This is a genomic window from Nocardia pseudobrasiliensis NBRC 108224 (genome assembly GCF_001613105.1).
Classification (GTDB): domain Bacteria; phylum Actinomycetota; class Actinomycetes; order Mycobacteriales; family Mycobacteriaceae; genus Nocardia; species Nocardia pseudobrasiliensis.
Genome location: NZ_BDBS01000018.1, coordinates 1 through 53,199, shown reverse-complemented (window position 1 = coordinate 53,199; position 53,199 = coordinate 1). Strand labels below are relative to the sequence as shown.

At 66.4% G+C, this 53,199-nt stretch carries 65 protein-coding genes (1 of these 65 only partly in view); 31 read left to right on the top strand and 34 right to left on the bottom strand.

The features are described from left to right. Positions 1–397, top strand: the end of a protein-coding gene (locus NP4_RS15845; protein WP_067998579.1) for an FAD-dependent monooxygenase. The gene continues 704 nt to the left of window position 1, outside the view; 397 of the gene's 1,101 nt are visible here — the last part of the coding sequence; its start codon lies off the left edge, out of view; its stop codon occupies positions 395–397. 1 nt (position 398) lies between these two features. Here NP4_RS15845 and NP4_RS15840 read toward each other — a convergent pair whose 3' ends face one another. After that, a complete protein-coding gene (locus NP4_RS15840) occupies positions 399–1,178 on the bottom strand; it encodes an NAD(P)H-dependent oxidoreductase (protein WP_067998383.1) in 780 nt (259 codons plus the stop codon). Between the two features lie 138 nt (positions 1,179–1,316). On the opposite strand from NP4_RS15840, the gene NP4_RS15835 reads away from it, so the two are divergent. Beyond that, a complete protein-coding gene (locus NP4_RS15835) occupies positions 1,317–2,171 on the top strand; it encodes a helix-turn-helix transcriptional regulator (RefSeq protein WP_067998374.1) in 855 nt (284 codons plus the stop codon). Here NP4_RS15835 and NP4_RS15830 read toward each other — a convergent pair. Beyond that, positions 2,132–3,019, bottom strand: a complete 888-nt coding sequence (locus tag NP4_RS15830) for a LysR family transcriptional regulator (protein ID WP_067998372.1) — start codon at positions 3,017–3,019, stop codon at positions 2,132–2,134. The two genes, NP4_RS15835 and NP4_RS15830, sit on opposite strands and share 40 nt — an antisense overlap. Positions 3,020–3,163: 144 nt before the next feature. Between NP4_RS15830 and NP4_RS15825 the strand changes: the two genes are divergently transcribed. Genes NP4_RS15825 through NP4_RS15805 form a run of 5 tightly spaced genes read left to right on the top strand, consistent with a single transcriptional unit; the run spans position 3,164 to position 8,492 of the window. Continuing rightward, positions 3,164–4,327, top strand: a complete 1,164-nt coding sequence (locus tag NP4_RS15825; RefSeq protein WP_067998371.1) for a CaiB/BaiF CoA transferase family protein — start codon at positions 3,164–3,166, stop codon at positions 4,325–4,327. Between the two features lie 14 nt (positions 4,328–4,341). Beyond that, on the top strand, positions 4,342–5,490 hold the full coding sequence (locus NP4_RS15820; protein WP_067998367.1) for an acyl-CoA dehydrogenase family protein: 1,149 nt from the start codon (positions 4,342–4,344) through the stop codon (positions 5,488–5,490). An 11-nt stretch (positions 5,491–5,501) separates the two neighbouring features. After that, a complete protein-coding gene (locus NP4_RS15815; protein WP_067998365.1) occupies positions 5,502–6,683 on the top strand; it encodes an acyl-CoA dehydrogenase family protein in 1,182 nt (393 codons plus the stop codon). Positions 6,684–6,700: 17 nt separating this feature from the next. After that, positions 6,701–7,606, top strand: coding sequence for a YncE family protein (locus NP4_RS15810; RefSeq protein ID WP_067998361.1), 906 nt, complete (start codon positions 6,701–6,703; stop codon positions 7,604–7,606). A 1-nt stretch (position 7,607) separates the two neighbouring features. Beyond that, positions 7,608–8,492 carry a 3-hydroxyacyl-CoA dehydrogenase NAD-binding domain-containing protein gene (locus tag NP4_RS15805; protein ID WP_067998358.1) on the top strand — a complete coding sequence of 295 codons (885 nt, stop codon included), beginning with the start codon at positions 7,608–7,610 and terminating at the stop codon, positions 8,490–8,492. Here the strand turns inward: NP4_RS15805 and NP4_RS15800 are convergent. Both NP4_RS15800 and NP4_RS15795 read right to left on the bottom strand, forming a co-directional pair. After that, positions 8,475–8,678: a hypothetical protein gene (locus NP4_RS15800; protein WP_062506506.1), complete on the bottom strand. Its 204-nt coding sequence runs from the start codon at positions 8,676–8,678 to the stop codon at positions 8,475–8,477. The two genes, NP4_RS15805 and NP4_RS15800, sit on opposite strands and share 18 nt — an antisense overlap. A gap of 106 nt (positions 8,679–8,784) precedes the next feature. Beyond that, positions 8,785–9,291, bottom strand: coding sequence for a hypothetical protein (locus tag NP4_RS15795; RefSeq protein ID WP_147287997.1), 507 nt, complete (start codon positions 9,289–9,291; stop codon positions 8,785–8,787). A gap of 334 nt (positions 9,292–9,625) precedes the next feature. Here NP4_RS15795 and NP4_RS15790 point away from each other — a divergent pair, with 334 nt between their 5' ends. Beyond that, on the top strand, positions 9,626–10,084 hold the full coding sequence (locus NP4_RS15790; protein WP_067998355.1) for a GNAT family N-acetyltransferase: 459 nt from the start codon (positions 9,626–9,628) through the stop codon (positions 10,082–10,084). A gap of 17 nt (positions 10,085–10,101) precedes the next feature. Next, positions 10,102–10,773, top strand: coding sequence for an endonuclease V (locus NP4_RS15785; protein WP_067998577.1), 672 nt, complete (start codon positions 10,102–10,104; stop codon positions 10,771–10,773). 104 nt (positions 10,774–10,877) lie between these two features. Here the strand turns inward: NP4_RS15785 and NP4_RS43190 are convergent, their stop codons facing one another. Further along, complete coding sequence (locus tag NP4_RS43190; protein WP_082875900.1) at positions 10,878–11,282, bottom strand: DUF397 domain-containing protein; 405 nt, start codon at positions 11,280–11,282, stop codon at positions 10,878–10,880. Beyond that, entirely contained in the window at positions 11,282–12,166 is an 885-nt protein-coding gene (locus tag NP4_RS15780) for a helix-turn-helix domain-containing protein (protein ID WP_147287998.1), read from the bottom strand. The genes NP4_RS43190 and NP4_RS15780 overlap by 1 nt, the downstream gene beginning before the upstream one ends. 198 nt (positions 12,167–12,364) lie before the next feature. Here NP4_RS15780 and NP4_RS15775 point away from each other — a divergent pair, with 198 nt between their 5' ends. Further along, positions 12,365–12,787 carry a DUF4254 domain-containing protein gene (locus NP4_RS15775; RefSeq protein WP_067998575.1) on the top strand — a complete coding sequence of 141 codons (423 nt, stop codon included), beginning with the start codon at positions 12,365–12,367 and terminating at the stop codon, positions 12,785–12,787. 1 nt (position 12,788) lies between these two features. Here the strand turns inward: NP4_RS15775 and NP4_RS15770 are convergent, their stop codons facing one another. Next, the gene (locus NP4_RS15770) at positions 12,789–13,148 is read right to left on the bottom strand and encodes a DoxX family protein (protein WP_067998351.1); all 360 of its coding nucleotides are present in this window, start codon (positions 13,146–13,148) and stop codon (positions 12,789–12,791) included. 102 nt (positions 13,149–13,250) lie between these two features. Between NP4_RS15770 and NP4_RS15765 the strand changes: the two genes are divergently transcribed. The 3 genes from NP4_RS15765 (at position 13,251) to NP4_RS15755 (ending at position 15,063) form a co-directional block, all read left to right on the top strand. After that, positions 13,251–14,138, top strand: a complete 888-nt coding sequence (locus NP4_RS15765) for an RNA polymerase sigma-70 factor (protein ID WP_067998349.1) — start codon at positions 13,251–13,253, stop codon at positions 14,136–14,138. Positions 14,139–14,209: 71 nt separating this feature from the next. Further along, entirely contained in the window at positions 14,210–14,464 is a 255-nt protein-coding gene (locus tag NP4_RS15760) for a hypothetical protein (RefSeq protein WP_147287999.1), read from the top strand. Positions 14,465–14,679: 215 nt separating this feature from the next. Further along, positions 14,680–15,063 (top strand): hypothetical protein, encoded by a 384-nt coding sequence (locus tag NP4_RS15755; RefSeq protein WP_067998345.1) that lies wholly within the window; start codon positions 14,680–14,682, stop codon positions 15,061–15,063. Positions 15,064–15,068: 5 nt separating this feature from the next. On the opposite strand, the gene NP4_RS15750 is transcribed toward NP4_RS15755, so the two are convergent. Then, positions 15,069–15,512, bottom strand: coding sequence for an SRPBCC family protein (locus NP4_RS15750; RefSeq protein WP_067998343.1), 444 nt, complete (start codon positions 15,510–15,512; stop codon positions 15,069–15,071). A gap of 96 nt (positions 15,513–15,608) precedes the next feature. Between NP4_RS15750 and NP4_RS15745 the strand changes: the two genes are divergently transcribed. Further along, the gene (locus tag NP4_RS15745; RefSeq protein ID WP_067998341.1) at positions 15,609–17,045 is read left to right on the top strand and encodes an MFS transporter; all 1,437 of its coding nucleotides are present in this window, start codon (positions 15,609–15,611) and stop codon (positions 17,043–17,045) included. Between the two features lie 12 nt (positions 17,046–17,057). Here the strand turns inward: NP4_RS15745 and NP4_RS15740 are convergent, their stop codons facing one another. Further along, positions 17,058–17,489, bottom strand: coding sequence for a nitroreductase family deazaflavin-dependent oxidoreductase (locus NP4_RS15740; RefSeq protein WP_067998340.1), 432 nt, complete (start codon positions 17,487–17,489; stop codon positions 17,058–17,060). A gap of 68 nt (positions 17,490–17,557) precedes the next feature. Between NP4_RS15740 and NP4_RS15735 the strand changes: the two genes are divergently transcribed. The 3 genes from NP4_RS15735 to NP4_RS15725 all read left to right on the top strand — a co-directional run bounded on the left by NP4_RS15735 (position 17,558) and on the right by NP4_RS15725 (position 21,986). Next, the gene (locus tag NP4_RS15735; protein ID WP_067998338.1) at positions 17,558–19,486 is read left to right on the top strand and encodes a M3 family metallopeptidase; all 1,929 of its coding nucleotides are present in this window, start codon (positions 17,558–17,560) and stop codon (positions 19,484–19,486) included. A gap of 60 nt (positions 19,487–19,546) precedes the next feature. After that, positions 19,547–20,275, top strand: coding sequence for a hypothetical protein (locus tag NP4_RS40960; RefSeq protein WP_067998336.1), 729 nt, complete (start codon positions 19,547–19,549; stop codon positions 20,273–20,275). A gap of 199 nt (positions 20,276–20,474) precedes the next feature. Further along, positions 20,475–21,986, top strand: a complete 1,512-nt coding sequence (locus NP4_RS15725; protein WP_147288000.1) for a right-handed parallel beta-helix repeat-containing protein — start codon at positions 20,475–20,477, stop codon at positions 21,984–21,986. A gap of 4 nt (positions 21,987–21,990) precedes the next feature. On the opposite strand, the gene NP4_RS15720 is transcribed toward NP4_RS15725, so the two are convergent. Further along, positions 21,991–23,457, bottom strand: a complete 1,467-nt coding sequence (locus NP4_RS15720) for a M28 family metallopeptidase (protein ID WP_067998331.1) — start codon at positions 23,455–23,457, stop codon at positions 21,991–21,993. Positions 23,458–23,684: 227 nt separating this feature from the next. Between NP4_RS15720 and NP4_RS15715 the strand changes: the two genes are divergently transcribed. After that, positions 23,685–24,071, top strand: a complete 387-nt coding sequence (locus tag NP4_RS15715; RefSeq protein ID WP_147288001.1) for a hypothetical protein — start codon at positions 23,685–23,687, stop codon at positions 24,069–24,071. Here the strand turns inward: NP4_RS15715 and NP4_RS39930 are convergent. Continuing rightward, positions 24,019–24,294 carry a pyridoxamine 5'-phosphate oxidase family protein gene (locus tag NP4_RS39930; RefSeq protein WP_245998216.1) on the bottom strand — a complete coding sequence of 92 codons (276 nt, stop codon included), beginning with the start codon at positions 24,292–24,294 and terminating at the stop codon, positions 24,019–24,021. The genes NP4_RS15715 and NP4_RS39930 overlap by 53 nt on opposite strands. A 52-nt stretch (positions 24,295–24,346) precedes the next feature. Further along, positions 24,347–25,255 carry a DMT family transporter gene (locus NP4_RS15710; RefSeq protein ID WP_245998092.1) on the bottom strand — a complete coding sequence of 303 codons (909 nt, stop codon included), beginning with the start codon at positions 25,253–25,255 and terminating at the stop codon, positions 24,347–24,349. An 83-nt stretch (positions 25,256–25,338) separates the two neighbouring features. On the opposite strand from NP4_RS15710, the gene NP4_RS15705 reads away from it, so the two are divergent. Next, positions 25,339–26,250, top strand: coding sequence for a LysR family transcriptional regulator (locus tag NP4_RS15705; RefSeq protein WP_067998325.1), 912 nt, complete (start codon positions 25,339–25,341; stop codon positions 26,248–26,250). Here the strand turns inward: NP4_RS15705 and rox are convergent. After that, positions 26,211–27,641, bottom strand: a complete 1,431-nt coding sequence (gene rox / locus NP4_RS15700; RefSeq protein ID WP_067998323.1) for a rifampin monooxygenase — start codon at positions 27,639–27,641, stop codon at positions 26,211–26,213. The genes NP4_RS15705 and rox overlap by 40 nt on opposite strands. Positions 27,642–27,735: 94 nt before the next feature. Further along, positions 27,736–28,422 (bottom strand): PAS and ANTAR domain-containing protein, encoded by a 687-nt coding sequence (locus NP4_RS15695; protein ID WP_067998321.1) that lies wholly within the window; start codon positions 28,420–28,422, stop codon positions 27,736–27,738. A 47-nt stretch (positions 28,423–28,469) separates the two neighbouring features. Here NP4_RS15695 and NP4_RS40955 point away from each other — a divergent pair, with 47 nt between their 5' ends. Beyond that, positions 28,470–28,742 (top strand): hypothetical protein, encoded by a 273-nt coding sequence (locus NP4_RS40955; protein WP_147288002.1) that lies wholly within the window; start codon positions 28,470–28,472, stop codon positions 28,740–28,742. A gap of 87 nt (positions 28,743–28,829) precedes the next feature. Further along, positions 28,830–29,033: a hypothetical protein gene (locus NP4_RS15685; protein WP_147288003.1), complete on the top strand. Its 204-nt coding sequence runs from the start codon at positions 28,830–28,832 to the stop codon at positions 29,031–29,033. An 80-nt stretch (positions 29,034–29,113) separates the two neighbouring features. Here NP4_RS15685 and NP4_RS15680 read toward each other — a convergent pair whose 3' ends face one another. Both NP4_RS15680 and NP4_RS15675 read right to left on the bottom strand, forming a co-directional pair. Continuing rightward, positions 29,114–29,305, bottom strand: a complete 192-nt coding sequence (locus NP4_RS15680; RefSeq protein WP_067998315.1) for a CGNR zinc finger domain-containing protein — start codon at positions 29,303–29,305, stop codon at positions 29,114–29,116. A 282-nt stretch (positions 29,306–29,587) separates the two neighbouring features. Continuing rightward, a complete protein-coding gene (locus NP4_RS15675; RefSeq protein ID WP_067998313.1) occupies positions 29,588–30,232 on the bottom strand; it encodes a dihydrofolate reductase family protein in 645 nt (214 codons plus the stop codon). Positions 30,233–30,348: 116 nt separating this feature from the next. Here NP4_RS15675 and NP4_RS15670 point away from each other — a divergent pair, with 116 nt between their 5' ends. The 4 genes from NP4_RS15670 (at position 30,349) to NP4_RS15655 (ending at position 33,118) form a co-directional block, all read left to right on the top strand. Next, on the top strand, positions 30,349–31,005 hold the full coding sequence (locus NP4_RS15670; protein ID WP_067998311.1) for an SRPBCC family protein: 657 nt from the start codon (positions 30,349–30,351) through the stop codon (positions 31,003–31,005). Next, positions 31,005–31,400, top strand: a complete 396-nt coding sequence (locus NP4_RS15665; RefSeq protein WP_067998309.1) for an ArsR/SmtB family transcription factor — start codon at positions 31,005–31,007, stop codon at positions 31,398–31,400. The genes NP4_RS15670 and NP4_RS15665 overlap by 1 nt, the downstream gene beginning before the upstream one ends. Before the next feature lie 72 nt (positions 31,401–31,472). Next, positions 31,473–32,642, top strand: coding sequence for an aldose epimerase family protein (locus NP4_RS15660; protein WP_067998307.1), 1,170 nt, complete (start codon positions 31,473–31,475; stop codon positions 32,640–32,642). Between the two features lie 134 nt (positions 32,643–32,776). Beyond that, positions 32,777–33,118 (top strand): hypothetical protein, encoded by a 342-nt coding sequence (locus NP4_RS15655; RefSeq protein ID WP_067998305.1) that lies wholly within the window; start codon positions 32,777–32,779, stop codon positions 33,116–33,118. 33 nt (positions 33,119–33,151) lie between these two features. On the opposite strand, the gene NP4_RS15650 is transcribed toward NP4_RS15655, so the two are convergent. Beyond that, positions 33,152–33,448 (bottom strand): hypothetical protein, encoded by a 297-nt coding sequence (locus NP4_RS15650; protein ID WP_067998303.1) that lies wholly within the window; start codon positions 33,446–33,448, stop codon positions 33,152–33,154. 192 nt (positions 33,449–33,640) lie between these two features. Here NP4_RS15650 and NP4_RS15645 point away from each other — a divergent pair, with 192 nt between their 5' ends. Next, positions 33,641–34,000 (top strand): ACT domain-containing protein, encoded by a 360-nt coding sequence (locus NP4_RS15645; RefSeq protein ID WP_067998573.1) that lies wholly within the window; start codon positions 33,641–33,643, stop codon positions 33,998–34,000. Between the two features lie 3 nt (positions 34,001–34,003). On the opposite strand, the gene NP4_RS15640 is transcribed toward NP4_RS15645, so the two are convergent. Genes NP4_RS15640 through dxr form a run of 3 tightly spaced genes read right to left on the bottom strand, consistent with a single transcriptional unit; the run spans position 34,004 to position 37,477 of the window. After that, the gene (locus NP4_RS15640; RefSeq protein WP_067998571.1) at positions 34,004–35,068 is read right to left on the bottom strand and encodes a threonine aldolase family protein; all 1,065 of its coding nucleotides are present in this window, start codon (positions 35,066–35,068) and stop codon (positions 34,004–34,006) included. 21 nt (positions 35,069–35,089) lie between these two features. Beyond that, positions 35,090–36,316 carry a M50 family metallopeptidase gene (locus tag NP4_RS15635; RefSeq protein ID WP_067998301.1) on the bottom strand — a complete coding sequence of 409 codons (1,227 nt, stop codon included), beginning with the start codon at positions 36,314–36,316 and terminating at the stop codon, positions 35,090–35,092. Between the two features lie 21 nt (positions 36,317–36,337). Next, positions 36,338–37,477, bottom strand: a complete 1,140-nt coding sequence (dxr, locus tag NP4_RS15630) for a 1-deoxy-D-xylulose-5-phosphate reductoisomerase (RefSeq protein ID WP_067998569.1) — start codon at positions 37,475–37,477, stop codon at positions 36,338–36,340. Between the two features lie 114 nt (positions 37,478–37,591). Here dxr and NP4_RS15625 point away from each other — a divergent pair, with 114 nt between their 5' ends. After that, on the top strand, positions 37,592–37,876 hold the full coding sequence (locus NP4_RS15625; protein WP_067998299.1) for a DUF2631 domain-containing protein: 285 nt from the start codon (positions 37,592–37,594) through the stop codon (positions 37,874–37,876). Positions 37,877–37,887: 11 nt separating this feature from the next. Here NP4_RS15625 and NP4_RS15620 read toward each other — a convergent pair whose 3' ends face one another. The 5 genes from NP4_RS15620 to NP4_RS15600 all read right to left on the bottom strand — a co-directional run bounded on the left by NP4_RS15620 (position 37,888) and on the right by NP4_RS15600 (position 42,053). Continuing rightward, the gene (locus NP4_RS15620; RefSeq protein WP_147288004.1) at positions 37,888–38,994 is read right to left on the bottom strand and encodes an SMI1/KNR4 family protein; all 1,107 of its coding nucleotides are present in this window, start codon (positions 38,992–38,994) and stop codon (positions 37,888–37,890) included. Between the two features lie 24 nt (positions 38,995–39,018). After that, a complete protein-coding gene (locus NP4_RS15615) occupies positions 39,019–39,684 on the bottom strand; it encodes a LysR substrate-binding domain-containing protein (protein WP_067998295.1) in 666 nt (221 codons plus the stop codon). A gap of 22 nt (positions 39,685–39,706) precedes the next feature. Then, positions 39,707–40,369, bottom strand: a complete 663-nt coding sequence (locus NP4_RS15610) for a hypothetical protein (RefSeq protein WP_147288005.1) — start codon at positions 40,367–40,369, stop codon at positions 39,707–39,709. Between the two features lie 108 nt (positions 40,370–40,477). Further along, entirely contained in the window at positions 40,478–41,077 is a 600-nt protein-coding gene (locus NP4_RS15605; protein WP_067998291.1) for an HD domain-containing protein, read from the bottom strand. A 10-nt stretch (positions 41,078–41,087) separates the two neighbouring features. Next, complete coding sequence (locus NP4_RS15600; protein ID WP_067998289.1) at positions 41,088–42,053, bottom strand: M64 family metallopeptidase; 966 nt, start codon at positions 42,051–42,053, stop codon at positions 41,088–41,090. 298 nt (positions 42,054–42,351) lie between these two features. On the opposite strand from NP4_RS15600, the gene NP4_RS15595 reads away from it, so the two are divergent. Then, positions 42,352–43,695: an L-lactate MFS transporter gene (locus tag NP4_RS15595; RefSeq protein ID WP_245998094.1), complete on the top strand. Its 1,344-nt coding sequence runs from the start codon at positions 42,352–42,354 to the stop codon at positions 43,693–43,695. Next, positions 43,692–43,817 (top strand): MFS transporter small subunit, encoded by a 126-nt coding sequence (locus NP4_RS42610; protein ID WP_255285515.1) that lies wholly within the window; start codon positions 43,692–43,694, stop codon positions 43,815–43,817. Before NP4_RS15595 ends, NP4_RS42610 begins: the two co-directional genes overlap by 4 nt. An 18-nt stretch (positions 43,818–43,835) precedes the next feature. Here NP4_RS42610 and NP4_RS15590 read toward each other — a convergent pair whose 3' ends face one another. From NP4_RS15590 to rlmN, 3 genes are read right to left on the bottom strand one after another with little or no spacing between them, the layout of a single operon-like run. Further along, positions 43,836–44,444, bottom strand: a complete 609-nt coding sequence (locus tag NP4_RS15590) for a cation efflux transmembrane domain-containing protein (protein WP_067998567.1) — start codon at positions 44,442–44,444, stop codon at positions 43,836–43,838. After that, positions 44,444–44,773, bottom strand: a complete 330-nt coding sequence (locus tag NP4_RS15585; RefSeq protein WP_067998285.1) for an ArsR/SmtB family transcription factor — start codon at positions 44,771–44,773, stop codon at positions 44,444–44,446. Before NP4_RS15585 ends, NP4_RS15590 begins: the two co-directional genes overlap by 1 nt. A gap of 57 nt (positions 44,774–44,830) precedes the next feature. Then, on the bottom strand, positions 44,831–45,940 hold the full coding sequence (gene rlmN / locus NP4_RS15580; protein WP_067998282.1) for a dual-specificity RNA methyltransferase RlmN: 1,110 nt from the start codon (positions 45,938–45,940) through the stop codon (positions 44,831–44,833). A 135-nt stretch (positions 45,941–46,075) separates the two neighbouring features. Here rlmN and NP4_RS15575 point away from each other — a divergent pair, with 135 nt between their 5' ends. Next, on the top strand, positions 46,076–46,462 hold the full coding sequence (locus tag NP4_RS15575) for a LapA family protein (RefSeq protein WP_067998280.1): 387 nt from the start codon (positions 46,076–46,078) through the stop codon (positions 46,460–46,462). Here NP4_RS15575 and NP4_RS15570 read toward each other — a convergent pair. The 5 genes from NP4_RS15570 to rpsB all read right to left on the bottom strand — a co-directional run bounded on the left by NP4_RS15570 (position 46,459) and on the right by rpsB (position 50,901). Then, a complete protein-coding gene (locus tag NP4_RS15570; protein ID WP_067998565.1) occupies positions 46,459–47,334 on the bottom strand; it encodes a phosphatidate cytidylyltransferase in 876 nt (291 codons plus the stop codon). The two genes, NP4_RS15575 and NP4_RS15570, sit on opposite strands and share 4 nt — an antisense overlap. A gap of 119 nt (positions 47,335–47,453) precedes the next feature. Next, positions 47,454–48,011 carry a ribosome recycling factor gene (gene frr / locus NP4_RS15565; protein ID WP_062511696.1) on the bottom strand — a complete coding sequence of 186 codons (558 nt, stop codon included), beginning with the start codon at positions 48,009–48,011 and terminating at the stop codon, positions 47,454–47,456. Positions 48,012–48,047: 36 nt separating this feature from the next. Further along, entirely contained in the window at positions 48,048–48,776 is a 729-nt protein-coding gene (gene pyrH, locus NP4_RS15560) for a UMP kinase (protein ID WP_062511606.1), read from the bottom strand. A gap of 337 nt (positions 48,777–49,113) precedes the next feature. After that, positions 49,114–49,938, bottom strand: a complete 825-nt coding sequence (gene tsf, locus NP4_RS15555; protein WP_067998277.1) for a translation elongation factor Ts — start codon at positions 49,936–49,938, stop codon at positions 49,114–49,116. Positions 49,939–50,052: 114 nt separating this feature from the next. Beyond that, positions 50,053–50,901: a 30S ribosomal protein S2 gene (gene rpsB / locus NP4_RS15550; RefSeq protein ID WP_062511608.1), complete on the bottom strand. Its 849-nt coding sequence runs from the start codon at positions 50,899–50,901 to the stop codon at positions 50,053–50,055. Positions 50,902–51,204: 303 nt separating this feature from the next. Between rpsB and NP4_RS15545 the strand changes: the two genes are divergently transcribed. Next, positions 51,205–52,659: a cellulase family glycosylhydrolase gene (locus NP4_RS15545; protein WP_082875897.1), complete on the top strand. Its 1,455-nt coding sequence runs from the start codon at positions 51,205–51,207 to the stop codon at positions 52,657–52,659. A 178-nt stretch (positions 52,660–52,837) separates the two neighbouring features. Here the strand turns inward: NP4_RS15545 and NP4_RS15540 are convergent. Further along, the coding region (locus NP4_RS15540; protein WP_082875896.1) for a DUF202 domain-containing protein at positions 52,838–53,199 on the bottom strand (362 nt) is incomplete at its 5' end.

Below are 53,199 nucleotides of genomic sequence, written 5' to 3'. Positions count from 1 at the left end.
ACCGATCCCCGCGCTACTGGCCGCGGCCGACGCCGCGACGATCCTGAAACACGATCTGTACGATCTGCCGCCGCTGAAAAGCTATGTCGCGGGACGGATCGCGCTACTCGGCGACGCGGCCCATGCCATGACCCCGAATCTGGGGCAGGGCGCCTGCCAGGCCCTCGAGGATGCCGTGGTGCTGGCCAGGGTCGCCGCCGAGGACGGTGACCTGTCGCGCTACGACGCGCAACGCAGGCCACGCACCCAGATGATCGTCAAGCGCTCCCGGATGATCGGTGCGGTCGGTCAACTCGCCTCGCCCGCGGCAGCGCTGGCGCGAAACACGCTGCTGCGGTTGATTCCACCCGCGGTCCAGCTCGGATCACTCGCCCCGATCCTCGACTGGGACGACTGAGTCAGTCGTACACATGCAACCCGAACCCCGTGCGCCCCACCGGCTCCAACCCTCGCTTCAAATGCAGCGACGGGATCTCGTAATCACCGAAGTTCTGCCTGCGGAACGCGATCGGCTCGGTGGATTCCAGGGTGAGCAGGCGTTGCCGCCAGGCCGCGGCGATATGCGGATAGTCCTCGGCGGTTGTTCGGTCGGTGCCGTAGAGGACGAAGGGCGGCAGCACGTCGATGCCCGGGTAGTAGAGGATGCCGTGCTGGATCGGGAACAGGAGATCATCTATCGGACCGTTGATTCCACGCGGCGCGTAATGCGATTCCAGGCCGCCCACGGTGACCGAGAGCAGGGCCCTCCTGCCCGCGAGGGTGCCTTCGCCGAAGCGCTCCCCGTATCTGGTGTCGCTGTGTTCGCCGACGCCGTAGGCGAAGTGGTAGGTGAACACGCGGTCCACCCAGCCTTTGAGAATCGCGGGCATCGCGTACCACCACAGCGGGAACTGGAAGATGATCATGTCCGCCCAGAGCAGTTTGTCCTGCTCGGCGCGGACGTCCGGGGTGAGCGTCCCGGCGTCGAAGGCGCGCCCCGAATCCAGGGCCACCTTCAACGGATTCGAGGCATCGGGGCCGTAGTCCGCGGCGTCCACGACCGACTTCCAGTTCATCGCGTACAGATCGCTGATTCGGACCTCGTGCCCAGCGGCCTCCAGGGTGGACACCGCGAGGTCCTTCAGCGAGCCGTTGAGCGACCTCGGTTCCGGATGGGCGTAGACGATCAGCGTTTTCATGGGAACTCCTTCGGATCGGATGCCTTCGATCCTGTGCGTTTCGATGTGCGACGTTCAGAGGCTCCGCATCCATCGGACGGGGGTTCCTGGTATCGGCGGGGCCACCCTCGCGGGCCTCGCCGCGGACATACTGGGGGTATGGACGATCTCGCGAGCTTCCTGCGGACCCGGCGCGCCCGGGTAGACCCGGCGTCGGTGGGCATCCCCACGGACGGGTATCGCCGGGTCGAGGGGCTGCGCCGAGAAGAGGTCGCGCACCTGTCCGGAGTCAGCGTCGACTACTACGTACGCCTGGAGCAGGGCCGCGCGACCCAGCCCTCCGAACAGGTCCTCGACGCGCTCGCCGGTGTGCTCGACCTCGACGAGACCGAGCGCGGGCACCTCCACCGGCTCGCGCGGCAGCGCCGCCGCCGCGCGAAGACCCCGAGCGGTCGGGTGCGACCGGAACTGCTGCGCGTACTCGACCTGGTCACCGAGGCGCCCGCGCTGATCATGGATCACCGACTCGACGTACTCGCCGGGAACCGGCTGGCAGGTCTGCTACTGGGTGGACCGATACCGGGTCTGAACACGGCCCGGCACATCTTTCTCGACGAGGCCGAGCGCGGCCTCTACGCGGACTGGGAACAGTGCACCCTCGACGCGGTCGGGCACCTGCGCCTGGCCGCGGGCAAATACCCCGAGGACCCCCGATTGGCTTCGCTCATAGGCGAATTGGCGATCGGCAGCGAGCGCTTCCGCAAGCTCTGGGCCCGCGCGGACGTGTGTGCCCGCACCCATGGCCGCAAGGCCTACCGGCACCCGCTGGTCGGGCTGTTGGAACTCCACCAGGAGAACTTCGCACTACCCGACGAATCGGGTATGGAACTGGTGGTGCTGTCGGCGCCGCCCGGCAGTCCGGCCCGGGACGGGCTGCGCCTGCTCGCGGGACTGGGCGCGGAGGGCGAAGTCGGTCAGGCGCTTTCGGTCGAGGACGGGACGTCCTTCAGATAGGCGGCGACGATCGGATCCAGCCAGGCGTCCGCGGTGCGGCGGACCAGATAGGTGGTCATGGCCAGGTCGAGATCGGGAAAGGGCAGGACCGCGAAACCCTTGCTGTCGGCCTCGCGGGCCAGATCGGATTCGATGGGCGCGACCGCGAATCGTTGTTCGTTGGCGAGCAACAGGTGCAGGCCGCCGCTGTCGGAGAAGTACAGGGCCGGGTCGGTGATGATGCCCACATCGGTCAGGTTCTGGCGGGTGCGATGCGCCAGCTCCCAGTGTTTGGGTCCCATGAGGTAGGTGAAGCCGCGTAATTCCTTGATCCGCACCGACTTTCGAGTCGGGAAATGGGAGCTGTCGAGTACGGCCGCCAAGGTTTCGGTGTAGAGCAGGGTGTTGTTGAGCGCCGGGTGGACGGCGGGCACATGCGAAAACGCGATATCGGTGGTGTCGGCCAATAGTTCGGCCTCCATACTCAGCGACGGCATCTGACGCAACTCGATGCGATGGTCCGCGGCGAGCTCGCGATTGACGGCGGCCAGCTGCGTGCGATGCCTCGGGTTCAGGGCATCGGGAATGGCGATTCGAACCCGGGCCGCGGTGGCCGAGATTCGGATCAGCGATGGGAGCGAATCGAATTCGGCGACCAATCTGGTGGCGACGGGTAAGAGCACCTCACCCGCCGAGGTCAGGCGGGTGTGGTGGGTCGACCGGTCGAACAGTGACTGGCCCAACTCGCGTTCGAGCGCCTTGATCTGCTGGCTCAGCGGCGGCACCGACATGCGCAGTGCGTCGGCGGCGCGCGTGAAGTTCAGTTCGCGGGCGACCGCCAGGAACGACCGTAGGTGCCGGATCTCCATACCCGACATATTAACCACGAGCACACCCGAATCCGGTGTTATCTCCTGCGTCATACCGTTTTGAGGAAGCCTGTCATTCCTTTCTTCGTGACCTGTGCCTAATGTCGGAAAGAGGAAGCCGGATCGGATGAAAGGTCCCGACAAATGTTGAATATTGGCGGTACACCGCGTGGCCCGCTGTCCGGCGTGCGGATCGTCGACCTGTCGACCGTGGTGATGGGCCCGTTCGCCACCCAGATCCTCGGCGATCTCGGCGCGGACGTGATTCGCATCGAACCACCTTACGACAATGCCCGCTACTCTCCCGGCGATATCGGACGCACCTCGGGAATGGCCCCGCTTTTCCTGAATGTCAATCGCAATAAGCGTAGTATCGCATTGAATTTGAAGGACGAGGGCGACCTCGCCGCACTTTTCGAACTGCTGGAGAATTCCGACGTATTCGTGACGAATATGCGTCTGCGGGCGCTGGACCGGCTCGGTCTGGGGTACGACCAGATCCGCGACCGCTTTCCGGCGCTTGTCTACGCACACGCCCAGGGCTTCGATCCCGCGTCCTCGCAGAGCGACCGCCCGGCCTACGACGAGGTGATCCAGGCTGTGAGCGGACTGGTGAACCTGCAGGAACGCGCCACCGGAACACTGCAGTTCCTGCCCACCTTCGTCGGCGACAAGGTCGCGTCGCTGTATCTGGCCATCGGCGTGGTCGCCGCCCTGTACCACCGCAGCGCGACCGGAATCGGCCAGCGGGTGGAGGTGCCGATGGCCGACGCCCTCATCTCCTGGACCGCGGTCGAACATCTGGCCGGAGACACCTACGCGCCCGCGACCGCCCCGGCGGGCAATCCGTTGAGCCTGGTCCGCGAACACGCCGCGATGCGCACCAAAGATGGTGCGATCGCCGCGGTGGCCTACACCTACCAGGACATCAAACGTCTGCTGATCGGCGCCGGGCAGGACGAGCTCGCGGCCGAACCGCACTGGGACAGTGACGAATTGGATGTCGAGACCTTCCTGGCGGGACTGCGGGCGGTGCTCGCGCACTCCGCGGAGAAGACGACCGCCGAATGGGAGAGCTACCTGCGGGCCAACGATATGCCCTACGGCGTCGTCGTCGACGTCGCGAAATTGGCCGACGATCCCTACGTCCAGGAAATGGGTCTGGTCATCGAGACCGAGCACCCGACCGAGGGCGTCATCAAAATGATCGCCAATCCCCTGCACTTCTCCGAGACCCCCGTCGATATCCGCAGGCACGCGGAACGTCCCGGCCACAGCACCGAGGAAGTTCTGTCCCTACTGCGCTGAGGAGCGAAGACACCATGAATCTCGAATTGAGCCCCGCGGACATCGAATTCCGCGACGAATTGCGCGCGGTATTCCTCGGCAAGATCCCCGAGGATGTTCGCGCCCGCTCGGCCGTCGGCCGGACCACGCGCGAGGACATCGTCACCGCGCAGCGGATTCTCAACGAGCACGGACTCGCCGTACCGCACTGGCCGGTCGAGTGGGGCGGCCGTGAGTGGACTCCCACCCAATCGCACATCTACACGACCGAACTGCAGCGCGCCGCCGTCCCACCCCCGCTGGCCTTCAACGCGAGCATGGTGGGCCCGATCATCGCCGAATTCGGCACCGAGGAACAGAAGCGAAAGTTCCTGCCCGCCACCGCGAATCTGGATATCTGGTGGTCGCAGGGCTTCTCCGAACCCGAGGCCGGTTCGGATCTGGCCGGATTGAAGACCACCGCGCGACGCGACGGCGACACCTACATCGTCAACGGCCAGAAGACCTGGACCACACTGGGCCAGTACGGCGACTGGATGTTCCTGCTCGCCCGCACCGACCCGAATGCCCAGCGCAAACAGCAGGGCATCTCGTTTCTACTGCTCGATCTGACCACCCCCGGCGTCGAACATCGTCCGATTCGACTCATCGACGGCGGTTACGAGGTCAACGAATTCTTCTTCGACGACGTCCGCATTCCCGCGGAAAACCTTGTCGGCGAGGAGAACCGGGGTTGGACCTACGCGAAATTCCTGCTCGGCAACGAACGCAACAGCATCGCTCAGACCGGCACCGCCCAGCGCTTGTTCGCCGAACTCGTCCAGTACGCCGACAGCCGGCATATCGGTGTCGCGACGCTGGCCGACGACCCGGATTTCCGATCCCGGCTGTATGCGACCAAATTGCGGCTGCTCGCGCTCGAGGCGACCGAGTTGCGGGTTACCGGCGCATCGGAGAACGGACAACCCAGCCCCGCTTCGTCCTTGCTCAAGCTGGAGGGCACCCGGACCCTGCAGGAACTGTCGGCATTGCGCCTGCAGGCCGCCGGATCCGACGCGCTGCTGGTATCCGAGGACGACAGCGCCCTGGGCGAGCAGTACCTGAACCTGCGCAAGCTGTCGATCTTCGGCGGCTCCAACGAAATTCAGCGCGGCGTCATCGCCAAAACCATTCTCGGGCTGTGAGGAGAACCGCAATGGAACTCGAACCCAACGAAGATCAGAAACTGCTGTTCGACAGCGCCGAGGCGATGTTCGCGCGGCGCTACACCCCCGGTTTCCGGGCCGAGGTCGTCACCGCGCCCGCCGGCTGGAGCGATGCGGTCTGGCAGGCGATCACGGAATTGGGACTGACCACCCTGACCGTCGACGAGGACCACGACGGCGCGGGCGCGGGCCCGGCCGAGGTGTACGTCGTGCAGCAGGCGCTCGGCAGGCATGCGGCGGTCGAGCCGCTGCTGGACGGGACCTACCTGCCTTCCTGGCTGATTGCGGCCCTCGGCTCCGACGACCAACGCCGCGAGCTGCTGCCGACTCTCGCCGCGGGCACGGCGCACGGGGCGGTCGCCCACGCCGAACCCGGCCGGGAATGGGACGCGCTGCCCGCGGTCCGCGCCGACCGCTCGGATTCCGGCGGCCCGGTATGGCTGACCGGCGTGAAATCGCCGGTGGCACGGGCGGATCGGGCGAGTTTCTTCCTCGTCACCGCCACCGATTCCGAGGGTGAGCTCGGCGTCTACCTCGTGTCCGCGGACGCCCCGGGAATCTCCCGCACCGACGGCCGGACCACCGACTGGACCCACGCCGCCCGGCTCGACTTCGACCGGACACCCGCCACCGCGCTGGGCAACCCCGGGCGCGAGACGGCCCACGCCCTCGATATCGCCTTCGCCCGCGCCCGCATCGCCCTGCTCGGCGAGGCCGTCGGCCTGATGGAATCCGGGTTGGCGCAGACGGTGGAATATCTGAAGTCCCGCAGGCAGTTCGGCGTCCCGCTCTCGGCCTTCCAGGCCCTCGTACATCGTGCGGCGGATCTGTACGCGCAGACCGAATTGGCCCGCTCGATCGCCCTGTGGGCGACCGCGACGCTCGAAGCGTTCGACGCCGACGACACGGTGTCGATCCTGGAGGCGGCCGACGACGGGTTCGTCTTCGTCGCCGAGACCGCCCGCACGGTGGCCGAGGAGATCATCCAACTGCACGGCGGTATCGGGATGACCTTCGAAACCGCGATCAGCCACTACGCGGCGCGGCTGACGGCCGTCACGCAATCGTTCGGCGGCATCGGCGCGACACGTCGGCGGGCGCTGAACTCCTCCTCCCCCGTCACCCCGCCCAGCGCGCTGCGCAATGCCGACCAGGCACTGCTACCGGCGTAATCGCCGAGAGGTTCGAGATGTTCAAGTCCCTGCTGGTGCTCGGCATCGCGTCCGGCACGATCGATCGAATCGATTTGTCGGACAACAGTGTTCGCACCATTGTCGACGACGCCGGGCCCGCGCCGGACGGTCTGGCGTTCGATCCGGCGACCGACCGGATCTTCTGGACCACCATGGGAATGCCGCGCGGCGGATCGAGCCGGGAGCCGGATTTCTCGCAGCGCAACGGATCGCTGCGTTCGGCCCGCCTGGACGGATCCGATCCACGCTACGTGCTGCCGGTCGGCGCGATCACCACGGGTAAGCAGCTGACGGCCGATTTCGCGGCCGGTCGGCTGTACTGGTCGGACCGCGAGGGTTGCCGGGTGAGCCGCGTCGACACCGATGGAACCGGGCTGACCGACCTGATCGTCAATGTGCCGACAGCGGATACGACGGCCGAATGTGTCGGCGTCGCAGTGGATCCCGTCGGCGGCTGGCTCTACTGGACGCAGAAGGGCCCGGCCAAGGGCGGGCGCGGGCGGATCCTGCGGGCCGGGCTGGACATGCCCCCGGGTGAGACCGCCGCGGACCGTTCGGATATCGAAATCCTCTGGGACGGACTGCCCGAACCGATCGACCTGCATCTCGACCCGGCCACGGCGACGCTGTACTGGACCGACCGCGGGGCCGAGCCGCTGGGAAACACTCTGAACCGCGCGCGAATCCCGGGCCGGGGCGAGCCCGGCGAACGGCCGGAGATTCTGGCGCGGGGGTTCGGCGAAGCGATCGGACTGGCCGTGGACACCGATGCCGGATTCGCCTACGTCACCGATCTCGCCGGAACCGTGCGCGCGGTGCCGCTCGATATCTCCTCCAACGCAAAGGAATACGTCATCGCCCGGCTTCCCGGACGGCAACTGACAGGAATCGCAGGTATCTGATATGAAGACACTCGCCGTCATCGGCGCGGGCGTGATCGGCCTGTCGTGGGCCAAGCTCGCGCGCGAACACGATTGGGACGTCACCATTTACGACCCGCGCGACGATATCGCCGACGTGGTGGCCGCCGAACTGGGCGACGATCCCCGCATCCGAGTGGTCGCCGATATCGCCGCGGCGGTGGCCGAGGCCGATCTGGTGCAGGAGAACGGGCCCGAACGCCTGCCGATCAAACAGGACCTGTTCGCCCGGATCGTCGCCCACGCGCGGCCGAATGCCGTTCTCGCGACGTCGAGTTCGTCGATCACCGCGAGCCTGATCACCGAGGGGCTCACCGGAGCGTCCCGGGTGTTGGTCGGGCATCCGTTCAATCCGCCGGAGCTGATGCCGCTGGTGGAGGTCGTGCCGGGTAGGGACACCGAGGACGACGCGACCAAGCGGGCCGTGGAACTGTACGAGGAGTTGGGCCGGGTACCGGTGGTCATCCATGGGGAGCTGCCCGGCTTCGTCGCCAACCGGCTGCAGGGGGCGCTCTCGCGCGAGGCGATCTATCTCGTTCAGCAGGGCGTCGTCTCGCCCGCCGATCTCGATGTGATCGTGCGGAATTCGCTGGGGCTGCGCTGGGCCACGATCGGCCCGTTCGAGGGAAACGTCCTCGGCGGCGGTCCCGGCGGCATTCGACACCTGTACGCCGGGGTCGGCGCGGAAACCTCCAAAATCGAATTCGGCACGCCCACAGCAGATCCCGAGCAAATGGAGAAGGTGATCAGTCAGGTCGAGCAGACCTACGGCACCGGCCCCGAGGCATTCGCTCGGCTGCGCGACAAGCGCGACGAGCTCACCCGCGCGGTACTCGCGGCGCTGGCGGCCTCAGGGATGCGGCAGTAGACCCAGGCCGAGCAGGATCGAGATGATGCTGGCCGGGATGCCGATCACATTGGCGGCGATCCCGGCCAGCAGCCCCACCGCGGCCAGCGCCGCCGAGCCGAGCCCGAGCAGCGTCGGCCCGCCTATTGCGGCGAAGGCCGCGGAACCGAGGCCGATGAGCGCCGATCCGAGTTCCAGGGAGCCCATCAGGGCCGCCCGCCGCGATCGAGAACGGGAGCCGGTTGCGCGGGGGTGAGTCCGGTGAGCATGAGGATCTCCTTCGCTCGGTGGGAGAGCAAATCACATCCAGCAACTACACGGCAATCTTCAGACAGACTACCCCGCCGACGTGCCGGGCCGATGCCATCGGCGGCATGTAGATGCGCCGTCGTACTCGGACGTCCTCGCGGAGATACGGCCGTTGACCTCGACCAGGCCGCGGCAGCAGGAAATTGGGGTAGCCGCCGGACAGGGCGTGCGGGGCGAGGGCGGTGCTGATCTTTTCGGCCCAGTCGCGAAACGGGCCGGGATCCTCGCCGGGGGTGCGACCGGCCGAGATCTGGATGACCGTATGGCTGGTGCGCAGACCGAAGGCGGTGTCGTCGGAGCCGATACGGGTTGCCGCGCCGTGGAATTGGCGCAGGCCGATGCCCGCGGCCGGACCGGGGCGCGCCTGCGCCCATGCGATCAGGAGATCACGGATTGCGGACGTCGGGGCGGCGACGGTGCGCGAGCGAATATCCCAGTGCATGCCGTGCGGAATGCTCTGATCGAACTGCTCCAGCAGATCCTGCTGCGTGGTCGGACCAATGGTGCTCATGATCGGCGTACCGAACCGAATGACCTCGGCGACAGCGGCATCGGCGTGCTCTCGTTCCCCGGACCAGACGGCGACCACGAGCAGGCATGGACCGATCTCGGGGTCGTGGTATCACCGAACCCCGGATTACCGGGGCGCAGGACACGATCGGCCGTCAACCGCTCGCGCAGACGACGTGCCAGCTCATCGACCGATGTCGCGAAACTCATATTCCGAGACTATGGACGCCGACCAACCCTCACCAACGTCGTGACCTGCACTGTTACCGCAAAATTGCGTTCGATCGGAGGAATGCGGTTGCCGCGTCAGCGCCGGGTGGACTACGACGGGAAATATGCCGGTCTCCAACTTCACCTCTGAGGATCTCGCGGAACTCGTTGTACTGCAGCGCTGCTGCTGGGTGCCCGAGGCGATCATCAACGAGACCCTCGACATTGCATCGCTGCACGAGACGCACGACGAGGTACTGGCCTGGGCGACGACATGCACCACCCTGGTCATGCGCGAACACGGACGTCTGGTCGGCGCTGTGCGCGGCGGAGTCGAGGGCGATACCGACTGGCATATCGGTCGCCTCATGGTCGCACCCGATCGGGCCGGGCACGGCCTCGGCAAGCATTTGCTGGGCCTGATCGAAGATCTCGCTCCCCCGCACATCGAGCGATTCGTGCTGTTCACCGGGGCTCGCAGCGAACGCAATATCCGCATGTACCAGCGGGCGGGGTACCGGCTCGTCCCGACCGAACCCGGCCATGCCAACGGCACGGTCCACTTCGCCAAACCCCGCGTGTAACCCCGTACGGTGCGATGATGCGCCTGACGATGACAGCGGAATTGCCGACCGATCCGAATGCGGCCGTGGCGCTGCAGGATCGGTTGCGGGGTTCGGTGGAGACGACCGTGGCCGAACCCTTTCGGGTCCGGACGGTGGCCGGTCTGGATTCGGCGTACGACGATCGCGGCAGTGTCGTTGCGGCGGTGGTGGTTCTGGACGCGGCGACGCTTCAGCCCATAGACACCGCGACCGCGCGCGGCAATGTCAGTTTTCCGTATGTTCCGGGCCTGCTCGCCTTTCGCGAATTGCCGACCACGATCGCCGCGCTCGAAAAGCTGGGCACCACACCGGATCTGTTGATATGCGACGGCCAGGGCATCGCGCACCCGCGACGTTTCGGACTGGCATGCCATCTGGGCTTGCTGACCGGGCTGCCGACCATCGGCGTCGCCAAGACCGTCTGGGGTGATTACGTCGAACCGGGCCCAGCCCGAGGCGACTTCGGCGATATCACCATCGAGGGCGAAGTGGTCGGACGCGCGGTGCGCACGCAGCCGGGAATCAAACCGGTCTTCGTCTCGGTCGGCCATCGCATCGACCTCGATACGGCCTGCGAGCAGGTTCTGGCGCTGACCCCGAAGTATCGACAGCCGGAGACCACCCGCCGAGCCGACCATTTATGCCGAATGTTGTTGCGGGAAAATTGAAAGCGGGTAGTTGAGTTTCCCGAGCGTACTTCTTCGGTACATCTGCGGTATCTGGCTCGACGGCAATGGTTGCGAGATGGTTGATGGGCTCGTCGAGTGCATGGCTACAACGGGGTTTCGAGAGGAATGACGTGAGTAGTAAGCTGCCGCATCGTGTTCCGGGCGCCGCATGGAGCGTTCCGTTCAGAACATTCGAACTGCCGCCGGTAGAGCTGATCGTACGCGTTGCCCGAGCGCTCGCGGAATACGAGCCACGGGCTTGTCAACTCCGCAGGACCCCAGGCGAATCGGATTCCCGTCGAGATCAGGAGCCGTGACCCCGGCCTGCCCGCACACTGGAAATGAATGCGTCCCACTCGCCCCGGCGCGAAGATCAGCGCCGGGCCGGTGGGGTCTTTGGAGTCACGGACACCGACCAGGCCAGCGTCGAGGTGGGCGACCTCGACGCACGCTCGGTCGGCCTTGCTTCGGCTCGATTTGTACCAGGCTGCTTCAGAACGACCGGTCATCACTCGGAGCACTCCCTCACGATCCCAAGGATCAGATCCCTGGTCGCCTTCACATCCAACGCTAGCTGACCAGCGCGACGGATCGCATCCATATACAGGTCCATCTCGGCCCGCCTCTCGAGATACAGAGCCCCGGCAAGCTCCTCGACAAATATCATCGGTCGCTCGATCAGCTTCGTGGACGGCAACGGGCCGAACTCGAACAGCACACAAGGCGCACCCAAAGCGAAAACGGGATTCGTGGCAGTGAATGGAATGGCACGGACAGATACATTGGGCCGCTCGCTGGCTTCCAGCAGATGACTCAGTTGGTCCTTGAGGACTGCGGGACCGCCGAACCGTTGCCGGAGCACCGCCTCCGAAATCAACGCACGAAACTCGAAGTCCGGGTCGGCGAGCCGCTCTCGGCGAAGCGCAGCCAAGGCAAGTGACTCTTCCACTTCCGCAGGGGTCCACTGCGGAAAGGCCGCCCACACCAGCTGTCGTCGATACTCCGTGGCCTGTAACAATCCAGGAATGAGGGCGATCTGCAGCGATGTTGCCCGCCGGGCCGACTGCTCCAGATTCAGGTAGTGGCGGAAGCCCGTTCGTTGCTCGTCCAGATGCGAACGCCACCACTTCCCCTCCGCGTTACGCGCCTTTCTGGTCTCCTCCGCAAGAGTCAGCAGTAGGCGTCGCTCGTCATCGCTCACCCGCAGTTTGTCGCTGATGACGTTGACCATCATGCTGGGGATGTTCTGTTTCAGGCCATCTTCGAGCCGACCGTACGTTTGCGGTGAGGTCTCGGCGGCAAAAGCCACAGCGTTCTTCGGCAAGCCTGCACGCTTGCGGTACTTCCGCACCAGACGTCCGAAGGCCCTGCTGGCAATGGTCGAATCACTCATCGTTTGCCTCGCTAACCAGTTGTATGCCTTTTTGGAATAAGTCAGTAAGCGCGCCGAAAGGCTGTCGAAAAACGTCCACCCCACTCACCAGCAGAGTATCACTGTAACCACGTCGATAGCCGCGAACGCCACACCACTCACTTTCCGCCACAACACATTTCACCGTCCGACGAGAGACCGGGGGAACTCGTGCTGCTCATGAACCCACTACCGACGAAAACCCAGCTGCTCAATGCCTGCCGGGGTGTCGACTACGACCATCATCCGATCCTCAACGCCGCGTTCGGGCTCACCGGCATTCACGAAAGGCAGTTGACCACAGTGCGTTTCGGATTTGACGAAATGGAATCCCGACGGGCGGAACTGCTCTCCGAAATCGACCGGTGCGTCGCTCGGTCCCTGCCGCCCGCCCATGGCGCGGCGCGAATTCATACCGAGACCATGGGCGCGGTGGTCGATCGCATGGCCCGCTTCACCGCACTGGCCTATGCCGCGCTGGCGGGCACGCTCGATTGCGAACTCGGCTCGAGCTGGGAGCATCTCGCCGAATTGGCGGTCGCCTATGAGGATCTGATCGACGAGTTGCATATGGGCCGCCGCCGCCTGCCGGGGTGCGCCTGAGCTACGCCGCGACGGCCACGTAGGCGGCCAGGGCGAGGTAGAACAGGTTGAGCAGGGCGAACTTCGGGCCGCCGGTGCGCACGTGGGTGATCATCGCGCCGATCATCAACAGCATCCAGCAGATCGCGGTGACCCGCGTCAGCACCGGTGCGATATCCAGCGCGGCGGGCAGGATCAGGCCCGCCGCCGCGAGGATTTCCAGTACGCCGAGGGTTTTCACGAAGCTCCCCGGAACGTGCGCGGTCCATTCCCCACCGTGCGTTCCGGCCAGTTTCGCCTGCGGCACGAACGCTTTGGTGATGCCGCCGAACAGGGCGACCACAGCGAGCAGTCCAGCGGCGATCCATACGGCGAGGTTCATGATTTCTCCTTTGTCGAACGTGTCGACCAGAAGATGCCGATGCCCCCGGATCTGTGACAGTTGGCCGGGGTGACGATTGTCACCGACCCCCGATGTCACAGAATGCGGAGTATGGATTCGGCCACCGACGCCTTCGTCACCTATCGCAGTCTGCTGTTCACCGTCGCCTACGAAATGCTCGGCTCGGCCGCCGATGCCGAGGATGTCGTACAGGAGACGTGGCTGCGATGGGTGGGCGTCGATCTCGACGCGGTCCGGGATCAGCGGGCATATCTGGTTCGGATCGTCACCCGGCAGGCGCTCGACCGCCTGCGCGCGCTCGCCCGGCGCAAGGAGTCCTACGTCGGGCCGTGGCTGCCCGAACCGCTGCTGACGACACCCGACGTCGCGGAGGATGTCGAATTCGCCGACAATGTCTCCACGGCAATGCTTCTCGTCCTGGAAACGCTGAATCCCACCGAGCGGGCGGTATTCGTGCTGCGCGAGGTATTCGGACTGGATTACGACGAGATCGCCGAGGCGGTCGACAAGAGTCCGGCGGCGGTGCGGCAGATCGCCCATCGCGCGCGGGCGCATGTGACCGAGCGGCGACCGCGCGAGACGCCGTCGCAGGATCAGGCCCGCGCGGCGCTCGTGGCATTCCAGCGGGCCGTCGCGACCGGCGATATGCGGCAGCTGCTCGATATTCTCGCGCCCGATGTCGTACTGCTCGGCGACGGCGGCGGCATCAAACAGGCGGTGCCGCGGCCGGTCGCCGGTATCGATCGGGTGGCTCGCATGCTGGTCGCCTCGAGTGCTCGGATCGCGGCCACCACCATGGAACTCGCGGATGTCAATGGTCACCCGGCACTGCTGCTGCGGCTGGACGGCGAACTCGACACGGTGATGACGCTACGGATCGACGACGGACTCATCTCCGGCGTCTACGCGCTGCGCAATCCCGAGAAACTGACGCATTTCGATCGGAATGTACAGCTGGTCCGACGGTGATTCACAGCTGATCGACAGCTGGCCCTGCTTCACTCGGCACGGATCAGCCGACAATGTGATCGGAGAATACGGTGCTGACAAGGTTTGTGATCGCGGGAGCAATAGCGGCCGGAACAGTAATGGGGGCCGCGGGGGTCGCCGCGGCGGATCCCATTGCGCCGGGCCCGAATTCGGTCGGCCCGTTCATCGCCAATGGCGAGCCCACCGGTAAGGCCGCCTGCGAGGCGGCCTCGCAGGATTCGGGCGCGTACAGTCCCTGCTACCCGTATCCGGACGACGGAAGTCTGGTCTCCCCGGATCTGAAGTACTACTACGATCGGCCGTGACGGTTCACAGTTGATCGGTAGCTCCGCCATGTCCGTTATGGCAGGATCGCCGGAATGCGCACGAAGACAGCACTGGACGCGGCCGTCGCCGCGGGCCGTGACCTCGGCCTGACCGTGACCGAGCCGTCGGTGCTGCACGATATGTTCTCCCGGATCTGACCGATCCGGCCGAACTCGCTCGCGCACAACAGGAATGGGACCTACTGGCCCCGACGATGCGCTCCCGCGCGGAATTCGAGGCGGCGTTCCCGGACGTCGAGCTTCAGCCGATTCACGGGGACTCCCCGGCAGCCAATATCGTCCGGACCATCGGCGGCGCACTGTATTCGGACTTCGAATTGGTCAATCTGGGACCGGTCGAATGGGATATGGCGTTTCTCGGGGCCATCGGCGGTGACGCCTACAACACCGCCGCACGGCGATGCGGCGGGCGCGAATTGGACGAACGTGTCCTGCGTTTCGTCGATGCCGTGGGCATGTGCCGGACGGTCGCCTGTCTGGCCCTCGTACCCCGGCTGCCGATACTCGCCGAGGCGCTGCGACCGGCCCTGGACCGTTGGCAGACGATGCCGCCGGTCGGAGATATCCTGCGCGGCTGACGCGCTCAATTCGGTTGGGCCGCATAGGCGGCCAGGTCGTCGGCCATGCGCTGCATCACCCGGGGCAGGACCAAGGGCATAATCCAGCCGACACCCGGTCGCATGCGCCAGCGGCCGTGCCAGTCGATGGCGGTGCCGTCGGCGATGGTCGACTTCAATTCGATGACGGCCCGATAGTCCTTCAGAGCGAAATTGAAGGCGTCCTCGTAGACCATTCGGCGGCCCGCCACCAATTCCGTCAATCGCTCGCCGGTGACCACGCGGCCCGATCGGAACGCGCGCACGGCCCCGACACCGTCGCGGCCGTGCGGATCCAGTCCGCTCGATTGTTCCTCGACCAATTCGTCGAGGCCGGACGCCCATCGGGGCCAGCTGCGCCCGTCGATCAGCAATCGCCATACCGTGCCCACGGGGGCCGTCGTTGTCGCATGTACTCGATAACCAGGCATGTTCCCAGCCTGGCAACTGGTCGGTACCGATCGCATCGGTGATTGTTGCCTATCCGAACGAGGTTTCCGGCGCGCCGGAACGGCTAGAACCGCGTCATGACCACCGTGCGTACTCGGATCCCGGCTCGGCTCGATCGGCTGCCGTGGGCGCGCTGGCACTGGATGATCGTGGTCGGACTCGGGTCGGTGTGGATCGTCGACGGCTTCGAGGTCACCGTGGTCGGCAGCGTCGCGGCGAAACTGTCCGAGCCGGACAGCGGGCTGGCCATTTCCTCGGCGCAGGTGTCGGGGTTCGCCGCGGCGATGTATGTCGCGGGCGCGTGCACCGGTGCGTTGCTGTTCGGTTGGCTGACCGACCGTTACGGGCGTAAGCGGCTGTTCATCATCACGCTGGTGGTGTATCTGATCGCCACCGCGATGACCGCGTTCTCCTTCTCGCTGTGGTGGTTCGTGATGTTCCGGTTCCTCACCGGGCTCGGAATCGGCGGTGAGTACGCGGCCATCAATTCCGCCATCGACGAACTGATTCCGAGCAAATATCGCGGACGGATCGATATCGTCATCAACGGCACCTATTGGCTCGGCGCGGCGGGCGGGGCGCTGCTGTCGGTGGCCGCGTTGAATCCGCATCTGTTCGCGCCGAATATCGGCTGGCGGTTGATGTTCGGGATCGGGGTGATCTTCGGACTGCTCGTGCTGGTGGTACGGCGGCATGTGCCGGAGAGTCCACGGTGGATGTTCATCCACGGGCGGGAACGCCACGCCGAGGAATTGGTCAACGGGGTGGAGCGACGGGTCGCGCGCGAGACCGCGGAGGAATTGCCGCAGGTCGAGGAGACCATCGAGGTGCGGCAGCGACGGTCCACCGGATTCGGCGAGATCGCGTCGGTGATGCTGCGGAAGTATCCGCGCCGCAGCGTGCTGGGGCTGGCGTTGTTCGTGGGGCAGGCGTTCCTTTACAACGCGGTCACCTTCAATTTCGCTGTCATTCTGGGGAAGTCGTTCGATGTGCCCAGCGATCGGACCGGATATTTCTACGCCGTCATGTGTCTGGGCAGCTTCTTCGGGCCGCTGGCGCTCGGTCGCTATTTCGACACCGTGGGACGCAAACCCATGATCACGGGGTCGTATCTCGGATCGGGAATTCTGTTGCTGCTCACCGCGATACTGCTGGTGCGCGGCGATCTGACCGCGGTGACGCTCACCGCGTGCTGGACCGTGGTGCTGTTCGTGGCCTCGTGCGGCGCGAGTTCGGCGTATCTGACCGTGAGCGAGATCTTTCCGATGGAGACCAGGGCGATGGCCATCGCGTTCTTCTACGCCGTGGGCACCGCGGCGGGAGGGATCGCGGGACCGCTGGTCTTCGCCGAGCTGACCGGAACCGGCGATGCCGGGCGGACCGCGCTGGCGTTCGTCATCGGCGCGGTGGTGATGATGGTCGGCGGCGTCGCGGAGCTGATCCTCGGGGTGCGGGCCGAGGGGCGGTCATTGGAAAGCATTGCGACGCCGTTGAGTTCGCAGCACGCCAGCTGACCGCCCCCGACCTCACTTCGGGTCGAGTACGAAGACCGGGATCTGGCGGTCGGTCTTCAGCTGATACTCGGCATAGGACGGGTAGGCCGCAACGGCGCGCTCCCACCACTTCGCGCGCTCCTCGCCCTCGACCTCGCGGGCGACGTAGGTCTTGGTCACGGTTCCGTCCTGCAGCGGGAACTCCGGATACGCCTTGATGTTGTAGTACCAGGTGGGATGCTCGGGAGCGCCGCCCTTGGACGCCACCGCCGCATAGCTGCCCTCGTGCTCCACCCGCATGAGCGGCGTGTAGCGCAGTTTGCCGGATTTCGCGCCCCGCAGGGTGAGCAACACGACCGGCTTGCCGAGGACCTCGATCCCCTCGGTGGTCCCGGTCTCGAGAATCTTCTTCGTCTGGTCCTGCACCCAACCTTCGGGGCTCAGTTCTGGGGATTCGGTTGCCATGAACGATGCAAACGTTGCTCCGGCTTTGCTCATTCCCGGGCGGTCGCGACGGCGGTTACTGTCGACGAATGAGTCCCGAACCGCTTGCTCTGCCCACGACCCGCTGGTCCGATTGGCTCGCCGAGTACGTGCTCGGTCAACTGACCACGGTGACCGAAACGCTGCGACGGCTCGGGGACGGCGATACCCGCGATACCGAGGCGGTGCTCGCGTTGTGGAACGACGCCGATATCGCGCTGCGCGGGGCCGATTCGGCCGCGCTGCTGTTGATCGAGGTCCATCCCGAGGCCGAGGTGCGCGGGCTTGCCGAGGAACTGCTGACGCGGATCGAGCGGGTCCGCACCGATCGCGATCTCGATCGGGCGCTCTACGACGTGGTCGCGGCCACCGATCCGGCCGGGCTCGACGAGCAGGCCCGGCGCATGCGCGAACACGTGCTGCGCGATTTCCGGCGCAGCGGCGTGGATCGCGACGATCCGACCCGGGCCCGGCTGCGGGAGATCTCCGAGCGGCTCGTGGTGCTCGAACAGCAATTCGGTCGGACCATTCGCGATGATGTCCGCACGGTCAGGCTCGCGCCCGAGCGGCTCGACGGGCTGCCCACCGATTTCCTCGCCGCGCATCCGCCCGCCGAGGACGGCCTGGTCACGATCACCACCGACTATCCGGACTACCAGCCGTTTCGGGTGTACGCCCGCGACGGTGAGGCTCGCCGCGATCTCACGGTCGCCTTCGAGAGTCGCGGCTGGCCCGCCAATGATGTTGTCCTGCACGAGATTCTCGATCTGCGCGAGGAGAAGGCGCGGCTGCTCGGCTATGCCGGCTGGCCCGACTACGACGCGGAGGTCAAGATGATCGGTACCGGCGGGGCCATTGCCGAATTCATCGAGCGGATCTCCACCGCCGCCGACGCCGCCGCCCGGCGTGACCTGGACGCGCTGCTCGCGCGGCGACGGGCGGACGAGCCCGGGGCCGCCGCGATCGACCGTTCCGAGGTCGGTTACTACACCGAGCTGATCCGGCGCGAACAGTACGACGTGGATGCGCGGGAGGTGCGCCGGTACTTCGATTTCGCCCGGGTGCGAGCCGGTTTGCTCGAGGTCACCGGGCGGCTGTTCGGGCTGGAGTATCGACCGGTCGATGTGCCGAGCTGGCATGCGGAGGTCACCGCCTACGACGTCTACGCCGACGGTGTGCGGTGCGGTCGGATCTATCTCGACCTGCATCCGCGCGAGGGCAAATACAAGCATGCCGCGCAGTTCGATCTCGTCGGCGGGATCAGCGATCGGCTGCTGCCCGAGGGCGTGCTGATCTGCAACTTCTCGCGGGGGTTGATGGAACACCACGAGGTCGTCACGTTGTTCCACGAGTTCGGGCATCTGATTCATCATGTGCTCGGCGGGCGGCAGCGCTGGGCGCGGTTCTCCGGGGTTGCCACCGAATGGGATTTCGTCGAGGCGCCGTCGCAGATGCTCGAGGAATGGGCTTGGGACGCTTCGATTCTGGGGACGTTCGCCGTCGACGCGTCCGGGGCGGCCATCCCGGCCGAGCTGGTGGAGCGGATGCGGGCGGCGAAGGATTTCGGGAAGGGAATCTCGATTCGGACCCAGGTCGCCTACACCGCGGTGTCGTATCTGCTGCACAGTGAGCGGCCCACCGATCACACCGCGACGGTGTTCGACGCTATGAGCCGCTACGGGCTGATCGCGCCGTTGCCGGGGACGCATTTCCAGACCGCGTTCGGGCATCTCACCGGCTACACCTCCGCGTACTACACCTACCTGTGGAGTCTGGTCATCGCGAAGGATCTGTTCTCGGCCTTCGACGCCGACGATCTGTTCGATCCCGTGGTGGCGCGTCGGTATCGCGATCGAATCCTCGCCGCGGGTGGATCGCGCGACGCGGCGGATCTGGTCGCCGAGTTCCTCGGTCGCCCATTCGCGTTCGACGCGTTCGCCGCCTGGCTGGATCGGGCACCGGTGACGGACGCCCCATAACGCCGCTCGTCCCCGGGGGCTGCTGAAAATCGGGCAGGGCGCGGTCGTCAGTATGGAGTGATGACGGTCAGGATCGTGATCGATGCCTCGGTCGCCATCGCGCCCGGGACCCTGTCGACCGCCTTCGAGATTTCCGATGAGGCGGAGCTCGCGAACGTCCTGGAACGGGCGCGTGAGTGGTGTCAGGCCGAGGTGCGGCGGCAGAACCGAAGGCAGCGGTTTCCGGACCGGGCCGAGATCGAGGTGACCCGGCGTCGCGACGGGCGCGGTGAGCGGGTGCTGTTCCAAACCGGTCAGGTCCTGAATATGCAAGGTGTCGAAGGCGAGCGCATCCGCTGGATCCGCTGGAGCGACCCGACCGATCCCACCGGCTGGCCCCTGGCCAAACCGCGCCCCGCCTCACCTCGCGAACACGCCGATCATCTCGGCCTCCCCCTCGGCTGGGAAGCGCGCGGCATCGGCGGCCCCCGACCCGAGGCGCACTACCGCCGCCCCCTGCGCTCCCCCGGCGAGAGCAAGGTTTTCGCGCCCGATATCGTCGCCAGCTTCTTCTGGCCCGGCGGCGAGCGGGAGCCGATCAAATGGGGCGTGTACAGCCCGAGCCACGGCGGTCAAATCGCCTACGGCACAGCGGATTCGCCGGTCGAGGCGGCGGAGCAGACGCTGCGGCTGGTGGATCGGTTCGAGGAGCTCTACCGAGTCACCGGCGATCTGGCGAGGGCGGTGGCGGCGTTCCGAGCGGAGGTACGGCTGCGCCAGCCCGCGCGGGTCGCGCGGCGATCGTGGTGAGCGGACCAGCGCACATGATGTTGACAGTCCCGGGGGCTTGGGTGATAGTAGGCGCAGCGCCATAGGTGTGCGCTCATCCCGAGTTCACGGGAATCCCTTCTTCCGCAACAACTTCCACGAAGCCCCGATCCGTACGGATCGGGGCTTCGCTCGTTTGCGTGCGGGTGTGCGATTCCAATTCCCCTTTCTGGAGGTAGTTTTGCGGAAAAGATGGTCGGTCCGCCGAAAGCTGGTCGCGGCGATTGCCGGTGCGGCCGTGGGGACCACGGCGGTGGTCGCGCTCGGCGCGGTGGAGACGACAGCCGCGACGGGGTGTATCGCCTCGGGTACGGAGGCGGACATCAATGCGGCGCTGGTCGGCAGCGGAGCCAAGGCCGTGCTGTGTCCGGATGCGGTGTTCGAACTCGCCGCTCCGGTCGTATTCACCGCGCCGGGCCAGGAGATTTCGACACAGGGCTATCCGACCGATCGGACCCGCGCCGTACTGCTCGTGCGCGGCGGCGATCAGACGACGGCGGTCAATGGCGGCGGGCAGAGCGGTGTGGTGCTGCGCAATGTGCAGGTCGACGGGAATCGGCCCGCCCTCGGCAGTTCGAAGGGCGAGGCCCTCATCGTGATGGGCGGGGCCGGTACGGATCAGACCGTGCGCGAGATCGTCGCGCGCGAGCCCCGAAGCTGGTCGGCACTGCATATCTTCGAGGGCGCGGTGACCGATAACGTGCCGCAGTGTCAGCGGGCGACCATTGTCGACAACCAGATCGGACCGTCGGGGCAGGACGACGGGACCTGGGCCGACGGGATCTCGTTGGCCTGCGGATCGAGCCTCGTGCAGGGCAATACCGTGACCGACGCCACCGACGGCGCGATCGTCGTATTCGGGGCCCCGGGCTCCACGATTCAGAACAACACCATCGTCGCCGTCTCCCGCCCATTGCTGGGCGGCATCAATATGGTCGACTTCGCCCCGGTCGGCGGCAATTACACCGGAACCGTGGTGAAGAACAACGTGATCGATGGCCGGAGTCATTTCATCAAGGTCGGTATCGCGATGGGTCCCGCGGTCTGGACCTGCTCGACCGCCGCCAACCACGGGGCCACTGTGACCGGTAATACGCTGCGGGGCTTGAACTTCGGCTACGGCTACGCCGTCAACGGTGTGACGAATTGGACCGTGACCGACAATCTCGACCAGGCGCGACATGTGGGCGCGGCGGGTTTGGGCTGCAACGGAATACAGTCGGCCCCGGGCGGTTTCCAGGTTCAGTCGACGGCCGCGAGCACCCTACAGCCCGAGTTCCAGAACGCGACGCTGCAGTATGTGCTCGGCATCTCCGAGCCGCCGATCCTGCGCGTCCCCGTCACCGCGCCCGCCGCCTGCGGGGTCATGCGCGCCGACGAGGGCCTCTACCCCGGCCAAGCGCTGTCCTCGTGCGACGGCCGCTTCACCCTCACATTGCAGAACGACGGCAATCTCGTGCTCACCCAGACGGGTAAACCCCTGTGGGCCAGTGCTACCGACGGCCGCGGCAGCGTGGTCGCGATCATGCAGAGAGACGGTAACTTCGTCGTCTACGATTCGGCGGGCAGACCGGCCTGGGCGACCGGCACGAACCCCAACGGCTCGACCCTGGCGGTTCAGAACGACGGGAACGTCGTCGTTTACGCCGCGGGAGCCGAGCCGTTGTGGTCGACGAAAACGGGTGGTCGCTGAGGCGTCACCCGCGCGGCAAGGTGGCCTTGGCGCCGTAGGTTCGCATCGCGTCGGCGATCGCGGCGGTGTTGACGGTCAGGGCCTTGTCGTTGATGTTGCTGATGGTGTCGCAGGCGCTGTGGTAGCAGCTGTCGTAGGCGCGGCCGGATTGGCCGCCGAACATCTGCTGTTCCTGGCGGGTCTTGATGCCCTCGGCACCGGTGAACAAGCCGCCCACCGGGATTCCGGCTCGCATGAACGGGCCGTAGTCGGAGCGACCATCGAGCGGCGTGGTCACGTGCGGGATGTTCTGGGAGTCGAAGTAGCGGGCGAAGTTCTTCTCGATTTCGGCGGAGCCGGACGGCCCGCCGCTACCGGCGTAGATCTTGTACGCGAAGTTCGGTGAACCGATCATGTCGAAGTTGAGGTAGAGCCCGATCTTATTGCGGTTGGCCGTGGACAGGTTCGACACGTAGTACTTCGAGCCGAGCAGGCCGAGTTCCTCCGCGCCCCACCAGGCGAATCGGAGTTTGTTCTTGGGCTGGGTGGTGGCCAGTTGCAGTGCGACATCGAGCAGTCCCGCACTGCCGGAACCGTTGTCGTTGATGCCGGCCCCGGCGCGTACCGAATCCAGATGCGAGCCCGCCATCACGACCTTGTCCGCATTACCCTGCTTGGACTCCGCGATCACGTTGTAGGTGGTGCGGGGCAGGGCCTCGGTATCGGTCTTCAGCCGCACGACCGAGCCCGCCGAGGCGGCCAGGCCCTGACCGACCGCGAAACTCGCGCCGACCACCGGAATCCGGATGCCGGTCTCGTCGAGCGGTTCGGTGTAGGCCGCGGTCCGGCCCGGCTGGCCCTCGTTGAAGATGATGACGCCGGAAGCCCCGGCGGCCTGGGCGTTTCGGGCCTTGTCGGCGAAGGTGCAGACGCCGCGCTGCAGCAGAGCGATATTGCCGCGGGTGAAGTTCGCGAAGTCCGCGGCCTCGCAGCCGGAGGTGGAGGTGTTCGGCTGCGCCGCGGGCGGCAGGACCAGATCGACGCCCTGTACCGCCGCGCGCGCCTCGCCCGAGCCCGAATAGGTCAGGGTGGCGAAGTCGCCGAGTTCGCCGCGGCCCGGCGGAGTCGGTTTGTAGGTGGCGCGGCCGCCGGAGACCTGTTCCAGCACCGCCGTCGTGCGTTCCTGGAAGGACTGGAAACTGAACGCCTGCAGGGTCACGTCGTAACCCACGCGGCGCAGTTCACCGGCCACGTAATCGCGGGACGCGTCGTAACCGGCCGTACCCGCGGCACGGGTGCCACCGTTGGCGTTGGCAATGGCTTGGAGTTTGTCCAAATGCTGTTTGGGGGCGGGCGTTTGGATCGTATCGGCGGGTTGTGGCTGGGGTTCGGCGAGGGCGGACCCGGCCAGTGCGAACGACAGGACGAGCGGCAGAGCGGCGGCGGCTGCGAAAACGTGACCGGCCCTGGCGCGGTGGGGGATGCGGGGCATGTCGGCTCCTTCAAGGGACAGATGGATCCCGATGATCGGAAGGTAAGCCGCACAACAACTTTGGCAAAACCTCGATTGAACTCCGCAGGTAGGGGCTTGTGATCGAGGTGCCCGAGGGCATCTGCGCGGCACGCCCGGGGCCCACGACATGCCAGGCGGAACGCAAGGGTCGGTAAAATTCCACCCGAGATATTGCCAAACCGGTTGGGCTACGGAATGGGAGTGTCATGCGAACAATTGGTGCGTTGATATTCACCGTCGTTCTTGTCACCCTGGGGATTTCCCTCGGGCCCGCGCCCATGGCGTCGGCCGATACCTGTCCCGACGGCCATGTGTGCGGGTATTCGCTGACCGGTGGTCAGGGCGCGCGGACTTTCTACGCGATTCCCACCGGCGAGTGTCAGGATGTCCCGGTCGCCTTTCCGACGCTATCGATCAACAACAATTCGTCCGATCCGGTGACCATCAATTCCGGCACCTGCGCGAATCCCGGGGGCGAATCGCTCACCATCGACTCCGCGGTCACCCTGGTGAATGTGATTCTGGAGAACGTGAATCCGTTCAATCTCTACCCCCACGTGCACGTCCCCGCCTCGCCGCTGCTGGCCGACTGACTATCCGGAAGTGTAGGTCCGCCGCCACTGCTCGACGAGTTGGGCCTCGTCGGCGCGAATCGGCGGCGAGGTTCGCGACGGTGCCGGGCGAGTCGATATCCATGAAGATCAGCCGACCGTCGTCGTAGATGCGCACCGATCCCTTCGGCGACACATTGGGCGCACCGTCGGGGCCGATGGTCGCGACGAATGCCAATTTGGCGCTGGTGACGATCAGGCGCATATCGTCGTCGAATGTGGCCATGGCCGAACCTTTTTCGTCGTCCCAGCGCAGCCTACGACCGTCGGCGCGAGATCGCCACACCCAGTAGACAGACCGCGCCGCCCGCGAGCGCCCAGGGGGTGGGCGCCTCGGCGAGCAGCAGCCACGACAGCAATACCGAGACCGCGGGAATGGCGTAGCTGGTCGTGGTGAGGCGGGCGGCGTCGGTGCGGCGCAGGGCGTAGGACCAGGCGGTGAAACCTATTGCGGTGGGGAATAATCCGAGATAGACGCCGTCGGCGATGGTGCGCGCCGGGGCGGAGGACAGTTCGGTGATCAACTGGGGCGTCCACGGCAGTAGGACCACGGTGGCGATGAGGCAGCCCAGCCAGATCGCGGTGAGAGCGTCGACGTGGCGCAGCGCGGCCTTCTGGACCAGCACCCCGGCGGCGTAGAGGACCGCGGACAGCAGGCACAGGGTCACCCCGAGCATATCGTGCCGACCGGCGGTGCCGAACGCGATGGTCGTGACACCGGCCAGTGCGACCGACATGCCGACAACCAGTGCGCGAGAGAGCTTTTCGCGCAGCAGTGCCGCGGCCCCGAGGGCGACCAGCAGTGGTGCGAGATTGACCAGCAACGCCGCGGTACCCGCGTCCACATGCCGTTCGGCGGCATTGAGGGCGACGGTGTACCCGGCCAGCCAGAGCACGGCGTAACCGATGACCAGAAGCCAGGGCGTCCGAGCGCGCGGCAGCCGAACTCCGCCGCGGAGTCCGACGAGAACCGTCAATGCCAGCGCGGCCACCGCGAGCCGCAGCAGTGCCATCGGCGCGGAGGACAGCGCCGGGCCCGCGTCCCGAATCGCGACGAAGGCCGACGCCCACACCACGACCGCGATCACAACCGCTGCGGCGGAACGGAAGTCGATATTGGACGTGTTCGGCGGGCTGGATGGCGCGGTGCGCGTTTCGATGGTCACATCGACCATCGTGGATCTCGGAAAAGAACAGGACAAGCGAACGATCGAGTACAACAGTTAAGTTCATCTGTACGATTGAGGGCATGATCGACATCACCCGGCTGCGACTGCTGCGCACCGTCGTCGCCACCGGATCGATCCGGGCCAGCGCCACGACCCTCGGCTACACCCCGTCGGCCGCGAGCCAGCAGCTCGCGGCATTACAGCGCGAGACCGGCTTGCAGCTGGTCGAGCGCGTCGGCCGCGGTATCGAACTCACCGCGGCCGGACGCGCCCTCGCGGCCGCCTCGGAGGATGTGTTCGAGGAGCTCGCCCGCCTGGACGCGGTCGTCGACGATCTGCGCGCCGGCCGGGTCGGCAGCTTGTCCATCGGATACATCTCCTCGGTCGGCGCGCTGTGGCTGCCGCCGATCGTCGACGCGTTGCGCACCGAATTCCCGCAGCTACGACTGGAATTGCGGACGATCGAGATCGGCGAGGGCCGCCACGATATCGAGGTGTTCACCGAGGAGACCCCACCGACCCGGTCCGCGGCCGTCGCCGTGCACCGGCTCACCGCCGACCCGTATGTCGTCGCGGTCCGCGCCGACGATCCGATCGCCGGACGACTCGAGGTTCCGCTGGCCGCCCTCGCCGACCGGAATTGGATCGATAACGAGCAGCGCGACGGACTGTGCCGTCAGATCACACTCGACGCCTGTACCCGCGCCGGGATCGTGCCGCGATTCCAGATCCAGGCGCCCGACTATCGCACCGCGCTGACGCTGGTCGCCACGGGTATCGGCATCACGGTGCTCCCCCGGCTCGCGGCCGCGGATCTGCCGCCGGATCTGGTCACGGTCGGGCTGACCGATCCGACGCCGATCCGGCACATCCGCATCGCGATCCGAAAACCCATGGCGCACAATCCCGCCGCGCGCCGCGCGGTCGAATTGTTCACCGCCGTCGCGAGCGCTCAGGACGTTCTCGCCGCACCGAACCAATTGGGCAGCTGATCGACCAACCCCTGCTGCTCCGCACCCACCCACACCACATGACCGTCGGGGCGCAGCAACACCGCGGGGACGTCCAATTCCGCATCGGCATCGACGATGTGGTCGATCCGGTCCGCCCAGCCCGAGACGGACAGCAGACCGGTCCGATCGAGCAGCAACCCGCGGCCCTCGTGCATCCGCTCGTAGAGGCGGCCCTGCTTCAGGTCGATATTCCGTAGCCGACGACCGAGCAGTGGATCACCCGCACCGAAGTCGTAGCGGATTCCGACCGCGATGATCTTCTCGATCAGATAGCGGTTCACCTCCTCGAAATCCATCAGCTCCGAGATCAACCGGCGCACGGCCTGAGCGCCGGGTGTGAGGGAGACCAGTTCCATCTGCGCGCGAGTCTGGTCGAGCACGGCCGCGGCCACCGGATGTCGTTCGGCCGCATAGGTATCCAGCAGCCCCTCGGGAGCCCAGCCGTGGACCGTGGCGGCCAACTTCCAGCCCAGGTTGAACGCGTCCTGAATGCCGAGGTTGAGGCCCTGCCCGCCGATCGGCGGATGGATGTGCGCGGCGTCGCCGGCCAGTAGCACCCGATCGGCCCGATAGCGTTCGGCCTGCCGGGTGGCATCGCCGAAGCGGGACAGCCAGCGCGGGGAGTGCACGCCGAAGTCGGTGCCCGCGGTGGCCATCAGCTGCCGCTTGAACTCCGCGAGGGTCGGGGCGACCGTGCGGTCCTCGGCCACCTCGGCCGCGGGTACGACGACGCGGTACACGCCATCGCCGAGATGTCCCGCGCCGAACAGCTTCTGTGTCTTGCGGATCTCGGTCGTCACGGCGGTCACCGTGTCCTGATCCGCCGTCAGACGCATCTCGCCCAGCAGCGTGTCGACCCGGGAGGGCTCGCCCGGAAAGCCGATGCCGACCAGTTTGCGCACGGTGCTGCGGCCGCCGTCGCAGCCGACGAGATAGCGCGAGCGCAACCGCGTGCCGTCGGCCAGCTCGACGGTCACACCCCGCTCGTCCTGGCTCAGCGCGACCACTTCGCTGTCGCGGCGGATCTCGACGCCGAGTTCCACGGCGTGCTCGGTCAGGAGCCGCTCGGTGACCGGCTGCGGCAGGGCGAGCACATACGGATGTGTGGTATCCAACCCCTCGGGCTGCGGCTTATCGATCCCCGCGACATACGAGCGCAGCGGATGCGTATGGCCGTGCTCGAGAAACCGATCCAGTACACCGCGCTGCTCGAGCACCTCCATGGTGCGCGCGTGCATGCCGAGCGCGCGGACCACCTCGGTCGGTTGTGCATCCCTTTCCAGTACGAGCACGTTCACGCCCTGCAAACGCAATTCGCTCGCCAGCATTACCCCGGTCGGCCCAGCGCCGACGACCATCACATCAATCACGGTCAGCGATTGTGCGGCATACCCCGGGTCTTGCGGCAAGGCCCCGGGTGCGTTATAAGTTGAAATGGGAGGAGGAACAGATCCCTTTCCGTTCTCAATTTCCGCCGTTACGGTTCATCCGCTCGTGCGCGGTCAGCAGCAGGTGATCGAACTGGCTCAACAGATCCGGCGGGCAGGTGGGCAGCCGGTCCAGATCGACCAGCAGTTGGGCGGCCAGGTCGCGCACCTTCACATTGGTTTCCTGCGATCGCCAGACCAGGACCCGAAACGCCTGATCGGCGCTGACCCGATACATGCGCATCAGTACGCCTTTGGCCTGTTCGATCTCCGCTCGCGCGCGAACGACCTCCGGTAGTGCCGCATTCACCGCCGCCGTACCCGCCTCGGCGAGAGTGTCGGTCAGGTCGATGTAGAAGCCCGACGTGCCCACCGGCTCCCCATCGTCGTCACGGATCAGGTCGGCGACGACCATCACATTGTGTTCGATTCCGCCGGTGTCGAAGAAGCGATGCCGACTGGAAAACGGTTCACGCTGATTCAACGATCGGTTGATGAGTTCGGCGACATGATCGCGATCGTCGGGATGTTTGTGTCCGAGAATCAATTCGGTTGTGGGCTCGATCTCGCCCGGCACGTATCCGTGCATTCGATACATGTTCTCCGACCACTCCCACCGGCGGGTGGCGAACCACACGCGAAAGCTGCCCACCGTGGACGGCAGGCCGCTACCCACCGCCCCGCGGGGCGCATCGCTGGTGATCGGGTCGATTGATTCGTCCATCCCTGTCGGTATTCCCGGACAGGCGTCGCCAAACATGTGCCGCGGCAATGGCCGCTGATCACTGCGCCGGTGAGGTGCCCGCCGGGGTGGTTTGCGTCGTCGCCGGGGCCTGGGTGGTGGTGACCGGCGGCGATGTCACGGCGACCGTGGTGGTCGGGGCCGGTGAGGTCGTCGCGGTGGTGGTGGGGATTTCACCACAGGGATGTTCGGGACCGCAGTTGTCGGTGCCACCCGGTGGCGGGATTACCCCACAGGGGTGCTCGGGACCGCAGTTGTCGGTGCCACCCGGTGGGGCCGGTGGCGGGATTTCACCGCAGTAGAAATCTGGTCCGCAGTTGTCCGTGCCGCCGGGCGGCCGGGGCGCATCCACCGGACCACCATTCTGTTGCGGCGCACCGTGATCGGGCGTGCGCTCCGAAACAGGCTTGGCCACCGTCGAACTCGCCGGAGCCGTGGTGGTGACCGATGGTTTGGCCGCCGTGGTCGACTGCGGCGTCTTCGATCCGGAATCACCTGTCCCGCAGGCGCTGAGCACCACAACCGCCCCGATCATCAACCAGCTACTCGCAAGCCTCATCGGCTCGTATCCCTCCCCACTGCCCGCGACCTAGCTCGTCCAGGCCGCTTTACAGGCTACGAACACCGGCCCGTCGCGCGCCTGCCGATAGATTCAGGGGCAGCGATGACCGGACTACTCGGCGGCCATACGCTGCCGGTGGGCGCGCACCCGGGCCTTGACTCCGCAGCGGCCGGTGGGACACCAGCGGCGGCGGCCGGTGGGATCGAGAAAGATTGCGCCGCAGATCGGTTCCGAACAGGTCTGCAATTTTGCCGCGGTGTCGGTGGTCAAGGTGGTGATGGCCTGGCGGACCAGCCAGGCCATGGCCTGGGGAACCGATTCCGGCGCGGTGAAGCGCAGGGTTCCGTCGGCGGCGTAATTCGTGATGCAGCCATTCGGTCAGCCGGTCGGTGTCCCACAGCCGTTCGAAGGGGTCGGAGCCGAGCCGGTCGGCGACGGTTCCCAGCAGGTTCAGCCAGGGCTCGCCGCCCAGGTAGCTGAAGTTTCGGCGGGTGTCTGCGCTCACGGGTCGGACTGCTCATCACCGGCACGGGAATCGTCCTGGCCGCCCGCCGACCGCGCCCGGCCGCCTAGGCCCCGGACCTCTTATCGGCGCCAGAAGAAGTGATGCACCACTCCACTCGGGCTCGGGATGCGCTCCAGATGAAAACGGTCGAGCAATTCGTCGGCGCTGACCCACAATCGTTCCCCGCGACCGAATTCCACCGAGGCCACCGCGACGTGCATCGTGTCGATGAGGTCGGCGTCGAGGAATTGCCGGACCGTCTCGATGCCGCCGCCGATGCGCACATCCATACCGTCGGCGGCGTCGAAGGCCCGGGCCAGGGCTTCCTTCGGGGAGGCGTCGAGGAAATGGAATGTGGTGGCACCCAGGGTGAATGACGGGCGCGGGTGGTGGGTGAGGACGAAAACCGGGGTCCGGAACGGCGGTTCGTCGCCCCACCAGCCCTGCCAGTCGTAGTTCTCCCATGGCCCACGCTGCGGGCCGAACTTGTTGCGGCCCATGATTTCCGCGCCGATATTGTTGCGGTAGTCACGGGTGCAGTAATCGTCGAGACCATAGGTTCCGCCGGGATCGGTTCGGTTGGGCCAGTGCGCGGTCGCGCCCGCCCACGAGAACAACGCGGGCCCATCGGCGTCGCCGAACGGTCGATCCAGGCTCTGCCCCTCCCCCGCGCCATAGCCGTCGCTGGACAGCATGAAGTTCTGAACGCGCACCAACTGCTTCATCGAAACCCTCTCCGGTTGCAAACTGCAATCAGTTTGGACTCTATCGAGGCGACGGCGCGTGATCAAGGGGCGAGCGGATGCGCTAATATAAGTTCAAACTTATAAAGGAGGATGCCATGGCCCTGCTCACCGATCCGGCGGCCGTCGCCGGACTCGTCGTTCGCGAGGTGCACACCGGAGCTCGGGACGGCATGCCGACCCGGATCGCGATCGCGCGACGCGACTACGCCACCGATCAGGCCGATCTGTGGGACGCGCTGACCACCGCCGAGCGGATTCCGCGCTGGTTCCTGCCGGTCACCGGCGAACTGAAGGTCGGTGGGAGTTATCAGCTCGAGGGCAATGCCCACGGTGTCGTCGAGGAATGCGATGCGCCGCGGCGGTTCACGGTCACCTGGGAGATGGGACCGCAGATCTCGTGGGTGCAGGTCACGCTCACCCCGGACGCGGACCATACGACGCTGGAACTGCGCCATGAGGCCGTGATCGATCCCGGCATGTGGACCCAGTACGGCCCGGGCGCGGTCGGCGTCGGCTGGGATCTGGTCCTGATGTCACTCGGCCTGCACCTGGCCAGCGGGGAAGCCGTCGATCCCGAGGAGGGTCTCACCTTCCCGACCACGCCCGAGGGCATCACCTTCGTGCGGGTCGCGGCCAACGGCTGGGCCGACGCGGCGATCGCCGACGGCGATGATCCGACCGTCGCGCGTACGGCCGCCGAACAGACGATCACCTTCTACACGGTCGAACCGGAGGAGGGCTCCCAGTCCTGATGGACGCCTCCCCGGCGAAGATCTTCGAGGCCCTCGGCGACCCGGTGCGCCGCTACATCCTCGAACTTCTGGCTTCGAACGAACAACCCGCCGGGGCGATAGTCGCTGCCGTGCAACAATTCACGACCATCTCCCAGCCCGGCGTCTCCCAGCATCTCAAGGTGCTGCGCGACGCCGGTCTGGTGATGACGCAGGCCGACGGCACCCGCCGCCTCTACACCCTCGACAGCTCCGGCGTCGAAGCGGCCCGCGCCTGGCTCACCCGACTCACCGATCCCCTGGCCCAATTCGCCCAGCCGCTCGACGCCCTCGCCACGGAAATCGCCCGCGGCAAACGCACGCGACGAAAGCACGCCCCCGACGCGGCTTCGGACGATCAGGCCCGCCACGCCTGAGCCATTCACGGGACATCCGTTGCCGCCCTTGCCGATAATGGCCCAGGGCGGGGCGGATGTGGGAGGTGGGCTGTGCGAGGCAACATCTTTCTGCGAGTAATGGCATTGGCCGGGGTCGGTGCGCTGGCCGCGTGCGGGCAGACCACGAGTGCGCCACAGGCGCCACCCGCGCTCACGAGCGAATCGTTCGGCCAGGTGAACGGCACTCCGGTGACGCGGTACGCGCTGTCCAGCGGGCACGGGATGGTGGTGCGGATTCTGGATTACGGCGGGATCATCCAGTCGCTCGACGCGCCCGATCGAGACGGGCACGCGGCGAATGTGGTGCTCGGATTTCCGAATCTGGACGGATATCTGGCCAGCAACAACTTTGCCAGCAAGCCCTATTTCGGTGCGATCGTGGGCCGGTACGCGAATCGAATCGCCAAGGGGGCCTTCACACTCGACGGCACCGAGTTCCATGTGCCGGTGAACAACAACGGCAACAGTCTGCACGGCGGCACCGCGGGATTCGATCAGAAGGTATGGCAAGCGACGACGGTGCCGCCCAGTGCGGACAAGGTCGGACTGCGGCTGCGATATGTCAGCCCGGCAGGGGAAATGGGCTACCCCGGCACACTTACGGCAACCGTCACCTACACCCTCGATCGCGAAAATCGGCTGACCATCGACTACGACGCCACCACCGATGCGCCGACCGTGGTGAATCTGACCAACCACAGCTATTGGAATCTCGGCGGCGAATCGGATCAAGACATCTACGACGAGAAACTGACCCTCAACGCCGACCGCTATACCCCCACTGACGCGACCCAGATCCCCACCGGCCAACTCGCCGCGGTGAAGGGCACCCCGATGGATTTCACCACCCCGACCGCGATCGGCGCTCGCATCACCGAGGCCGATCCGCAGCTGATCACCGGACAGGGCTACGACCTGAACTGGGTGCTCAACCGCGGTGACGACACCTCACTGGTATCGGCTGCCACCGTGCAGGATCCGAGGTCCGGTCGCAAAATGACCATGAGCACCACCGAACCCGGAATCCAGTTCTACTCCGGCAACTTCCTGTCCGGAGCGTTCCCCGGAACCAGCGGCCACACCTATCGTCAGGGCGCCGCACTCGCGCTGGAGACCCAGCATTTCCCCGACTCCCCCAACCATCCCGAATTCCCAAGCACCACACTGAATCCCGGTCGGACCTATCACCAGACCACCGCGATCCAACTCGGCGTCGAATAGCGAAAGGCTCTCGAATATCACCTTAAGGCTGGCCTTCAAATCCGTTTAGGTTCTTGGTGATTCGCATCACGCGCAGATTACGAGCCGTACCGTTACTTAAGCGTTATAGGCGACTCGACACCGAGGGCGGACGGATGGCACTGCACATCACCGAATGGTTCATGACCAGCGATATCACCCCCGAATTCGCACAGTATCTCCCCTCGGCCTACGGCGGCCACTGGGCGCTGAGCTGGTTGCCCGAGTTCGCACTGACCCGGGATCAGGCCATGAGCGGAATGGTGCTCGACGAAACCCTCAGTGATCTTCGCCTCGTCGACAACTGCCTGGCCGTGGAGCTGGCTGCCTACCACGCCAACGAGATCGGAATCGGCTTGGAGCTGGCTATGTTTCGGCTGTTCATGCGGGTCGTCGACCGCGAGACGCCACAGTCGGAGACCACCGAACGGCCATTGGTCGCGGCCGCCCGGGCGTGAACGGCTCAGCGCCCGGGACGACGGCAGCGGCTGTTACTTGCCCGCGGCGTCCTGCTCCTGCTGCGCGAGCACGAATGCGCCCTGGCCGTCGGCGTCCAGGCCGGTGTCGAGAATCTTGTCGTCCAGGAATGCGGCGGCCTGCTGGTCCAGGAAGATTCGCGACCCTTCCGCATCGAGAACCTGATCCTGTTCGGCCGGTGCGGCGGCGACCGCGAGTTGCAGCGACTGCTCCTCATCGGCGTAGATCCGCAATCCGGCCTCCTGCGGCGTACCCTCCGCCGAGGTCAGCGTGCGAACAGCCTCGAGGGCGGTGGGGGTGAGCATCAACATATGTCCGGTTTCCTTCCCGCTGTAGTGACAAGTCCGCCCGGCTAGATGGCGTTCTCCTACGGGTATCCAGAGATCGCTTCGTGAAACAACCGATTTCGCGTGAATTCCGAATTCGCGCGGTCCGGTACGCCACCGGTACAATTCGCGCGCCCGCGAATTCCGCTGTGCGGCCGTGCCACATACGATCACCGCATGACCACGCAACGTCTTCGGATCGTGCCGTCGCAGTTCGCCGTCGAGCATCTACCCAATTCGACGTTCCCCGAGGACGACGAATGGATCGCGCTCGTGCGAGCGCCGGAGGGGCTCACCGCGATTCGCGAGGCGCCGGCGTGGGCCGAGGGCGAGATCTGGAAGGGTTTCTACGGTGACGCGGCACACAGTCTGAACCAGCCGGGCATGCTCGCTGCGGTGATCGGGCCGCTGGCCGAATGCGGGATCCCGGTATTCGTCGCCTCGACCTATCACGCCGACCTGGTGCTGGTGCCCGCGCACCGGCTCGACGAGGCCACCGACGCGCTGCGCGACGCGGGGCACCGCATCGCCGAATAGCGTTCAGCCGCAGTGCTGCCGGGCCAGTTCCGCGGCCGCGCTCACCAATGCGTCGACCTCGTCGGCCGTGGTGGCGAAAGAGGTGACCAATCGTGCGACGCCCGGCTCCCAGCGATCGGCGTGGAAGCCGAAGCCGCGGGCGTGCAGACCGTCGATGAGGGGCCTGGGCAATCGGCAGAACACGATATTCGCCTGCGGCGCACCGACAATCGAGATCGAGGGAACGGCGCTGAGCCCGGCCAGCAATCGCGCGGCCATGGCATTGGCGTGGCGGGCGTTGCGCAGCCACAGGTCGTCGTCGAGGTAGGCGAGAATCTGCGCGGCCTGGAAGCGTAGCTTGGATCCCAGCTGGCCCGAGCGTTTGACGCGGAAATCCAGTTCGGTCGCGAGGGTTCGGTCGAACAGCACGATCGCCTCGGCGGTCATCGTGCCGTTCTTGGTGGTGCCGAACGACAGCACGTCCACGCCCGAGCGCCAGGTCATCTCGGCCGGACTGCAACCCAGGGCGACCAGTGCGTTGGTGAACCGCGCGCCGTCCATGTGCACGCGCAGACCCGCCCCCTTCGCGATCGTCGTGAGTCGGCGGATCTCCGGCACTGTGTAGACGCTGCCGGTCTCGGTGATCTGCGTAATGCTCAGCGCCGCCGGTTGCACCTTGTGCGCATCGCCCGCGCCGCGACCGACCGCATTCGCCAATTCATCGGCGTCGATCTTGGTGTCCACACCGCCCAGTGGCGTCAATCTCGCACCGCCGGTGGCGAATTCGGGCGCGCTGGATTCGTCGTTGAGCAGATGACTGTCGCGATGGCACAGCACCGCACCCCACGGCGGCGTCACACAGGCAAGGCCCGTGACATTGGCGGCGGTGCCGGTGCTCACGAGCGCGATGTGGACCTCACGCTCGAAGATCTCACCGAGCCGCTGCCGAAGGGCGCTCGACCAGCTGTCCGCCCCATAGGGCGGCGCCTGCCCCGCCGCCGCGGCGGCGACCGCCTCGACGATCCGCGGCAGCGTACCCGCGGTGTTGTCGCTACCGAATTCCCGAGTGAGCTTATCCGTGGCCGACATGCCCTCGATCATCGCTCATCACTAGGGGAACAGCTTGATCGGATTCACCACGTCCGCGACGAGGGTCAGCACCGTGTACGCGCCGCCGATCACCACGACCACATATGTCGCGGGGAGCAGTTTGAGATAGTCGACCGGAGCGCCCGGGGGCAGACCGCGCCTGCCGCGCACCAGGTTTCGCAGTTTCTCGTAGATGACCACCGCGATATGACCGCCGTCCAGCGGCAGCAGCGGCAACAGGTTGAACGCGCCGAGGAAGAAGTTCAGACTCGCGAGGGTGAGTACGAAGACGTTCCACAGCCCGTGCTCGGCCGTCTCGCCGCCGATGCGGCTGGCGCCGTACACGCTGATCGGGGTGTCCTGATCGCGCTGGCCGCCGGTGACGGCATGCCAGAGGCTCACGACCTTGGCGGGCATATGCGCGAGCGACTGGGCGACATTGACGAACATGGTGCCGGTGAACGACGCCGAGGCCGGAATCGCCGACAGCACATTGTATTTCACCGGATCGTAGGCCAGCATCTTGCCGACGCCGACCTTGGAGACAGTGCGCGGGGTATCGGTGGGCTTCTTGGTAACCGGGTCGAGATAGGTGGTCGCCTGCTGCGGGACGACGGTGATGTCGAGGGTCTGGCCGTCGCGCTTGACGGTGTAGACGATCGGACCGGACTTGTTCTCGGTATTGGACCGGAACTGATCCCACGTGGTGATGGGGCTGCCGTCGATCGCGGTCACCAGATCACCGCGCTTCAGCCCGGCGGCCCCGGCCGGCCCGGTGCCGGTGCAGCTCTCATAACCCTGCGCCTTCGGCTTCTCGTTGGCCACACAGCTGGGCGTATCGATCATCGTGTCCGGCGGGGTGTCGCTCAGGCGCGGCAGTCCCCATACGACGGCCATCAGCATGATCAGCAGGAAGCCGAGCAGGAAGTTCATGAAGATCCCGCCGAACATGACGATCAGCCGCTTCCAGGTCGCCTGCCGGTACATCGCCCGATCCAGATCGCGCGGATCGATCTCGTCCAGCGCGGTCATCCCGGCGATATCGCAGAAACCACCCAGCGGCAGCGCCTTGAGGCCGTATTCGGTCTCACCGCGGCGGAAGGAGAAGACCTTCGGCCCGAAACCGATGAAGTAGCGTCGGACCTTCATGCCGGTGGCCTGCGCCGCCCACATGTGCCCGCATTCGTGCAGTGCCACCGATACCGTGATACCCAGCGCGAACAGCACGAATCCGATCGCGAAGCCCATGCGGTTTCGAACCCTCCTGCGTCAGTTGGCGACGTGCGTACGCGCACGCTCGCGCGCCCACGCATCAGCCGCGAGCACCTCGTCCAAGGTAGCGGGTTCGGCGCTCCAACGGTCGGCCGACTCGACCACACGCGCGACCGTGCGCACGATATCGGGGAATCGGAGCTGCCCGTCCAGGAACGCCTGCACCGCGATCTCATTGGCGGCGTTGTAGACCGCGGTCACGCAGCCGCCCGCCTTACCGGCCTGACGGGCCAGTTCGACCGCGGGGAACACCTCGTCGTCCACGGGGGCGAACTCCCAGGTGAACGCCTCGGTGAAGTCCAGCGGCGCGAGCACGCCGGGGACGCGATCGGGCCAGCCCAGCGCCAGCCCGATCGGCAGTTTCATATCCGGCGGACTGGCCTGGGCGAGGGTGGAACCGTCGGTGAAGGTGACCATGGAATGCACGATCGACTGCGGATGCACGGTCACATCGATGTCGTCGTAGTCGATGCCGAACAGCATGTGCGCCTCGATCAGTTCGAGGCCCTTGTTCACCAGCGTCGCCGAATTCAGCGTATTCATCTGCCCCATCGACCAGGTCGGATGCGCTTTGGCCTCGGCCGGGCTGACCGATTCGAGCATCTCGCCGGTCCAGCCCCGGAACGGGCCGCCCGAGGCGGTGAGTACCAGCCTCGCCACCTCCTCGGCACGGCCGCCGCGCAGACACTGGGCCATGGCGGAGTGTTCGGAATCGACCGGCACGATCTGGCCGGGCGCGGCCGCGCGGGTCACCAGCGAACCACCGGCCACCAGCGATTCCTTATTGGCCAGGGCCAGGCGGCGACCCGATTGCAGCGTCGCCAGCGTCGGGCCCAGGCCGAGCGAACCGACCAGCGCGTTGAGCACCACATCGGCCTCGGTGCGCCGGACCAGTTCGGTGGCGGCGTCCGGACCGGCCAGGGCCACACCGAGTTTCGCGGCGGCCGCCGGATCGGCGACGGCGACGTTGGTGACGCCGGTGGCCCGCATCTGCTCGGCCAGCAGCTCGCTGTTGCCGCCCCGCGCGGCCAGGCCCACGACCTGGAACCGATCGGGATCGGCCGCGATCACCTCCAGCGCCTGCGTGCCAATGGAACCGGTGCTGCCCAGCAGCAGGACTCTCACGATGTCGGACACCCACACATTGTCGCGGACAGGCGGATATCGGGGAGAGCGGGTCGGCTGGCTACGACGGGCGGTCGTATGCCACGATATTGGCGACAGTATGTAACTGAACCGATGGGAGCGAACGTGGCCGCCACGGAACTGGAACCCACCAAGAGCGCTGGTGTCGTCTCCAAGGTCGACCCCGCCGAGGTTCCGTCCGCCGCGTGGGGTTGGAGCGGTGAGTCGCGCCGTACCTTCCGCGTCGCGGGCTGGGTCGTCGTCGTCATCCTGCTGGCCATGCTGTTCGAGGGCCCGCAGGGCAGCTCGTCGGGCAGCGGCAATGTCGGCTACCTGTTCCTGATCGGTTTCGCGATTCTGCTCGCCGGCATCCTGATCCGCGATCGGGTGCTGCAGAACAAGCCGCGCTAGTCGCGCACCCCTCAGTCGACCGGCCCGGCCGGGTGACCCAGATCCCACCACAGGTGCCAGCAGCCGCGCAGGAGATGTTCGCGCACAGTGCCCTCCGAGGATCGACTGTCACCCGGTCGCGCGATGCTCGGATCCCGCAGTAGATCGCGCACCCGGCCGTCGCGGACATCGACGCCGTAGAGCGCCACGGGCGTGACCGCGAACGGCACCGCGGGTATCAGACCGATGCGCTGCAGCACCGGCGCCGGTTCCTCGGGATCGGGAAGCAGACAGCTACGGTGGCTCGACAGCCGCTCGCGATGGGAGCGGTCCTCCTCGAATTGCCGCTGTACCAGCGCTTCTCGCCACCGCGCGCCGTCGCGGATCTCGACGCTGGACAGCACATCGCCCAAACCCCAGGTGGGAGTGGACAATCCGTTCGATACCGCGAGCAGTTCGCGGTGTTCGGGGTCCAGCGCACCCCCCAGATCGCGGTCGAGCGCCGACAATTCGGCGGGTGCGGCGCCCGGACGCAGCGGGGACGGACGGGTCGGTTCGACGATCTGCGTCAATTCGACGACCTTGGCGACGATCTCGGCGATGGTCGGCGGATCGCCGCGCAGGCTGCGGCCCCACCACGGTTCGGAATAGTCACCCAGAATCGCCTGATCCGCGGTCACGGTCATGGATTCGAGTTCGTGCAGGAAGTACGTGTACAGATCCGGATAGGTCTCGTCGGGAGGCAACGACACCACACTGCCGCCGTCGAGGAAGATCGTGCCCAGATAGCCGTTGTCGTTCTCGATCACGAGCTGATACCGCGCGGGATCGTCGAACCAGATCTCGGCATTGGCCAGACCGGACTCCCAGCGCAGGCCGCGACCGATCTCGTCGGTGCCCAGCAGGGTGTAGGTGATGTGGAAGTCCTGCCAGCCGTCGGCCACCGACAGCAGTTCCCGATACTGCGGATCGAGCGGGCGACCGAGTCGGGCCTCGGCCGCGCGCAGCCGAGCCTCGGTGGCTCCGGGATTCGGAGCGGTATCCGATTCGTATTCGTCGTAGATCCGCAGGCGGCGCTTCTGCTCGACCATACAGCCGACGAGTTCCTGCCACGCCTCTCGTCCGAGAGGTTCCCCCATTGCGACTCTCCTTGGATTCCAGCGTCAGCGGCCGCGGCGACGAGGCGTTCTGGTTCGCGCGGCCGTTGGCTTCTTCTTCGGTGCGGGTTGTTTGCTCTTGCGCTGCGGCGCAGCGGCTTCCGGGCGGGCCGCCGGCGAACGGGAACTGCGGGCGGTGCGGCCGCGCACGATGCCGACGAATTCCTGGACGGTCTCGGTGTCGTTGTCGACCAGCCAGGCCAGGGCGATCTGGGTATCGGGCGCGTCGCTGACATGCCGGAAGGTCAGATCGCGGCGATGGTGCAGCCGGGCCAGCGAATGCGGCATGACCGCCGCCCCGCCGACCGCCGCGACGAGGGCGACCGTATCGGCCAGCGCGTCGATATCGGCGGCGTCCTGCATGCGCTCGTCGGCCAGATCGGCGAGACCGACCTCCTCGAACAACGCGATCGGATGATCCTTCGGAATCACCACGACCGGGCTCTCCCGATACAGCGGGATCGCGTGCATACCGTCGCGTTCGACAGGCAGCCGCACGAAGCACATGTCGACGCCGCCCTCGCGTAGCGCGGACTCCTGATCGGCCTGCGGTACGGCGATCAGTTCCAGCGGTGTGTCCGGGAACCGCTCAGTCCAGACCCGCCCCCACTTGGACACGATGACGCCCGGCACGTATCCCACCCGCAGCGCATCGGGAGCAAACCCATTCATTCATGTCAGGGTATTGCACCGCTCATCCGTCCAGACATTTCAGCTCGGTGATGTAGGGGCGCAGGCCGAGCGCCATGTCCACGCAGGCGGCCAGCAGGGCATCGCGTTCATCTCGATCGATGCGGCGTCCTATCGCGAGCCGGGTGCCCAGGATCGGAACCGGAAGACTCTGTCCGGTCCGGTCCCACCACAGATGGTTGTCGGCGAGTTCGTCGCCGCGACGACTCCAGCCCTCCGGCGTGCGGATCAGGCTCAGCCGTCCCATCTCCTTGCCGAACAGGTCCAGAATCAGCAGCCGGAACACCTCGGGGGTGCGCGGCTCCTCTGGGTGGGGTACGAAGTGGCACAGCGTGCCCGCGGTGATCGAGACGGCGGTGGCGGTATCGGTCACCAGGATGAGGCCGGTCCGGGTGCCGGTCACGGTCTCGAGGGCCGTCGGCGCGTCACCGCTCGATCGGATCCGCACGCGGTATCCGTCGGTATAGGTGATCAGATGGGTGTCGACGCGAGTTTTCGCACGCCCCAGCGGGATCGGGAATCTGCGCCCCGGCGCGGCGGCCTTCTCGCGTTCGGCGACGGCGATCGGATCTCCTGGGCCGCTGCGGAACTCGATCCGCGCTCCACCCGATAACGCACGCACCACCCTCCCCTCGATCATCATTGATCCGCTCCACGGGTCCGACATGCGTCGATCGTATGACTGTGACCTCAGTCTCACTCGCGAATCGCTCAGCGAATCCGATTGCCCCACAGAGAAAGGCTCGAGCCCTTATCGCCCGATTCGAGCGAAAATCTACGGTTCGGCGAGCGGATTGCGCCGAATCCATCCGGCGATGCCCGCCTCGACCGCCCGCGCGGCGCTGCAACCGGGCTTGCGCCGGGCCTGGTCCTCGAACAGCGCCACGAACTCATCGGCCAGATCCAATCGAGGCCACCGCGCGAGCACCTCCGCCCGCACCTCGGCGTCGACCCGCTTCACCCCGCGCCCGGAAATGTCGATCGAGGTCGCGGCCTCGAGCAGATGCCCCTCCGGATCGGCTTCCACATCGACCCGCTCCCAGGTATGCCGCACGATGATCTCCAACAGCCGCTCCCGCCGCGCGACCGACCAGCCCGCCCCCGCCCCGAACACCCGCGCCACATGCCCACCGGCCTCCTCGAAGGGCGATGTGTGACTGTCGAATTCGGCAACCAGCCCGATATCGTGCAACACCGCCGCCACATACAGCAGCTCGGCGTCGAACGCGATCCCCTCCCCCCGCGCCAGCGCCGCGGCCCAGACATACGACCGCACCGAATGATTGAGCAGCGCGGGCGAACAGTACTCCGACGCCACCACCAGCGCGCCCCGGGTGGCGGCGGTGTCGGGCATGGTCAGATCGGCAAGGTTCACAACGCCCAACCTATCGGGCGCCCGCGACCGCTCCGCTCTTGCGTTCGATCGCGGCGGTCATCACGTCCAGGCCGATGAGGTTGAATTGGCGGCCCAGGGTACGCATGAGCGAATTCTCGGTGGGGCGGTAGACGCCGTGTTTGGCGTAGACCGCGCCCTCGTAGGTGCCGACGACACCGCCGTCGGGAGACTGCTTGCCCAGGTACTGGTACCACTTCGTGCGGTTGTTGCGCATTTGGTCGCTGGTGTCGACCGAGGCGTTGGGCTCGCGCGGTTCGCGGCCGGTGTAGCGGTCGTCCGGGTAGTCGTATTCGTCGGCGAGGCCGCCGATCGAATGTCCGAGTTCGTGCAGCACGATCTGACCCGCCTTGACATTGCCGCCTGCCGAGGTCGCGACCCCGCCGCCCGCACCGCCGTAGGTGGTGGTGTTGGCCAATGCGATCACCTGATCGGCCTGCGGCGCGAGATTCGCGTACTGCTGCGCCTTGGTCTGGTTGACGCAGAGCAGCCGCTGGGTTCCGCCGCACCAGAAGGTCATGTCCAGGGCCGTGTTTCGGTAGGTGCCGCGCGGATCGTTGTCGACGCCGGACTCCTGCGAGACCACATTGACGGCCCACACATTGAACGACTGCCGATGCGATTTGAACGGCTCGACCTGAATCATCTCGTTCCAGCGATTGATCGCGTGCTGCTTGTACACCCCCAGCTCTCCGGCGGTATACCCGTCCCCCACGAACACCAGATCGAACCGTTCACTGGACGGCCCGGTCTGCTGAATGGTCACCACATCGGCCTGCACGGCCGAACGCGGCGCGGGCGGCTCGACCTGAACCGGGACCGTGACCCGGCTGATGCTCCCATCGGGCGAAAAGACTTCGCGCTGTTGGTTTTCGGCGGCCGATCCGATCGCGGGATGAACCCCGGTGAGCAGCAGCACACCGAATGCGAGCGCGGCCAGGCGAGACAAGCGAGACATAGGAAATCCCTTGCTGTACAAGGTGATCGGGTACCAGGTGAGGGTAGGCGGGAAGACGTACCGACCGACCCGGTTCGGCGGGGAGGATCGGTCGCACTAGGGGTATCCGGAACGATTGCGAGCTCATCGCGCGGCGTTGCGTCAATTCGGCCGCCCGGCTTGGGGAATCAGCCCAACCGACCACGCTCCCAGTGCATCCCAGTGGCAGGCTCAGTTGGCAGGGCAGACAAGGGCAATTCGCCTCCACCCCAACGGAATCGCTTTATGATCACCACACCGCTGAATGTGGAGATCAACCATGACCGCAGCCGTCATCGCCCCCGTGGAGTGGAATCGCTGGCTGGTTCCGCCCGCCGCGTTGTCCATCCATCTGGCCATCGGTCAGGCCTATGCCTGGAGCGTATTCAAACCGCCGCTGGAGAAGGCGATGCATATCTCCGGCACCGGTAGTGCGTTGCCGTTTCAGATCGCGATCGTGATGCTCGGGTTGTCGGCGGCGTTCGGCGGGACGGTGGTCGAACGACGTGGGCCGCGGTGGGCGATGACGGTATCGCTCACGTGTTTCTGTTCGGGGCTGCTGATCTCGGCGCTGGGCGCGGCGGTGGGCGCGTACTGGTTGATCGTGTTCGGTTACGGGTTCGTGGGCGGCATCGGGTTGGGCATCGGCTACATCTCGCCCGTGTCCACGCTGATTCGCTGGTTTCCCGATCGACCCGGTATGGCAACGGGTTTCGCGATCATGGGCTTCGGCGGCGGCGCGCTGATCGCCTCACCGTGGACGACCGAGCTGCTGTCGGATTTCGGACGCGATCGAGGCGGAATCGCGGCGACCTTCCTGGTGATGGGATTGACCTACGCGGTGTTCATGTCTGTGGGTCCGCTGCTGGTGCGCGTACCGCCGCCGGGCTGGCGACCGGCGGGTTGGAAGCCGCCGACCGTGGCGGCGAAGCTGGTGAGCGGCAAGGATGTCGCCGCCGACGACGCCATCCGCACCCCGCAGTTCTGGCTGCTGTGGGTCGTGCTGTGCTTCAACGTCACCGCGGGCATCGGCATTCTGGAGAAGGCGGCGCCCATGGTGGTCGACTTCTTCAAGAACACCGCGACACCCGTGACCGTCACCGCCGCAGCGGGTTTCGTCGCCGTGCTGTCGGCGGCCAATATGGCCGGGCGGATCGGCTGGTCGTCGCTGTCGGATGTGATCGGCCGCAAGAACATGTATCGGATCTACCTCGGCGTCGGGGCGCTGGCCTACGTCGTGGTGTGGTCGGTGGGCCGGACCGACAAGGCGGTCTTCATCCTCGGCGCCATGGTGATCCTGTCGTTCTACGGTGGCGGATTCGCCACGGTCCCGGCATATCTGAAGGATTTGTTCGGTGCCTATCAGGTCGGCGCCATTCACGGTCGGCTGCTCACCGCATGGTCGGTGGCGGGTGTGGCCGGGCCGCTGATCGTCAATGCCATCGCGGATTCGGGAGTGCGGCAGGGCAAGTCGGGGGCCGCGCTGTACGGGACATCGTTTGCGGTCATGATCGCGCTGCTGTGCGTCGGCTTCGTCGCCAACGAACTCATCCGGCCCGTAGCGGCGAAGTACCATCGGGCCGACGAGGTTCCGGTTGTCGTCGCGGAGGGAGATCCGGCATGACCGCATCCGAGGGCGGCCCGCGACGCACCGCGCTGCTGATCTTCGCCTGGGCATGGGTCGCGACCCCGTTCGCGTACGGCTTGGACCGGCTGATCGTGAACCTGCTCAAGCTGTTCCAGTAGACGGAGCAGTCCGCGCGATCAGCAGCAGCTGTCCCCTCGCCACGCCTCGCGCCCCTCGCGCACCGCGACGGCGGCGATCACCAGCGCCGCGAGCGGATCGGCCCAGGACCAGCCGAGCAGGCTGTTGAGCAGCAACCCAGCCAGCAGCACCGCCGAAAGATAGGTGCAGAGCAGGGTTTGCTTCGAATCGGCGACCGCGGAACAGGACCCGAGTTCGCGCCCCGCGCGGCGCTGCGCATTCGACAGCACCGGCATGATCACCAAACTCACCGCCGCCAGCACGATTCCGATCGAGGAGTGATGAGGTTCGGCCCCGCCGAGCAGCGACCGGATCGAATCCACGGTGACATACAGGGCGAGAGCGAAGAACGAAAAGGCGATGACCCGCAGCGCGACCCGCTCCCGCCGCTGCGGATCCGAGCCGGAGAACTGCCAGGCGACCGCCGCCGCGGAGGACACCTCGATCACCGAGTCGAGGCCGAATCCGATCAGAGCCGTCGACGACGCCCGCACCCCCGCGCCCAGCGCGACGACCGCCTCGAGCACGTTGTAGGAGATGGTCGCGGCCACCAGCCAGCGAATCCGCCCGGCCAGCACCGCCTTCCGATCCGGGGTGAGCGTGGCCATCAGCAGCACACCCGCGCATCGGCATCCGGGCAGCACGCCGGATCCACCGCCAGCACCAGGCCGAGCAGATCATCGAGCGCGTGACCGATACGCGCATCGGCCAATTCATACCGACTACGCCGCCCTTCGGGCACGGCCACCACCAGCCCGCATCCGCGCAGACAGGCCAGATGATTCGACAGAATCTGCCGCGTCACCCCGATCCGATCGGCCAGCTCCGACGGATAACTCGGCCCCTCGCGCAGCCGCAGCAGGATCCGGGTGCGCGTGGGATCCGACAGCGCGTGCCCGAATCGAGTCAGGGCGTCCCGGTGCAGGGTGGTTTCCATGGGTCGATAGTACAGAAACCGATGTATTCAGAAAACCGTGTACCGGACCGAGTTCGGCTACCCCTCAGCCGCCAACTGCCCGCAGGCCGCGGCGATCTCCTGTCCCCGCGTATCCCGCACCGTGCACGGCACGCCCTGGGCCTCCACCCGGCGGACGAATTCGCGCTCAACGGGTTTCGGGCTGGCATCCCACTTGCTGCCCGGGGTCGGGTTCAGCGGGATCAGGTTCACGTGTACGCGCGGACCGAGGGCCTTGTGCAGCTTCGCGCCCAGCATGTCCGCGCGCCACGGATGGTCGTTGATATCGCGGATCAGCGCGTACTCCACCGAGATTCGGCGGCCGGTCTTGTCGGCGTAGTAGCGGGCCGCGTCGAGGACCTCCGATACCGGCCAGCGGTTGTTCACCGGCACGAGGGTGTCGCGCAATTCGTCGTCGGGGGTGTGCAGCGATACCGCCAGCGTCACCGACAGGCCCTCGTCGGCGAGTTTGCGGATCGCGGGGGCCAAGCCGACGGTCGAGACCACGACATTGCGCTGGGAAATGCCCAGGCCGTCGGGTGCGGGTGCGGTGATGCGGCGGACCGCGTTCACCACGCGCTTGTAGTTGGCCAGCGGCTCGCCCATACCCATGAAGACGATGTTCGACAGGCGGCCCGGACCACCGGCGACCTCACCGTCGCGCAGGGCGGCGGCCGCGGCGCGCACCTGGTCGACGATCTCGGCGGTGGACAGATTGCGGTTCAGACCGCCCTGACCGGTCGCGCAGAACGGGCATGCCATACCGCAACCCGCCTGGCTCGAGATGCACAGGGTGTTGCGATCCGGATAGCGCATCAGCACGCTCTCGAGCAGCGTGCCATCACCCGCGCGCCACAGCGACTTGCGCGTGGTTCCCTCATCGCACACCACGTGGCGAACCTCGGACAGCAGCGGCGGGAACAGCGCCTCGGCCACCTTCGCGCGCAGCGGCGCGGGCAGGTCGGTCATCTGTTCCGGGTCGGCCTGCAGGCGGCCGTAGTACTGCCGGGCGATCTGGTCGGCGCGGAACTTGGGCAGGCCCAGTTCCTCGACCACCTTGCGCCGCTCGTCCGCGTCGAGGTCGGCGAGATGCCGCGGCGGCATGCCACGGCGCGGAGCATCGAAAACGAGGGGCAGGGAGGTCGTCATAACCCTTCCAGTGTCCCATCCGGTCGGAGCCTGTCGGCGCGTGGGCGGCGATATCCCGGTCACACCCGCCGACATGCCGTGGATCGATGGGGCGATAGACGTGTATTGCCCATAGCTATCGGGAATGATCGGAACATGACCAGCGACGCAGTCCCGACCCCGAATCCGGACCCGGTATCGCGCACTACCGGCGACCTCACCGCGCCCGCCACGCCCGGGACCGAACCCACCCCCACCCCGGCGCCCACCCGGACGACGACGCCGGCCAAACACAGCCGATCGCTGCGCACGCGCACCGGCTACACCTGGACGGCCCTGGTCGCGGCGGCGATCCTCGGCATCATTCTGCTGATCTTCATTCTGCAGAATTCCGATCCGGTCCAGACGCATCTGTTCTTCTGGGACTTCACCCAGCCACAGGGCGTGACGATCCTGCTGTCGGTGATCGCGGGTGCGCTCGTGATGGCACTGGTCGGCGGCTGGCGCATCCTGCAGTTGCGCCGGGCGGCCAAGCGCGGCTAGAGCAGCGCGGTAAACACCAGCCAGGACACCAGCGCCGAGGGCAGCATGGAGTCCAGCCGATCCATGATGCCGCCGTGCCCGGGCAGTAGCGTGCCCATATCCTTGATGCCGAGCTCGCGCTTGACCTGGGACTCGATGAGGTCACCGGCGGTGGCCACCAGCACGACCGCCACACCCACCAGCACGCCGATCATCGAATTCGCCTGCAGCAGTAGCGTCACCGTGAGCAGTCCACCGATCACACAGAACACCAGCGATCCGGCGAAACCCTCCCAGGACTTCTTCGGGCTGATCGCCGGAACCATCGGATGCTTGCCGAACAGCACTCCCGCCACATAACCGCCGACATCCGAGCAGACCACCAGGATCATGAACGTCAGGACCCGCAGATTGCCGCGGTCCTCGAGCAGCAGCATGGTCGCGAACGAGGCCAGCAGCGGGATCCAGGACAGGACGAATACCGTGATCGCCGTGTCGCGCAGGAAGTTTCGCGGTTGCGCGTCCAGCCCGTGATCGAACAGTCGCCACATCATGCACAGCAGCGCCGTGGCCCCGAACGCACCGACCACGCCCTCGGTGCCGAACGGCCAGGACAGCCAGATGATCGCCTGCCCGCCCACGATCAGCGGAATGCGCGGCACCAGCACACCGGCCTCGCGCAACCGCTTGGCCACCTCCCAGGTGGCGACGGCGATGGCTACCGCGATGACGCCGATGAGAACCTTCGGCGCCCACAGCAGAATCGCGATGAGCGACAATCCCAGCGCGAACCCCACGGACAGGGCCGCGGGTAAGTTGCGACCGGCACGCGAAGACTTGCCGTTCGGCTGCGCCTGCGGCGTCGGCGCCTCCTCGGCGGGTGCACCGGTCACGTCGCCGGCCGGCACCGCATCACCGGCCGCGGTTTGTTCGGCCACGATTGTCCCGTCGCTCACTTGTCGTCCATTTCGTCCCCCACGAGCAGTCCCCGGATCAGCGCGCGCCGTCCGGTCTAGACCTCGAGCAGTTCCGATTCCTTGTGCTTGACCAGCTCGTCGATCTGGCTGACGTATCTGGCGGTGGTCTTGTCCAATTCCTTTTCGGCGCGGCCCACTTCGTCCTCGCCGGCCTCGCCGTCCTTCTGGATGCGGTTCAGCTCGTCCATCGCCTTGCGCCGTACGTTGCGGATGGCGATCTTGGCGTCCTCGCCCTTGCCCTTGGCCTGCTTGACCAATTCGCGGCGACGCTCCTCGGTCAACTGCGGCACCACCACGCGAATGATGTTGCCGTCGTTGGTGGGATTGACGCCCAGATCCGAATTGCGAATGGCGGTCTCGATGGCCTGTAACTGGCCCTGTTCATAGGGCTTGATGACGACCATGCGCGGCTCGGGCACCGTGATACCCGACATCTGGGTGATCGGGGTCGGCGAGCCGTAATAGTCGACGACGATCCTGTTGAACATGCTCGGATTCGCGCGACCGGTTCGAATCGAACCGAGGTCGTCCTTCGCCACCGAGACGGCCTTTTCCATCTTCTCCTCGGCGTCGAAGAGAGCTTCTTCAATCACGACCGTTTCCTCCACAGCGTCATCGTGTCGATCCGTTCAGGATCGGACCAGTGTGCCGATCTTCTCACCGGCCACTGCGCGGGCGATATTTCCCTTCGTCAACAGATTGAACACCAGCATGGGCATCTGGTTGTCCATACAGAGGCTGAAAGCCGTGGCGTCGGCGACCTTGAGTCCGCGCTCGAGCACCTCTTTGTGAGTGATCTCGGAGAACATCTCGGCATCGGTTTCGATCTTCGGATCGGCGGTGAACACCCCGTCCACGGCCTTGGCCATGAGTACGACTTCCGCACCGATCTCCAGCGCGCGCTGCGCGGCGGTGGTGTCGGTGGAGAAGTACGGCATACCCATCCCCGCGCCGAAGATCACGACGCGGCCCTTCTCCAGATGACGCTTGGCGCGCAACGGGATGTACGGCTCGGCCACCTGGCCCATCGTGATCGCCGTCTGCACCCGGGTGTCCACCCCCTGCTTCTGCAGAAAGTCCTGCAGCGCAAGGCTGTTCATCACGGTGCCGAGCATGCCCATATAGTCCGAGCGCGCGCGATCCAGGCCGCGCTCCTCGAGTTCGGCGCCGCGGAAGAAGTTTCCGCCACCGTTGACGACGGCCACCTGGACACCGGTCGAGACCACATCGGCGATCTGCTCGGCGACCATCTGCACCACGTCCGGGTCGAGTCCGACCGAGCCGCCGCCGAACATCTCCCCACCCAACTTGAGGAGTACTCGGCGATAGCCCTTACGGGCCGGTTCCGGGTCCGACATCGGTCTCCATTCTCTTCGGCAGCCTGCTACACACATGCGAAAAGACCATCCGGTGTCGGGAAGGACACGAGACGGTGACAAGGCTCTGTCCATCCTGCCCTACGACCGGCCCGAACTGTTACCCGACCCCCGAGGAAATCGCAGGCCACGAATCGGACTCGATCGGCCGGAGTGCGCGGCACATGCGGTACCAGCACGAGTTTCGGAGCGCCCGCCGGGGCGCATCCGGATCAGCTGGAAGAGTAGCCGACGGCCTCGCAATGGTCGAATTCCGGGACGGACAATCGAAAAGGCCCCTCGCGCAAGCACTTGCGCGAGGGGCCTTTACAAGCCGAAATCAGGCCTGGCCGACCTCGAAGCGGGCGAACCGGGTCACGGTCACGCCGGCGTCGTCGAGCAGCTGCTTGACGGTCTTCTTGCTGTCGGTGACCGACGACTGCTCCAGCAGGACGACGTCCTTGTAGAAGCCGTTGACGCGGCCCTCGACGATCTTCGGCAGCGCGCCCTCGGGCTTGCCCTCCTCGCGGGCGGTCGCCTCGGCGATGCTGCGCTCCTTCTCGACCACGTCGGCCGGGACCTCGTCACGGGTGACGTAACGGGCCTTCAGCGCGGCGATCTGCATGGCGGCGGCGCGGGCGACCTCGGCGGCCTGCTCGCCCTCACCCTGGTACTCGACCAGCACGCCGACGGCCGGCGGCAGGTCCGAGGACCGCTTGTGCAGGTAGGTCGCGACCGGGCCGTCGAAGGAGACGACGCGCCGCAGTTCCAGCTTCTCGCCGATCTTGGCGGCCAGTTCCTGCACGACCTGGTCGGCGGTCTTGCCGTTGACGTCGACCGCCTTCAGCGCGTCCAGGTCCGCCGGGCGGGCCTTGGCCGCGGCCGCGGCGATATCGCCGGCCACGTTCTGGAATTCGTCGTTCTTGGCGACGAAGTCGGTCTCGGAGTTGATCTCGAACATGACGCCGTCCGACGCGGCGACCAGGCCCTCGGCGGTCGCGCGCTCGGCGCGCTTGCCGACGTCCTTGGCGCCCTTGATGCGCAGGACCTCGACGGCCTTGTCGAAGTCGCCGTCGGTCTCCTCCAGCGCCTTCTTGCAGTCCATCATTCCGGAGCCGGTGAGCTCGCGAAGCCGCTTCACGTCGGCGGCAGTGTAGTTCGCCATCCTGGCGAGCCTCCTCGAAGATGTGGTCTCTAGGTCTCTAGCACCACCATGCCGACCGCTTCCGAACAGGAAGGGCCGGCACGGTGAACAATCGCTCGTGCGGAGCGGAGCGGATCAGCTCTCGGCCGCGGCCGGCGCCTCGGCCGCGACGGGCGCCTCAGCCGGAGCCTCGGCGGTCTCGGCGTTCGGGTTGGCCTGAGCCAGCAGTTCCTGCTCCCACTCGGCGAGCGGCTCGCCGGCGCCGGCCTCGGGCTTGGCATCGCCCGCGGCACGCGCGGCACGGGCCTGCACGCCCTCGGCGACGGCGGAGGCCACGACCTTGGTCAGCAGCGCGGCCGAGCGGATGGCATCGTCGTTACCCGGGATCGGGTAGTCGACCAGGTCCGGATCGCAGTTGGTGTCGAGGATCGCGACGACCGGGATGTTCAGCTTGCGAGCCTCGCCGACGGCGATGTGCTCCTTGTTGGTGTCGACCACCCAGATGGCCGAGGGCACCTTGGCCATATCGCGGATACCGCCGAGGGTGCGCTCCAGCTTGTTCTTCTCACGCGTGAGCATGAGGATTTCCTTCTTGGTGCGACCCTCGAAACCGCCGGTCTGCTCCATCGACTCCAGCTCCTTCAGGCGCTGCAGCCGCTTGTGGACGGTCGAGAAGTTGGTGAGCATGCCACCCAGCCAGCGCTGGTTCACGTACGGCATGCCGACGCGGGTCGCCTCGGCCGCGATGGCCTCCTGCGCCTGCTTCTTGGTGCCGACGAACAGCACGGTGCCACCGTGGGCCACGGTCTCCTTGACGAACTCGTAGGCCTTGTCGATGTAGGTCAGCGTCTGCTGCAGATCGATGATGTAGATGCCGTTGCGGTCGGTGAAGATGAACCGCTTCATCTTCGGGTTCCACCGGCGGGTCTGGTGCCCGAAATGCGCGCCGCTGTCGAGCAGCTGCTTCATAGTTACGACAGCCATGGCTCCGTAACAACCTTTCGTTGCTGGTTGACGCAGAGATCGGCGACCTCTGCCCTGGCGCCCGCGGCCGTCGGACCCGATTCGGTACCTGCTCGAATGTTCGGGACCAGCCGACGACCCACAGTTGCGGGCGCGCGAAGTCGATCCGGTGATGAGCGGACCGCCGGACCAGTCTACGGTCCAGGGCCGCCGGAACCTAAACGGGGTGGTCGCCCCCGGTTCAACCCCTATTCACGCGGGCAATAATTGGTCAGTCGTCCAGAATATGCGGCGGCCGTGACCGCGATGCCCCACCGTGGTGGAATGCGCGCACTGTCTCCGGGCGCTCGCTGGGCCGCCGTCGTGGCCGCGACCGTCGCACTCGTCTTCGGAACGACCGTCACCGAACCCGCCTCGGCCGATCCCGTGCCGCTGTCGCGCCTGACCGTGCGGGGCCCGTCGTTCGTCGACGAGCACGGCCGGGTGGTGCTGCTGCACGGCGTGAACAACGTCGACAAGGACGCGCCGTACGTCACCCCCGGCGACGGGCTCACGATCACCGCGCGCGACGCCGAGCTGCTCGCCCGCCACGGCTTCACCGCGGTCCGGCTCGGCGTCGAATTCGCCGGACTCATGCCCGAACGCGGACGTATCGACCGCGCCTACATCGAGCGTCTGGCGCACACGGTGGACGTACTCGGCCGCGCCGGCATCTACGTACTGCTGGACAACCATCAGGACTCGATGAGCGCGGTCTTCGGCGGCAACGGCTTTCCCGCCTGGGCGGTGAATCCGAAACCCTTTCCGGGCGAACCCAATCCGGGCTGGCCGTTGAACAGCGCGACGATGCTGTCGATGAATCTGGCCTGGACGAACTTCTGGAACAACTCCGGCGGCGTGGTGGATCGCCTCGGCGACGCGCTGTCGGCGCTGGCCACCCGGCTGCGCGGCAATCCCGCGGTACTCGGCTACGAGGTGATGAACGAACCCTGGCCCGGGGTGGCGTTTCCGACCTGTATTCCACTGGGGTGCCCCGCATTCGACGGCCAGTACCAGGGCGTGCACGAGAAGCTGACCCGACGCATCCGCGAGGGCGACTCCGCGGCGACGGTGCTGTGGGAGCCGAATGTGCTGTGGAACGAGACGATTCCGACCCATATCGCCGAACCTCCACTGACGCCCGCGATCTCCGATCCGTCGATCGTGTTCTCCTTCCATGACTACTGCACGTTCAACGAGGCGGCGATCTACCTCGGCCTGCCCCGCGAACTGATCGGGCTGTGCGATGTCCAGCACGACCGCACCTGGGCCAACTACCAGTCCGTCGCCGATCGCACCGGAATCCCGGCACTGGTCACCGAATTCGGCGGCGACAGCCGGGCCGATACGGTCGCCCGGACGGTGGATCGCGCCGACAGCCGTCTGATCGGCTGGATGTGGTGGCACTACAGCAGCGTCGACAACGGCGGCGCGGCGCGCCCGGACCCGTTCACCGGCGATCTCGGGCGGCAGCTGGTGCGCACCTATCCCCGCGCGACCGCCGGCACCCCGCTCTCACTGAGCTTCGACGCGAAGACCGGCGAGACCCACTACCGCTATCGTCCCGAAAAGCGCGACGCCGCAACGGAAATAATCACCTCCGATCTGCATTACCCCGGCGGATACGCCGTGACCGCGCAGGGCGGGCGGGTCACCTCCGCGGCCGGAAGCCGGGTGATCACCGTCGAGGCCGACAGCGGCGCGCAGGCAGTAGAGGTGATCGTGAAGGCCAAGGGCTGACAGGTCGGCCGCGCGTGTCCGAAATTGCGCTGAAGATCCCGGATTTGGACACGCGCGACATCGGGCCGCAAATACGGGCACATCTGGCCCTACTCGATCTCCGGCGAGCGGACAGTGATCGCCGCGGTCGGCGAACGCCAACGAATACACGGCGTTCGATGCACCGCGCGGCGACAGCTCATTCGTAGAACACCGCGCCCACGACGAGCGCCGCGCCCGCGACGGCCGCGACCACACACGCGACGATTCCGATCGGAAGTCGACCGTCGACCCAGCCGTGGTGGCGGGCGTGCAGGATCCGGTTGCGGCGCAGCGCGATCGCGGCAACGACGGTCAGGGCGACGGCCGAGATCAGGGCGAGGATCGTGACCGGAAGACGGTCCGCGACCAGGGCGACGTGCAGCAGAAGCAGCCCGTTGGCCATCGCGCCCACCGCCGTGCGCCACCAAGCCAAGGCCGTACGTTCAGCCTGCAAACCGCGATCGGTCGGGACGGTCACGAGATCAGCCAGCCATGCGCCATCGCACCAACCGCGGCGCG

What these genes read in the sequence shown, in the direction of transcription:
- NP4_RS15840 (WP_067998383.1), bottom strand. Translation starts at nt 1,178, where the DNA reads ATGAAAACGCTGATCGTCTACGCCCATCCGGAACCGAGGTCGCTCAAC.
- NP4_RS15835 (WP_067998374.1), top strand. Translation starts at nt 1,317, where the DNA reads ATGGACGATCTCGCGAGCTTCCTGCGGACCCGGCGCGCCCGGGTAGAC.
- NP4_RS15830 (WP_067998372.1), bottom strand. Translation starts at nt 3,019, where the DNA reads ATGGAGATCCGGCACCTACGGTCGTTCCTGGCGGTCGCCCGCGAACTG.
- NP4_RS15825 (WP_067998371.1), top strand. Translation starts at nt 3,164, where the DNA reads ATGTTGAATATTGGCGGTACACCGCGTGGCCCGCTGTCCGGCGTGCGG.
- NP4_RS15820 (WP_067998367.1), top strand. Translation starts at nt 4,342, where the DNA reads ATGAATCTCGAATTGAGCCCCGCGGACATCGAATTCCGCGACGAATTG.
- NP4_RS15815 (WP_067998365.1), top strand. Translation starts at nt 5,502, where the DNA reads ATGGAACTCGAACCCAACGAAGATCAGAAACTGCTGTTCGACAGCGCC.
- NP4_RS15810 (WP_067998361.1), top strand. Translation starts at nt 6,701, where the DNA reads ATGTTCAAGTCCCTGCTGGTGCTCGGCATCGCGTCCGGCACGATCGAT.
- NP4_RS15805 (WP_067998358.1), top strand. Translation starts at nt 7,608, where the DNA reads ATGAAGACACTCGCCGTCATCGGCGCGGGCGTGATCGGCCTGTCGTGG.
- NP4_RS15800 (WP_062506506.1), bottom strand. Translation starts at nt 8,678, where the DNA reads ATGGGCTCCCTGGAACTCGGATCGGCGCTCATCGGCCTCGGTTCCGCG.
- NP4_RS15795 (WP_147287997.1), bottom strand. Translation starts at nt 9,291, where the DNA reads ATGAGCACCATTGGTCCGACCACGCAGCAGGATCTGCTGGAGCAGTTC.
- NP4_RS15790 (WP_067998355.1), top strand. Translation starts at nt 9,626, where the DNA reads ATGCCGGTCTCCAACTTCACCTCTGAGGATCTCGCGGAACTCGTTGTA.
- NP4_RS15785 (WP_067998577.1), top strand. Translation starts at nt 10,102, where the DNA reads ATGCGCCTGACGATGACAGCGGAATTGCCGACCGATCCGAATGCGGCC.
- NP4_RS43190 (WP_082875900.1), bottom strand. Translation starts at nt 11,282, where the DNA reads ATGACCGGTCGTTCTGAAGCAGCCTGGTACAAATCGAGCCGAAGCAAG.
- NP4_RS15780 (WP_147287998.1), bottom strand. Translation starts at nt 12,166, where the DNA reads ATGAGTGATTCGACCATTGCCAGCAGGGCCTTCGGACGTCTGGTGCGG.
- NP4_RS15775 (WP_067998575.1), top strand. Translation starts at nt 12,365, where the DNA reads ATGAACCCACTACCGACGAAAACCCAGCTGCTCAATGCCTGCCGGGGT.
- NP4_RS15770 (WP_067998351.1), bottom strand. Translation starts at nt 13,148, where the DNA reads ATGAACCTCGCCGTATGGATCGCCGCTGGACTGCTCGCTGTGGTCGCC.
- NP4_RS15765 (WP_067998349.1), top strand. Translation starts at nt 13,251, where the DNA reads ATGCGGAGTATGGATTCGGCCACCGACGCCTTCGTCACCTATCGCAGT.
- NP4_RS15755 (WP_067998345.1), top strand. Translation starts at nt 14,680, where the DNA reads ATGCGCTCCCGCGCGGAATTCGAGGCGGCGTTCCCGGACGTCGAGCTT.
- NP4_RS15750 (WP_067998343.1), bottom strand. Translation starts at nt 15,512, where the DNA reads ATGCCTGGTTATCGAGTACATGCGACAACGACGGCCCCCGTGGGCACG.
- NP4_RS15745 (WP_067998341.1), top strand. Translation starts at nt 15,609, where the DNA reads ATGACCACCGTGCGTACTCGGATCCCGGCTCGGCTCGATCGGCTGCCG.
- NP4_RS15740 (WP_067998340.1), bottom strand. Translation starts at nt 17,489, where the DNA reads ATGGCAACCGAATCCCCAGAACTGAGCCCCGAAGGTTGGGTGCAGGAC.
- NP4_RS15735 (WP_067998338.1), top strand. Translation starts at nt 17,558, where the DNA reads ATGAGTCCCGAACCGCTTGCTCTGCCCACGACCCGCTGGTCCGATTGG.
- NP4_RS40960 (WP_067998336.1), top strand. Translation starts at nt 19,547, where the DNA reads ATGACGGTCAGGATCGTGATCGATGCCTCGGTCGCCATCGCGCCCGGG.
- NP4_RS15720 (WP_067998331.1), bottom strand. Translation starts at nt 23,457, where the DNA reads ATGCCCCGCATCCCCCACCGCGCCAGGGCCGGTCACGTTTTCGCAGCC.
- NP4_RS15715 (WP_147288001.1), top strand. Translation starts at nt 23,685, where the DNA reads ATGCGAACAATTGGTGCGTTGATATTCACCGTCGTTCTTGTCACCCTG.
- NP4_RS39930 (WP_245998216.1), bottom strand. Translation starts at nt 24,294, where the DNA reads ATGCGCCTGATCGTCACCAGCGCCAAATTGGCATTCGTCGCGACCATC.
- NP4_RS15705 (WP_067998325.1), top strand. Translation starts at nt 25,339, where the DNA reads ATGATCGACATCACCCGGCTGCGACTGCTGCGCACCGTCGTCGCCACC.
- NP4_RS15695 (WP_067998321.1), bottom strand. Translation starts at nt 28,422, where the DNA reads ATGGACGAATCAATCGACCCGATCACCAGCGATGCGCCCCGCGGGGCG.
- NP4_RS40955 (WP_147288002.1), top strand. Translation starts at nt 28,470, where the DNA reads ATGGCCGCTGATCACTGCGCCGGTGAGGTGCCCGCCGGGGTGGTTTGC.
- NP4_RS15680 (WP_067998315.1), bottom strand. Translation starts at nt 29,305, where the DNA reads ATGGCCTGGCTGGTCCGCCAGGCCATCACCACCTTGACCACCGACACC.
- NP4_RS15675 (WP_067998313.1), bottom strand. Translation starts at nt 30,232, where the DNA reads ATGAAGCAGTTGGTGCGCGTTCAGAACTTCATGCTGTCCAGCGACGGC.
- NP4_RS15670 (WP_067998311.1), top strand. Translation starts at nt 30,349, where the DNA reads ATGGCCCTGCTCACCGATCCGGCGGCCGTCGCCGGACTCGTCGTTCGC.
- NP4_RS15665 (WP_067998309.1), top strand. Translation starts at nt 31,005, where the DNA reads ATGGACGCCTCCCCGGCGAAGATCTTCGAGGCCCTCGGCGACCCGGTG.
- NP4_RS15655 (WP_067998305.1), top strand. Translation starts at nt 32,777, where the DNA reads ATGGCACTGCACATCACCGAATGGTTCATGACCAGCGATATCACCCCC.
- NP4_RS15650 (WP_067998303.1), bottom strand. Translation starts at nt 33,448, where the DNA reads ATGTTGATGCTCACCCCCACCGCCCTCGAGGCTGTTCGCACGCTGACC.
- NP4_RS15645 (WP_067998573.1), top strand. Translation starts at nt 33,641, where the DNA reads ATGACCACGCAACGTCTTCGGATCGTGCCGTCGCAGTTCGCCGTCGAG.
- NP4_RS15640 (WP_067998571.1), bottom strand. Translation starts at nt 35,068, where the DNA reads ATGTCGGCCACGGATAAGCTCACTCGGGAATTCGGTAGCGACAACACC.
- NP4_RS15635 (WP_067998301.1), bottom strand. Translation starts at nt 36,316, where the DNA reads ATGGGCTTCGCGATCGGATTCGTGCTGTTCGCGCTGGGTATCACGGTA.
- NP4_RS15620 (WP_147288004.1), bottom strand. Translation starts at nt 38,994, where the DNA reads ATGGGGGAACCTCTCGGACGAGAGGCGTGGCAGGAACTCGTCGGCTGT.
- NP4_RS15615 (WP_067998295.1), bottom strand. Translation starts at nt 39,684, where the DNA reads ATGAATGGGTTTGCTCCCGATGCGCTGCGGGTGGGATACGTGCCGGGC.
- NP4_RS15610 (WP_147288005.1), bottom strand. Translation starts at nt 40,369, where the DNA reads ATGTCGGACCCGTGGAGCGGATCAATGATGATCGAGGGGAGGGTGGTG.
- NP4_RS15600 (WP_067998289.1), bottom strand. Translation starts at nt 42,053, where the DNA reads ATGTCTCGCTTGTCTCGCCTGGCCGCGCTCGCATTCGGTGTGCTGCTG.
- NP4_RS15595 (WP_245998094.1), top strand. Translation starts at nt 42,352, where the DNA reads ATGACCGCAGCCGTCATCGCCCCCGTGGAGTGGAATCGCTGGCTGGTT.
- NP4_RS42610 (WP_255285515.1), top strand. Translation starts at nt 43,692, where the DNA reads ATGACCGCATCCGAGGGCGGCCCGCGACGCACCGCGCTGCTGATCTTC.
- NP4_RS15590 (WP_067998567.1), bottom strand. Translation starts at nt 44,444, where the DNA reads ATGGCCACGCTCACCCCGGATCGGAAGGCGGTGCTGGCCGGGCGGATT.
- NP4_RS15585 (WP_067998285.1), bottom strand. Translation starts at nt 44,773, where the DNA reads ATGGAAACCACCCTGCACCGGGACGCCCTGACTCGATTCGGGCACGCG.
- rlmN (WP_067998282.1), bottom strand. Translation starts at nt 45,940, where the DNA reads ATGACGACCTCCCTGCCCCTCGTTTTCGATGCTCCGCGCCGTGGCATG.
- NP4_RS15575 (WP_067998280.1), top strand. Translation starts at nt 46,076, where the DNA reads ATGACCAGCGACGCAGTCCCGACCCCGAATCCGGACCCGGTATCGCGC.
- pyrH (WP_062511606.1), bottom strand. Translation starts at nt 48,776, where the DNA reads ATGTCGGACCCGGAACCGGCCCGTAAGGGCTATCGCCGAGTACTCCTC.
- tsf (WP_067998277.1), bottom strand. Translation starts at nt 49,938, where the DNA reads ATGGCGAACTACACTGCCGCCGACGTGAAGCGGCTTCGCGAGCTCACC.
- rpsB (WP_062511608.1), bottom strand. Translation starts at nt 50,901, where the DNA reads ATGGCTGTCGTAACTATGAAGCAGCTGCTCGACAGCGGCGCGCATTTC.
- NP4_RS15545 (WP_082875897.1), top strand. Translation starts at nt 51,205, where the DNA reads ATGCGCGCACTGTCTCCGGGCGCTCGCTGGGCCGCCGTCGTGGCCGCG.